General features: G+C 68.6%; 47 protein-coding genes and 1 pseudogene (1 of these 48 running past the window's edge). 17 read left to right on the top strand and 31 right to left on the bottom strand.

Annotated elements, in window-relative coordinates; all coding sequences use genetic code 11:
- A protein-coding gene (locus tag EFY87_RS12420) for a UPF0182 family membrane protein (RefSeq protein ID WP_245988619.1) crosses the window boundary here: on the bottom strand, positions 1-918 show its start. It extends 2118 nt beyond the left edge of the window; the window shows 918 of its 3036 coding nt (coding positions 1-918); it begins with the start codon at positions 916-918; the stop codon falls past the left edge of the window.
- Between the two features lie 150 nt (positions 919-1068).
- On the opposite strand from EFY87_RS12420, the gene EFY87_RS12415 reads away from it, so the two are divergent.
- The gene (locus EFY87_RS12415) at positions 1069-1614 is read left to right on the top strand and encodes a PPA1309 family protein (protein WP_123271915.1); all 546 of its coding nucleotides are present in this window, start codon (positions 1069-1071) and stop codon (positions 1612-1614) included.
- 1 nt (position 1615) lies between these two features.
- Here the strand turns inward: EFY87_RS12415 and EFY87_RS12410 are convergent, their stop codons facing one another.
- Both EFY87_RS12410 and EFY87_RS12405 read right to left on the bottom strand, forming a co-directional pair.
- Positions 1616-2719 carry a YlbL family protein gene (locus EFY87_RS12410; protein ID WP_123271802.1) on the bottom strand — a complete coding sequence of 368 codons (1104 nt, stop codon included), beginning with the start codon at positions 2717-2719 and terminating at the stop codon, positions 1616-1618.
- 3 nt (positions 2720-2722) lie between these two features.
- Positions 2723-3151, bottom strand: a complete 429-nt coding sequence (locus EFY87_RS12405) for a molybdenum cofactor biosynthesis protein MoaE (RefSeq protein ID WP_123271801.1) — start codon at positions 3149-3151, stop codon at positions 2723-2725.
- A gap of 137 nt (positions 3152-3288) precedes the next feature.
- Between EFY87_RS12405 and EFY87_RS12400 the strand changes: the two genes are divergently transcribed.
- The gene (locus tag EFY87_RS12400; protein ID WP_123271800.1) at positions 3289-4764 is read left to right on the top strand and encodes a zinc-dependent metalloprotease; all 1476 of its coding nucleotides are present in this window, start codon (positions 3289-3291) and stop codon (positions 4762-4764) included.
- Complete coding sequence (locus EFY87_RS12395) at positions 4761-5318, top strand: NUDIX hydrolase (protein WP_220093612.1); 558 nt, start codon at positions 4761-4763, stop codon at positions 5316-5318. The genes EFY87_RS12400 and EFY87_RS12395 overlap by 4 nt, the downstream gene beginning before the upstream one ends.
- Here EFY87_RS12395 and EFY87_RS12390 read toward each other — a convergent pair.
- Entirely contained in the window at positions 5310-5876 is a 567-nt protein-coding gene (locus tag EFY87_RS12390; RefSeq protein WP_123271799.1) for a M48 metallopeptidase family protein, read from the bottom strand. The genes EFY87_RS12395 and EFY87_RS12390 overlap by 9 nt on opposite strands.
- A gap of 122 nt (positions 5877-5998) precedes the next feature.
- Here EFY87_RS12390 and EFY87_RS12385 point away from each other — a divergent pair, with 122 nt between their 5' ends.
- From EFY87_RS12385 to EFY87_RS12365, 5 genes are all read left to right on the top strand, one after another.
- Complete coding sequence (locus tag EFY87_RS12385; protein ID WP_123271798.1) at positions 5999-6289, top strand: DUF2249 domain-containing protein; 291 nt, start codon at positions 5999-6001, stop codon at positions 6287-6289.
- Positions 6262-7383, top strand: a complete 1122-nt coding sequence (locus tag EFY87_RS12380; RefSeq protein WP_245988618.1) for a hypothetical protein — start codon at positions 6262-6264, stop codon at positions 7381-7383. Before EFY87_RS12385 ends, EFY87_RS12380 begins: the two co-directional genes overlap by 28 nt.
- On the top strand, positions 7380-10058 hold the full coding sequence (locus EFY87_RS12375) for a multicopper oxidase domain-containing protein (RefSeq protein WP_123271796.1): 2679 nt from the start codon (positions 7380-7382) through the stop codon (positions 10056-10058). Before EFY87_RS12380 ends, EFY87_RS12375 begins: the two co-directional genes overlap by 4 nt.
- A gap of 94 nt (positions 10059-10152) precedes the next feature.
- Positions 10153-11001: a TOMM precursor leader peptide-binding protein gene (locus EFY87_RS12370; protein WP_123271795.1), complete on the top strand. Its 849-nt coding sequence runs from the start codon at positions 10153-10155 to the stop codon at positions 10999-11001.
- A 41-nt stretch (positions 11002-11042) separates the two neighbouring features.
- Positions 11043-12368: an ABC1 kinase family protein gene (locus EFY87_RS12365; protein WP_123271794.1), complete on the top strand. Its 1326-nt coding sequence runs from the start codon at positions 11043-11045 to the stop codon at positions 12366-12368.
- A 14-nt stretch (positions 12369-12382) separates the two neighbouring features.
- Here the strand turns inward: EFY87_RS12365 and EFY87_RS12360 are convergent, their stop codons facing one another.
- The 5 genes from EFY87_RS12360 to EFY87_RS12340 are packed head-to-tail and all read right to left on the bottom strand — an operon-like array spanning position 12383 to position 17648.
- Positions 12383-13198 (bottom strand): ABC transporter ATP-binding protein, encoded by an 816-nt coding sequence (locus EFY87_RS12360; RefSeq protein ID WP_123271793.1) that lies wholly within the window; start codon positions 13196-13198, stop codon positions 12383-12385.
- Positions 13195-14226 (bottom strand): ABC transporter ATP-binding protein, encoded by a 1032-nt coding sequence (locus EFY87_RS12355; RefSeq protein ID WP_158607619.1) that lies wholly within the window; start codon positions 14224-14226, stop codon positions 13195-13197. The genes EFY87_RS12360 and EFY87_RS12355 overlap by 4 nt, the downstream gene beginning before the upstream one ends.
- Positions 14227-14234: 8 nt before the next feature.
- On the bottom strand, positions 14235-15128 hold the full coding sequence (locus EFY87_RS12350) for an ABC transporter permease (protein WP_123271791.1): 894 nt from the start codon (positions 15126-15128) through the stop codon (positions 14235-14237).
- A complete protein-coding gene (locus tag EFY87_RS12345) occupies positions 15125-16060 on the bottom strand; it encodes an ABC transporter permease (protein ID WP_158607618.1) in 936 nt (311 codons plus the stop codon). The genes EFY87_RS12350 and EFY87_RS12345 overlap by 4 nt, the downstream gene beginning before the upstream one ends.
- A 31-nt stretch (positions 16061-16091) precedes the next feature.
- On the bottom strand, positions 16092-17648 hold the full coding sequence (locus EFY87_RS12340) for an ABC transporter substrate-binding protein (RefSeq protein ID WP_123271789.1): 1557 nt from the start codon (positions 17646-17648) through the stop codon (positions 16092-16094).
- A 272-nt stretch (positions 17649-17920) separates the two neighbouring features.
- Between EFY87_RS12340 and EFY87_RS12335 the strand changes: the two genes are divergently transcribed.
- Positions 17921-19474 carry a serine hydrolase domain-containing protein gene (locus EFY87_RS12335; protein ID WP_123271788.1) on the top strand — a complete coding sequence of 518 codons (1554 nt, stop codon included), beginning with the start codon at positions 17921-17923 and terminating at the stop codon, positions 19472-19474.
- A 6-nt stretch (positions 19475-19480) separates the two neighbouring features.
- On the opposite strand, the gene menC is transcribed toward EFY87_RS12335, so the two are convergent.
- The 8 genes from menC to nudC form a co-directional block, all read right to left on the bottom strand.
- On the bottom strand, positions 19481-20584 hold the full coding sequence (gene menC, locus EFY87_RS12330) for an o-succinylbenzoate synthase (protein WP_123271787.1): 1104 nt from the start codon (positions 20582-20584) through the stop codon (positions 19481-19483).
- Positions 20575-21411, bottom strand: a complete 837-nt coding sequence (locus EFY87_RS12325; RefSeq protein WP_123271786.1) for a hypothetical protein — start codon at positions 21409-21411, stop codon at positions 20575-20577. Before EFY87_RS12325 ends, menC begins: the two co-directional genes overlap by 10 nt.
- A 5-nt stretch (positions 21412-21416) precedes the next feature.
- Entirely contained in the window at positions 21417-22556 is a 1140-nt protein-coding gene (locus EFY87_RS12320; protein ID WP_245988617.1) for a M20 family metallopeptidase, read from the bottom strand.
- A 120-nt stretch (positions 22557-22676) separates the two neighbouring features.
- Positions 22677-23519: a PucR family transcriptional regulator gene (locus tag EFY87_RS20325; RefSeq protein WP_158607617.1), complete on the bottom strand. Its 843-nt coding sequence runs from the start codon at positions 23517-23519 to the stop codon at positions 22677-22679.
- Positions 23520-24875: 1356 nt separating this feature from the next.
- Positions 24876-25163, bottom strand: coding sequence for a WhiB family transcriptional regulator (locus tag EFY87_RS12310; RefSeq protein WP_123271912.1), 288 nt, complete (start codon positions 25161-25163; stop codon positions 24876-24878).
- Between the two features lie 202 nt (positions 25164-25365).
- Complete coding sequence (locus EFY87_RS12305) at positions 25366-25644, bottom strand: hypothetical protein (RefSeq protein WP_123271784.1); 279 nt, start codon at positions 25642-25644, stop codon at positions 25366-25368.
- Between the two features lie 187 nt (positions 25645-25831).
- Positions 25832-27958 carry an ATP-dependent DNA helicase UvrD2 gene (locus EFY87_RS12300; RefSeq protein WP_245988616.1) on the bottom strand — a complete coding sequence of 709 codons (2127 nt, stop codon included), beginning with the start codon at positions 27956-27958 and terminating at the stop codon, positions 25832-25834.
- Positions 27959-27966: 8 nt separating this feature from the next.
- Positions 27967-28887 (bottom strand): NAD(+) diphosphatase, encoded by a 921-nt coding sequence (gene nudC, locus EFY87_RS12295; RefSeq protein ID WP_245988615.1) that lies wholly within the window; start codon positions 28885-28887, stop codon positions 27967-27969.
- A gap of 41 nt (positions 28888-28928) precedes the next feature.
- Here nudC and EFY87_RS12290 point away from each other — a divergent pair, with 41 nt between their 5' ends.
- Complete coding sequence (locus tag EFY87_RS12290; RefSeq protein WP_123271781.1) at positions 28929-30125, top strand: phosphotransferase; 1197 nt, start codon at positions 28929-28931, stop codon at positions 30123-30125.
- A 113-nt stretch (positions 30126-30238) separates the two neighbouring features.
- Here EFY87_RS12290 and EFY87_RS12285 read toward each other — a convergent pair whose 3' ends face one another.
- From EFY87_RS12285 to moeB, 5 genes are all read right to left on the bottom strand, one after another.
- Entirely contained in the window at positions 30239-31054 is an 816-nt protein-coding gene (locus tag EFY87_RS12285) for a 3-oxoacyl-ACP reductase family protein (RefSeq protein ID WP_123271780.1), read from the bottom strand.
- A 121-nt stretch (positions 31055-31175) separates the two neighbouring features.
- Positions 31176-34526: an ATP-dependent helicase gene (locus tag EFY87_RS12280; protein WP_123271779.1), complete on the bottom strand. Its 3351-nt coding sequence runs from the start codon at positions 34524-34526 to the stop codon at positions 31176-31178.
- Positions 34526-37636 carry an ATP-dependent helicase gene (locus EFY87_RS12275; RefSeq protein WP_123271778.1) on the bottom strand — a complete coding sequence of 1037 codons (3111 nt, stop codon included), beginning with the start codon at positions 37634-37636 and terminating at the stop codon, positions 34526-34528. The genes EFY87_RS12280 and EFY87_RS12275 overlap by 1 nt, the downstream gene beginning before the upstream one ends.
- A gap of 254 nt (positions 37637-37890) precedes the next feature.
- Complete coding sequence (locus EFY87_RS12270) at positions 37891-38247, bottom strand: MGMT family protein (RefSeq protein ID WP_245988614.1); 357 nt, start codon at positions 38245-38247, stop codon at positions 37891-37893.
- 1 nt (position 38248) lies between these two features.
- Positions 38249-39415, bottom strand: a complete 1167-nt coding sequence (gene moeB, locus EFY87_RS12265) for a molybdopterin-synthase adenylyltransferase MoeB (RefSeq protein ID WP_123271777.1) — start codon at positions 39413-39415, stop codon at positions 38249-38251.
- Between the two features lie 80 nt (positions 39416-39495).
- On the opposite strand from moeB, the gene EFY87_RS12260 reads away from it, so the two are divergent.
- Together EFY87_RS12260 and EFY87_RS12255 are read left to right on the top strand one after the other, a co-directional pair.
- Complete coding sequence (locus EFY87_RS12260; protein ID WP_245988613.1) at positions 39496-40116, top strand: TetR/AcrR family transcriptional regulator; 621 nt, start codon at positions 39496-39498, stop codon at positions 40114-40116.
- Positions 40117-40304: 188 nt separating this feature from the next.
- Complete coding sequence (locus tag EFY87_RS12255; RefSeq protein WP_123271775.1) at positions 40305-40526, top strand: DUF3107 domain-containing protein; 222 nt, start codon at positions 40305-40307, stop codon at positions 40524-40526.
- 287 nt (positions 40527-40813) lie between these two features.
- On the opposite strand, the gene EFY87_RS12250 is transcribed toward EFY87_RS12255, so the two are convergent.
- Both EFY87_RS12250 and EFY87_RS12245 read right to left on the bottom strand, forming a co-directional pair.
- On the bottom strand, positions 40814-43390 hold the full coding sequence (locus EFY87_RS12250) for an ABC transporter permease (RefSeq protein ID WP_123271774.1): 2577 nt from the start codon (positions 43388-43390) through the stop codon (positions 40814-40816).
- A 4-nt stretch (positions 43391-43394) separates the two neighbouring features.
- Positions 43395-44189 carry an ABC transporter ATP-binding protein gene (locus EFY87_RS12245; RefSeq protein WP_123271773.1) on the bottom strand — a complete coding sequence of 265 codons (795 nt, stop codon included), beginning with the start codon at positions 44187-44189 and terminating at the stop codon, positions 43395-43397.
- A 359-nt stretch (positions 44190-44548) separates the two neighbouring features.
- Between EFY87_RS12245 and EFY87_RS12240 the strand changes: the two genes are divergently transcribed.
- Positions 44549-44809, top strand: coding sequence for a GlsB/YeaQ/YmgE family stress response membrane protein (locus EFY87_RS12240; RefSeq protein WP_181445486.1), 261 nt, complete (start codon positions 44549-44551; stop codon positions 44807-44809).
- Positions 44810-44847: 38 nt separating this feature from the next.
- On the opposite strand, the gene EFY87_RS12235 is transcribed toward EFY87_RS12240, so the two are convergent.
- A complete protein-coding gene (locus EFY87_RS12235; protein WP_123271772.1) occupies positions 44848-45567 on the bottom strand; it encodes a ferritin-like fold-containing protein in 720 nt (239 codons plus the stop codon).
- A 269-nt stretch (positions 45568-45836) separates the two neighbouring features.
- Between EFY87_RS12235 and EFY87_RS12230 the strand changes: the two genes are divergently transcribed.
- Together EFY87_RS12230 and EFY87_RS20925 are read left to right on the top strand one after the other, a co-directional pair.
- The gene (locus EFY87_RS12230; RefSeq protein ID WP_123271771.1) at positions 45837-47315 is read left to right on the top strand and encodes a DEAD/DEAH box helicase; all 1479 of its coding nucleotides are present in this window, start codon (positions 45837-45839) and stop codon (positions 47313-47315) included.
- A gap of 8 nt (positions 47316-47323) precedes the next feature.
- Positions 47324-48322 (top strand): helix-turn-helix transcriptional regulator, encoded by a 999-nt coding sequence (locus EFY87_RS20925; protein WP_245988612.1) that lies wholly within the window; start codon positions 47324-47326, stop codon positions 48320-48322.
- A gap of 213 nt (positions 48323-48535) precedes the next feature.
- On the opposite strand, the gene EFY87_RS12220 is transcribed toward EFY87_RS20925, so the two are convergent.
- Positions 48536-49384, bottom strand: coding sequence for a PHP domain-containing protein (locus EFY87_RS12220; RefSeq protein ID WP_123271770.1), 849 nt, complete (start codon positions 49382-49384; stop codon positions 48536-48538).
- Between the two features lie 62 nt (positions 49385-49446).
- On the opposite strand from EFY87_RS12220, the gene EFY87_RS12215 reads away from it, so the two are divergent.
- Positions 49447-49992, top strand: a complete 546-nt coding sequence (locus EFY87_RS12215) for a hypothetical protein (RefSeq protein WP_148043318.1) — start codon at positions 49447-49449, stop codon at positions 49990-49992.
- On the opposite strand, the gene EFY87_RS12210 is transcribed toward EFY87_RS12215, so the two are convergent.
- Positions 49993-50850 carry an ABC transporter ATP-binding protein gene (locus EFY87_RS12210; RefSeq protein WP_245988611.1) on the bottom strand — a complete coding sequence of 286 codons (858 nt, stop codon included), beginning with the start codon at positions 50848-50850 and terminating at the stop codon, positions 49993-49995.
- Positions 50843-51751, bottom strand: coding sequence for an ABC transporter permease (locus EFY87_RS12205; RefSeq protein ID WP_220093610.1), 909 nt, complete (start codon positions 51749-51751; stop codon positions 50843-50845). Before EFY87_RS12205 ends, EFY87_RS12210 begins: the two co-directional genes overlap by 8 nt.
- A 235-nt stretch (positions 51752-51986) precedes the next feature.
- Between EFY87_RS12205 and EFY87_RS12200 the strand changes: the two genes are divergently transcribed.
- Positions 51987-54734: a UPF0182 family protein gene (locus EFY87_RS12200; protein ID WP_123271766.1), complete on the top strand. Its 2748-nt coding sequence runs from the start codon at positions 51987-51989 to the stop codon at positions 54732-54734.
- Between the two features lie 57 nt (positions 54735-54791).
- Here the strand turns inward: EFY87_RS12200 and EFY87_RS12195 are convergent, their stop codons facing one another.
- The 3 genes and pseudogenes from EFY87_RS12195 to EFY87_RS12185 form a co-directional block, all read right to left on the bottom strand.
- The gene (locus EFY87_RS12195) at positions 54792-56186 is read right to left on the bottom strand and encodes a bifunctional cytidylyltransferase/SDR family oxidoreductase (protein ID WP_123271765.1); all 1395 of its coding nucleotides are present in this window, start codon (positions 56184-56186) and stop codon (positions 54792-54794) included.
- 528 nt (positions 56187-56714) lie between these two features.
- Positions 56715-57299, bottom strand: a complete 585-nt coding sequence (locus EFY87_RS12190) for a hypothetical protein (RefSeq protein ID WP_123271764.1) — start codon at positions 57297-57299, stop codon at positions 56715-56717.
- Positions 57296-57671, bottom strand: a pseudogene (locus EFY87_RS12185) (hypothetical protein); the annotation flags it as partial. The pseudogene EFY87_RS12185 and the gene EFY87_RS12190, both read right to left, overlap by 4 nt.

The following is a 57671-nucleotide window of genomic DNA, read 5'->3' as shown; positions in this document are numbered from 1 at the left end:
GATCAGCAGCGCCAGCCCGACGATCGGCAACCGCCAGGTGCGCGTCCAGATGGTCGCCACGAAGAGGGCCGCGCAGATGACGGCGGCGGCGGCGAGCATCGCCTTCGCGGGCAGCACGGCGTTCTGGGCGGTGTAGTCGATGCCGGTGAACAGCGAGTTGTCGGTCGCCGTCTGGTCGTAGCGGCCTAGCCAGTAGGCGGCGCCGCGCACCAGCACCAGCACCGCGAACAGCACCGACAAGTGGATGCGCGCTGCTCCGGTGGTGTGGACTCCCTTGTCGTGCAAGGAGATCCCGCCATACAGGTAATGCATGACGAGGGCGGCGACGGCCGACAGGATCAGCGCCATGGTGAGGAACGACACGACTGTCTGCAGCCACGGGAGGGTGAAGACGTAGAAACCGATGTCCTTGTGGAACTCGGGGTCCTTGGTCCCGAAACGCTGGCGATGCAGCCACAGCAGCACGACCTTCCACTGCCCGATCGCGGCGGAGCCGGAGAACACCCCGAAGGCCAGCGGCACCACCCAGAACGTGGCGCGCCGGAACGGTTCGATCGCCTCGCGGTAGCGGTCCATGGCGTCCATCTCGCTCGTCGACGGCGCATAGACCGGCCGATGCCGGAAAGCGAGCCACATGCTGACCCAGATGAGCCCGCCGACGAAGAGCCCGCCGACCACGAAAAGGATTGCCTTGGTGAGGTATTCGATGCGGAAGACCGATGCGTAGCCCAGGCTGTCGAACCAGAGCTTGGTGGTCCAGACATTCGCCCAGACCTGGACAGCGACCACGAGCACGACGAGCGCGCAGATCACCATCAGGGTGCGGCGGGCACCCGCAGGCCCTACTCGCCGGGCAGTCACTCGGGCGCGCTGGTCGCCGTTGCCGGCATCGTCGGTCGGGTCGTCCGCAGAACTCACGTGGGCCTCGAAGTCGGTTCGTGTGCAGGGTCCAGGTTTGGGGACAACCTAACCCGCGCAGTTATGAACGCGTGTGGCGAGCCGGGAAAAGCGCCGTGTGCGGTGGCACCGCGCGCGGCTGCATCGATGACGTGCGGCAGCATGGAGGGTATGCCGCCCGAAGAGTCCGCGCCCGTCGCCAAACCCGTGCTCAGCCCGCTCGCCGAGTGTGCGGTCGAGACCGAGCGACACGTCGCAGCTGCCGGATGGGACCAGGCACCACGCCTTTTCGCGATCGCCCGCAACCGCGACCTGCTCAAGCGGGAGCCCGGCCTCGCGGGGCAGCTGCGCGGTGCCGACCCCGCGGCATACAGCACGATCGAGCAGGAGGGCCTGCCGCAGACGTCCAGCATCGAGAGCCTGTTGCGTCAGCTGGCCTGGCCGCCCGAGGTCGACGGAGTCGCGCTCGCCGTCGAGCGCATCGTCGTGCCGCCGGAGGCCGAGCAGGGCCTGCCGGAGAATCCGGTTGCCGCCACGGACGCCCTCGCCGCGCACCCCGACCGGGCCGACGTGCGCCTCTTCGCCGCGGTGCTGCGCGACGGCGAGTCGATCTGCCTGCTGCGGCAGCGCGCGCACGACACCGATGACAAGGTCGCCGTAGGCCAGGACATCGCGCCCGGCCTGGTGCACGCGCTGCGGGTGACGCTGGAGGAGTAGCTCAGCCGCAACTGGGGAAGCCACTGGTCTGCCCGGTGCGGATCTCCTTCAGCATGGCCAGCGCATCGCTGAAATCGTTGATCTTGATCACTGTCAGACCCGCCGGAATGTGGCCGACGGCCTCCTGGCAGTCGCTCACCGGCGCGAGGAAGAACTGCGCGCCTGCTCGCTTGGCACCGAGCATCTTCTGCCGGATGCCGCCGATCGGGCCGACCGAGCCGTCCTCGGACATCGTGCCGGTGCCGGCGATCTTCTTGCCACCGGTCAGCGAACCGGAGGTGAGCAGGTCATAGATCGCCAGCGTGAACATCGTGCCCGCCGACGGTCCGCCGACGTTCCCTGCGTTGACCTTTACCTGGTAGGGGAACTTGTATGACGGTGCGATCGCGATGCCGAACACCGCCCCGCCGTCCTGACCCTTTCCGGTCGGCACGCGCAGGTCGACCCGCTTGCCGCCGCGCATGACCGTAACCGGCACGACCGCACCGGCATGCACCTTCGACATCGCGGTCGAGATCGACGTCAAGTCGGTGACCTTGGCGCCATTGACGGTCACCAGCTGGTCCTTGGGCAGCAGCTTGCCCGTGGCCGGCGCGCCTTGCTGCAACTCCACGACGGTGATCGTCTCGGGGACGGTGACCCCGGCAGCGCGCATGGCGACGACTTCGGCGGTCTGCTGCGAGTTGGTCATCTCCGAGGTGCTCTGCTGCTGCACCTGCTGGGAAGTGACGCCCTTCTGGAACCACATGCTTTCGGGGTCGATCTCGGCATCGTCGTCGAAGTATTTGGCCTTCAGCCACTCCATGATGCTCACCGGGTATTGCGGCCCGCCCGCCATCGACACCGTGGTGAAATCGAGGCTGCCCGTAGCCGGGTAGGTGCGCGCGCCCGAGATCTCGATGACCGGTTTGCCGCCCGCTGTGCCCAGCGTGTTGGTCACCGGCCCCGGCCGCAGGATCACCTTCGGCACGTGGATCAGGTTCAGCGCCGCGATCGCGACGATCACCACGATCGCGATCACGAGCAGGGCGATGTTCTTGCCGCTCAGTCTGCGCGCGGAGGTGCGCTCGATGCCGCCATCAGGCAGATCGGTGTTCGTCGTCATCTTCTACAACCCGACCCATTCGTCGCTTCCGTCGCGGAATGCCTGATGCTTCCAGATCGGCACCCGCTCTTTCAGGGTGTCGATCATGTCCTTGCATACTGTGAGCGCGGCAGCACGATGCGGTGAACTCACTGCGACGACGACAGCGCGGTCCCCCACCCGCAGCCGGCCGACCCGGTGCACGGCGGCGAGTGCGGTGATCTCGTCGGTCAGCACCGACTCGGCGACCTCCCGCATCACCTCGACGGCCGACGGGTGAGCTGAATAGTCAAGCAGTTCAACTGCTTTCGCGTGATCCTGCTGACGGACCGTCCCAATGAAGACAGCCAGGCCGCCCGCCGCCGGGTCGCTCACGGCAGCCAGCGCCTCGTCGACCGAAAGCGGTGTGTCACGCACATCCACGAAGCGCACGCGTGGGTCCGGCTGCGTCATACGTTCTCCTGATTGCGCTACGGGCGAACACCGGCGCCGCGGTGGAACCCGGGCACGGCGTTCGTGGTTGTCTAGTGGAGAGCCTATTCACGGTCGGCACGCACCCACCGCGTGCCCCATCCGGGCCAGGAGAAGACATGTCGAACAACCCGCCAGAGCTACCCGACGACGACGAGCCGCAGCAGCCGGACCTGTCCGAGCTGTTGCGCTCGGTGCTCGGCGGCGACTCCGCCAACGACCAGCTGGCCAGCGCGCTGGAGCAGATGGGCATGCAGGACATCGACCCGCAGATGATGCAGCAGCTGCAAAGTCAGCTGCAGGCGATGATGTCCACGCCCGTCGAAGGCGCGGTCAATCTGGAGCTGGCAACCGATGTCGCCCGCAAGACGGTGTCCGCGGCCGGCGACGCGAGCGTCAGCGCGACCGCTGCGCGCAACGTCGAGCAGGTCGTGCAGGTCGCCAACCTGTGGCTTGACGAAGTCACCGATTTCGCTGCCGTCGGGCCGGCCAAGGCGCTCAGCCGCGCCGAGTGGGTCGAGCAGACGATGCCGATGTGGCGCCAGCTGGTCGAGCCGGTCGCGTCCGGCGTCAACGCGGCGATCGAGCGCGCCATGGGCGAACAGTTGCGGCGTCTCGACCCCGGCGACGCTGCGCAGCTCGGGCTGCCGGCCGGTGTCGATCCGGCCGCCCTGATGGGCCAGATGCAGCCGATGATGGCGCGGATGAGCGCCGGCATGTTCGGCGCCCAGATCGGCCAGGCGGTCGGTGCACTCGCGGGTGACCTGGTCAGCGGCAGCGAGATCGGGCTGCCGCTGACCGACGGTGTCGCGATGCTGCCGGCCAACGTCAGCGACTTCGCCGAGGGCCTCGAGATCGACGGCGGGGAGGTCAACCTTTATCTGGCGGTGCGCGAGGCGGCGCGGGCCCGCCTCTTCGCGGGGGTGCCGTGGCTGGGTGCGGCGCTGATCGCCGCCGTCCAGTCGTATGCCGGAGACATCTCGATCGACACCGAGGGCATCGAGCGCGCGATCTCCGACGCCGACCCCAGCGATCCCGCCGCGATGCAAGAGGCGTTGCAGGGCTCGCTCTTCAGCGCCGAACCCTCCGAGGCACAGCAGCGCGCGCTCGCGCATATGGAGACGTTGCTCGCCCTGGTCGAAGGCTGGGTCGACGTGGTGACCAACGAGGCGACCGGTCAGCACCTGCCGCACACCGCGCAATTGTCCGAAGCGGTCCGCCGTCGTCGCGCCAGCGGCGGCCCGGCCGAACGAGTCTTCGCCTCCCTGGTCGGCCTGGAGCTGCGACCCCGCCGGCTGCGCGACGCCGCCCAGGTGTTCACCGCGCTGTCCGACGCGATGGGCCAGCAGGCGCGCGACGGCGCCTGGAAGCACCCCGACTTCGCGCCGACCGCCGACGATCTGGACGACCCGCAGGCCTATGTGCGGCGCCGGCAGTCCCCGGACGAGCAGGCCGCCGCACCGGACGAGGTCGACGCCGCACTGGAGGCGCTGCTCGCGCAGGGCGCTGCCGAGCTGGATGCCGAGCGCAGCACGTCGGGCGACGACGAGCCGGGCGACGACGAGCAGGACGGTTCCGCGAAAGGCGACGCGTGACCGCGTCCGACACTGCCCGAAATGCATTGCGCGACGACGCTTTCCGGACGTTGTCGCAGCTGGCTCCGGGGCCGGCGAAGGACGCGTTCGAGGCGCAGCTCGCGGCATACGACGACGCGCTATGGCGCGACGGGCCACCTGAGCACTTCACCGCGAGCGCCGTCGTCTTCTCCGCCGACCTGACGCAGGTGCTGCTGGTGCTGCACAAGAAGGCCGGCCTGTGGCTGCAGCCGGGCGGCCACTTCGAACCGGGCGATCGGACGGTGACCGGCGCAGCGCTCCGGGAGGCCGCCGAGGAGTCTGGCATCGAGGGCCTGACAGCGGTGCCGGGCGCGATCTACGTGCACCGGCACGACCTGGCCGCCGCCTTCGGGCGCTGCAGCGCTCACTTTGATCTGCGGATCGCCGCTGTGGCGCCGCCCGATGCGACGATCACAGTCTCGGACGAGTCCGACGACGTGCGCTGGTGGCCGGTCGACCGGCTGCCCGAACCCACCGACCCCGACCTGGCCGACTGCATCGACCGGCTGCGCCCGCGGGTGCTGTCAGCCTGACGTCCCGCCGGGGACGCCGCCCGCGTCGGACACGTCGTCGGTGTCGTCTGCCGGCATCCCCGCCCCGAAGGTGACCCCGTCGAGGTAGCCGCGGGCCCGCTCCAACTGGGGGTAGGCCTCCAGCAGCGCCCAGAAGCTCTTGCCGTGGTGCGGCTGCAGCAGGTGCGCGAGTTCGTGCAGCAGCACGTAGTCGCTGACGTATTCGGGCATGCCCTGCAACCGGTCGGACAGCCGGATCGTGCCGTTGAGCGGGGTGCACGAGCCCCATCGCGAATGCTGATTGCCCACCCAGCGCACCGAGCTCGGGTGGGCGAGGCCACCGAGATAGCGAGCGGACAACTGTGCTGCGCGGGTGGTCAGCTCGGCGTCGGTCGAGCGGCCACGATGCGCTGCTGCCTGGACCTTGCGGACCACGTCCGCGACCAGCCGTTGCTCCTCGCGCTTGGACAGGCGGGCAGGCACCAGGACCACGATGCGATCGCCCTCGCGGTATGCCGTCACCGTGGTGCGGCGGCGCGCGGATCGTCGCACTTCCACTTCGGGTGTGGGCGCCGTCATACCCCGAACCTAAGCGATGCCGCTGACATCCGCGACCACCCCGGAGTGGCGAAGCAATGCCACAGGGTTTATTTTTCACAATTGGTATTGTAATAACTACCTACGCCGGATCGAGGACTGCCATGTCGACCGAACTGCCACTCACCGAGACCAGCCACGCGTGCGGCTGCGGTGAGACCCACGCAAGCCCGTTGCCCGAACTCGATACCCGGGTCATCCCGCACGAGCTGCGCCACGGTGCGGTGTTCGGCGCGCTCGCCACCCGCCAGCCGGGAACCGGCCTGATCCTGATCGCTTCGCACGACCCGAAGCCGCTGCTCGCGCAACTCGCGCAGCGCGAAGGCGACAGCATCGAGATCGAATATCTTGTCGAAGGCCCCCAGGCGTGGCACCTGCGCATGACCCGGCGCTGAGCCTCGCATCATCCGGGCGACGGAGCGCCCGCGTTCCGTCGCGCGCCTGGCTGATGATCCCCGCAGCGCTCAGCCTGCTTGCCGGCCTGGACGCCGGCCTCCTCCTGGCAGGGGTCACCGTGCCGCTGCACGCGGCGGCACTCCCCGCCCGGCATGGCGTGCTGATGACGCTCGGCTTCCTCGGCACGCTGATCTCCCTGGAGCGAGCGGTCGCGCTGCGCGCCCCCTGGGGGTATGCCGCGCCGGCGCTCCTCGGTGCGGGCGGCGTCGCGCTCACCCTCGGGCTGCCCGCCCGCGTCGGTGCCGTCCTACTCGCCGACGGAAGTGTGGCGCTGCTCGCGGTCTACGCGATGCTCTACCGCCGCCAGCACGACGCAGCCACCGCGGTGGAATCGCTCGCCGCCGTCGCGGCTACGGGCGCTGCCGTGCTGTGGCTACGCCTGCCGGTATCGCACCTGCTGCTGTGGCTGGTCGCATTCGTGGTGCTGACGATCTGCGCCGAACGTGTCGAGCTCGCCCGATTGCACCTGCCGGCCCGCGCTGCCGGTCTCCTCCTCGTCGGCGCCTTCCTGGTGATGGCCGCGGCCGTCGCCTCGCTGGCCTGGCCGGACATTGGTGATCACGTCGCGGGTGCGGTGCTGCTGGTCCTCACCGGTGCCCTCACCGTCTACGACGTCGCTCGCCATACGATCAGGCTGCCCGGACTGCCTCGGCTGTCGGCCGTCGCGCTGTTGTGCGGATACGCCTGGCTCGCCGTCGCCGCTGCCGTCTGGCTGTGCGTCGGCACGCCGATCAGTCAGGCGCAGTACGACACAGCGGTCCACGGCGTCTTCCTCGGTTTCGGTATGTCGATGGTGATCGCACACGCCCCGGTGATCCTGCCCGCGGTAGCGCGCACGCCGATGCCCTACCGGCGAATCCAGTGGGCGCCTCTCGTCGTGCTGCAGCTGAGCCTCGTGCTGCGGATCGTCGGCGGAAATGCGTGGGGAAGCAATCGTCTGTGGACCTGGGGAGCCGTGCTGGGGGTCACGGCACTGCTGCTGTTGCCGCTGACGGTCGTGGTGAGCATGGTGAGCGGAAGGCGCACCGCATGATCGGGACATCGGCTGCTCCACCCGGCTCCGGCACCACGCCCCCCAAGCCCGGTCGCGGACGGTGGGCCCTGCGAGACCAGCCGGCGGTCGGCTGGATCGTGGCAGCAGTGGTCGTGGCCTTCCTGCATCCGGTGCTCGACGACTCGCACTGGCTGATGGTGCACATGATTCTGCTAGGTGCGATGACTCATGCCGCGATCGTCTGGAGCACGTACTTCACCCAGGCGCTGCTGAAGACCTCGGACGACCTCGATCCGCGCGGTCGGCAGTCGGCGCGCATCGTGACCGTCATCCTCGGCGTCGTCTGCGTGCTCGTCGGCGTGCCGACCGCGCACTGGGCGCTCGCGATCGTCGGCGCCTCACTCGTCTCCTGCGCCATCCTCTGGCACGCGATCGCCTTGGCGATCCGCTTGCGCACCAGCGTGGCCCAGCGATTCCGCACGACCGTCCTCTACTACCTCGCGGCTGCCATCTGCATGCCGGTCGGCGCTGGTTTCGGGGTCGCCCTCGCCAAAGGCCCTGCCGCAGACTGGCACGGGCGACTCCTGCTCGCCCACTCGATGACCATGCTGCTGGGCTGGCTGGGGCTCACCGTGCTGGGCACCCTGCTCACGCTGTGGCCGACGATGTTGCGCACCCGGATGGACGAGCGCGCGGAGACCTTGGCCCGTCAGGCGCTCCCGATCGTCCTCGTCGGGCTCATCGGGATCGACTCCGCAGCCCTGATGAGGCTGCGCTGGCCAGCCGTCGCCGGGTTCGTCATCTATCTGACCGGTGTGTGTTGGTGGGGCCGGGCGCTGATCCGACCGGTGCGCACCCAGCCGCCTCGACATGCTTCGGCGTACTTCGTCGGCGCCGCCCTCGTCTGGGCGGCCGCCCTCCTGGTGCTGGTCCCCGTCCGCGTGGCGAGCGCAGGTTCGTGGTCGCGGATCACCGACGGCTACGACACGATCGCGACCATCGCCGCGGTCGGCTTTGCGTTCCAGCTGCTGACCGGTGCGATGTCACACCTCCTGCCTGTTGTGATCGGCGGCGGCGCCCAGGTGATCCGCGCGGCGCAGCGGCATTTCGACCGATTCGCGATCACCCGGCTCACGATTGTCAACCTCGGCCTGCTGCTGTGGATCACGCCCACCCCCGCTGCCATGCAGGACACCGCGCAGGCGCTGGTGCTGATCACCCTGCTCAGCCTGATCCCCTTGATGATCATGGCAATCACCGCGGCCGTGCGGATGCGCCGTGAACTCGCCGGCGACCACGGTCTGCGCGGTCGTCAGCTCGGGGTCGATCCCGGCATCTGGTCGCCAGGCCAGGTGGTGGCCGGCATCGCGGTGCTCGCGCTGGCGGTGAGCGTGGCCGTGGCCTGGAACCCCGGCGGGCTGACCGGCGTAACCCAGGCGGCTGGCTCACGCGGTGCGGTGCAGGCAACCGGCCACACGACGACGGTGCACGTCACGGCGTACGGCATGCGCTTCCACCCGTCCTCGGTCACGGTGCCCAGAGGCAACAAGCTCGTGGTGGTGCTGACCAACACCGACAGCACGACCTCCCATGACATCTACTTCCCGGGTCGCGCGAAGACACCGCTGCTGGCCGACGGACAGACGGCCACCGTCCACGTCGGCGTCATCGGCAAGAGCCTGGAAGGCTGGTGCACGGTGATCGGGCACAAGGCGTTGGGAATGGTCTTCGACGTCAAGGTCGCGGGAGCCTCGGCCGCCAGTTCCGGCAGTCCGGGGATAACGATGGCGTCCGGGGGCGGCTCGTCATCTGTGCGGCCGAACGACAGCGTGCCGTCCTCCTTCACAGCGGCCGACGCCACGCTGCCGCCCCTCACCAGCTCCAGGGTCCACCACGTCACCCTTACGGTCCGCGACAGGAAGATGCAGGTCGCTCCCGGCATCTATCAGATGCGCTGGACCTACAACGGACAAGTGCCCGGACCCGTCCTGCACGGCCGGGTCGGCGACACCTTCGTGGTCACGCTGGTCAACGACGGGTCAATGGGGCATTCGCTGGACTTCCACGCCGGTGATGTGTCGCCCGACGAACCGATGCGGACGATCGCACCCGGCCAGTCCCTCACGTACACCTTCACCGCGCACCGGGCCGGGATCTGGCTCTATCACTGCGCGACGGCACCCATGAGCGCACACATCGCCGCCGGCATGGAGGGCGCAGTGGTGATCGACCCGCCGCATCTCCCCCCGGTCGCCCATAGCTACGTGCTGATCCAGTCCGAGGTCTACGTCGCCGGAAACGGCAGATCCCCAGTCAACTCGGTCGACGAGACCGCTGTCGCCGCCCGCAAGCCCACCTTCGTCACCTTCAACGGTATGGCGAATCAGTACGACTACCGTCCGCTGACCGCGACAGCCGGCCAGCGAGTGCGCATCTGGGTGATCGACGCCGGGCCGAACGAAGCATCCAGCTTCCATGTCGTCGGCACGCAGTTCGACACGGTCTACGCGGAGGGCGGCTATCTGCTCAAGCGGGGCCGAGACGCCTTCGGAGACACCGGTGGCGGCTCGCAAGCCCTCGCGCTGGAACCGGCGCAATGTGGCTTCGTGGAGTTCACGCCGACCGCCACGGGACACTATTCGTTCATCAGCCACATCATGAGCGACGCAGAGATCGGAGCACACGGCACACTCACGGTCACGGTCCGGAAGTGACCTGCGGTGCCCTCCTCGCTGTGGAAAACTTCTGCGCGGGTCGGGCGATCAATGGCACGGTGGCGACTCAGCCAGCCGGCCGAAGGAGCCACCGATGACCACACAGCCAACCACCGGCCAGCCACCGCAGCTGCCCGACCGTGTCGCCGTGCGCCGCCACGGACCGGGCGCAGTGCTGGTCACCGGCCCCCGCCCGGGCGGGCTGGTGCTTTCCGGACTCGCCGAGTCCGAGGCAACCGCAGTCCTGCGCCTCGGCACGGCCGCCCGGAACCCGCGACCGGCATACGTCTACCCGGCACCGTCCGATCGGTGGAGCGGCGTGCTGATGCTGGTGCACCAGGCCGCGGAGCGCCTCATGCCGGAGCCGTCGGCCCGCAGCCGCCCGGTCGTGCTCGGCGATGGGCCACTACCGGAGGAGATCCGCCGGGCGCTGACCCCGATCGTGCAGCGCGTAGCACCCGAGGCGGAGGCGCTCGCCGCGCTGCATGCGGACGCGGTGCTGCATCCGCCGGACCTGGCCGTCATACCCGCGCTCGACGCCGTCCCCGCGCTCACCGGCCGGCCGTGGCATGCGAAAGGCATCCGGCAGTTGCCGGTCGTCGTCTCCGGTGACCGGCTCACCGTCGGTCCGCTGGTGCGGCCGGGCACGGGACCGTGCCTGAACTGCCTCGACCTGCACCGCAGCGCCCGCGACCCGAACTGGGCCTCGTGGCAAGCGTTCCGCGCCGGTATGCCGGACGGCGTCACCACACTCGACGCCGCGCCGGAGCTGCTGGCCGCGGCCGCGGCGCTGACGGCGTTCATCGTGTCCGGGCAGCAGCGTGGCCGCCCTCTGCCGCCGGGAGTCAGTCTCAGCATGGACCTGCCGCATCCGCGCATCCGTCATCACCTGTGGACCCAGCACCCGGGCTGCTGCGGCGCGTCGGACGTGCATCCGGCGTAGGGCGTCGATGGGCTCCGAACCGCAAGGGTGACAATGGATTCGTGAGCGACCTGCCCCGCAAGACCGTCGTGCGTGCCGCGCGGCTCGCGACGCTGCCCATCGGCTTCGGGGCGCGGGCTGCCGTCGGTCTGGGCAAGCGCGTCGGTGGACGGCCGGCCGAGATCGTCACCGCCGAGTTGCAGGCGCAGACCGCTGAGCAGCTGTTCAAGGTGCTGGGCGGGCTCAAGGGCGGGGCCATGAAGTTCGGCCAGTCGCTGTCGATGTTCGAGGCGGCACTGCCCGAGGAGCTGGCCGCGCCATACCGGTCGATGCTGACCAAACTGCAGGACACCGCCCCGGCGATGCCGACGGAGTCGATGCACACCGTGCTGCGGGAGGAGCTCGGGGACGACTGGCGCTCCGACTTCCTCGAGTTCGAGGACGAACCACGCGCGGCTGCCTCGATCGGCCAGGTGCATCGCGCGCGCTGGCACGACGGGCGCGAAGTCGCCGTGAAGGTGCAGTATCCGGGCGCTGCCGAAGCGCTGATGTCCGACCTCAACCAGCTCTCCCGGGTCGCCAGGGTCAGCACCGGCTGGATGCCGGGACTGGACGTGGCACCGATTCTGGCCGAGCTGAAGGGCCGGATGGCCGAGGAGACCGACTACAGCCTCGAGGCGGCGATGCAGGAGCAGTTCGCCGACGCGTTCGCCGACGACCCCGACTACCTGCTCCCCGAAGTAGTGCTCGCGACGCCGCGAGTCATCGTCAGCGATTGGCTCGAAGGGGTGCCACTGTCCCGGGTCATCGAATCCGGCACCCAGGAAGAGCGGGATCTGGCCGCTGCTCGCTACTTCGAGTTCCTCGTCAGCGGACCGGAGCGGTCGGGGCTGCTGCATGCCGACCCGCACCCGGGCAACTTCCGGCTGCTGCCCGACGGGCGCTTCGGGGTGCTCGACTTCGGAGCGGTCAACCGGTTGCCCGATGGCCTGCCGCCCGCAATGGGCGAGCTGATCACGGCGGCGCTCGCCGGCGACGAACAGACGTTGCTCGACGGGCTCCGAGAGGAGGGCTTCGTCAAGCGGTCGATCGACGTCGACGCGCAGGACGTGCTCGACTACCTCGGAATCTTCCTGAAACCGTTGCGCAGCAACGAATTCCGCTTCGACCGCGACTGGCTGCGCGGCATCTTCAACTTCCTCAACGACCCCCGCAACAAGACCTTCACAGTCGGGCTCCGACTCAACCTGCCGCCGCAGTACCTGATGATTCACCGCGCCTGGCTAGGCGGAATCGCCGTGCTCTGCCAGATCGGCGGCAACGTGCCGGCCCGGGAGATCTTCGACCGCTGGGTCCCCGGCGCCGACCTGCCGCCGCTGGACGACTGAAGATCCGTCCGCAATCAGAATGCCAGGGAACTGCCGTCGCGCAAACCCTCGGTGCGCGGTCCCCGCAGCCGTGGGATGGCGGCCAGCAGCTCCTTGGTGTAATCGTCGTGTGGATCCTCGAAAAGCTCGGCGCACGAACGCTCTTCGACAATCTTGCCACGATAGATCACGCTCACCCGATCGCACAATGTCCGCACGATCGACAGGTCGTGCGAGATGAAGAGAATGGACAAGCCGACCTCGTCGCGCAGGTCAGACAGCAGGTTGACGATGCCCGCCTGCACGGAGACATCGAGAGCAGCGACAGGTTCGTCGGCAACGAGCAGCCGAGGCTTGATCGACAGCGCCCGGGCGATCGCGACCCGTTGCCGCTGACCTCCCGACATGCCTGCCGGCCGGGACGTCAGCAGCGATGCCGGCAGCCGGACCATCTCCATCAGCTCGCAACACCTCGCGTCGAGTGCCTTGCCCCGCAGCTCGGTATGGCGCCGGAGCATCTCCTCAAGCGTGCCGCGGATCGTCATCCGCGGGTCGAGCGAACCGTAGGGATCCTGGAACACCATCTGGATGCCGCGCCGGTCGGCCCGATTGCGCCGCGCCCCGAACGTCCTGCCCTCGAACGTGATCGACCCGGAGTCGATCGGCTGCAGTCCGACGACGGCCCGGGCGAGCGTGGACTTCCCCGACCCGGACTCACCGACCAGGCCAACGATCTGGCCGCGACCGACATCGAGCGACGCGGACGTGACAGCTTGCAGGACCGTCCGAGCCTGCTTCTGCCGGAAGGTCACCACGACGTCGGAACAGCGCAGCAACGGATCGTCACTCATCGTGCCTCCTTCGCAAGCTGCACTCGCCCGGACTCGTGTCCGACCGGATGGCGACAGTGCACCTCACGTCCCTCGACAGTCGAGGTATCCGGCACCCGCGCCTGCTCGCAATCGTCCTGCCGGTACTCGCAGCGCGGTGCGAACGGGCAGCCGAGCGGCCGGTCGCTCAGCGAGGGCGCGCTGCCCGGGATGGAATAGAGCCGCCGACCGATCCGGTCGACATCGGGTGTCGATCGCAGCAGCGCCTCTGTATAGGGATGGCCGGGATCGTCGAAGACCGAACCCAACTCGGCGGAACTCTCCATGACGTTGCCCGAGTAGAGGACGGTGATCGAGTCGCACAGCTGCGCCACGACCGCAAGATCGTGTGTTACGTAGAGCAACCCGGCGTCCAGCTCGTCGCGCAGGTGCGTGAACAGGCTCAGGATCTGTCGCTGAACCGTCACGTCGAGAGCGGTGGTCGGCTCGTCGCAGAGGATCAGCTTGGGCTTGCCCGCCACGGCGGCCGCGATCATCACCCGCTGTTTGAGACCACCGGACAGCTCGAATTCGTAGGCGTCGACCTTGTGTTCGGCATCGTGGATGCCCACCAGCTTCATCAGGTGTATGGCGTAGTCCCTCGCCTGCGAGCGGCGCAGGTGATCGCGGCGCATCACCGCGTCGACGATCTGCTCACCGACCGGGATCACCGGGTTCAGCGCGACCGACGGCTCCTGGAAGATCATCGAGATCCCGGTTCCCCGCAGACGCTCCAGGCGCCTCGCGTCCGCCTTAGATCCGTGCGCCAGGTCGAATTCCGCGCCGTCGAAGACCATCCGGCCCGAAGTCACGACCGCGTTTGGCGGCAGCAGCCCGAGGATGGCCCGCAGCGTCAGGCTCTTGCCGGAGCCGGATTCGCCGACCAAGCCGCGCGCCTCGCCATACCCCAGCGAGAACGAAACGTGCTCCAGCGCGGTGAGTTCAGCACCACCGACCTGCAGCTTCAGTGTCAGGTCATCGATCTCGAGCAGTGGCCCCGCGCTGGTCATCTCACTCCTCATCGCTCGATCCGCAAGGCGTGCGCCAGCCCGTCACCGACGAACGAGAGCGCCAGACTGGTCCAGATCACCGCGCCCGCCGGGAACAACGTCATACCGTAGTAGCCGCCGGCGAGAAACTGCTGGCCGTCGGCCATCATCGACCCCCAGTCCGGAGTCGGCGGCACGATGCCGAGGCCGAAGTAGCTGAGGGTCACGATGACGCCGACATTCATGACGATATCGCTCATCGCGTACACGATCGCCTGAGTGGCGACGTTGGGTGCGAAGTGCCGCAACAAGATCCGCCACGTGGAGATGCCGCCGGCCTGACATGCCGCGACGAACTCCTTGTTGCGCAGCACCATCGCTTCGCCGCGAACCAGCCGGGCATATGCCACCCACGAGACGCACGTGATCGCCACGAAGATGCTCCAGGCGCCGTTGCCGAGAACGAAGACGAGCGCGATGACCAGGATAAAGAACGGAAAGGCGGTCACGATGTCCGCCAGACGCATCATGATCGTGTCGATCCAGCCGCCGAAATACCCTGAGACTATTCCGAATACGAGACCGATGAGGAACGGCGCGATGACCGCGACCACGGCGATGGTCAAATCGCTGCGCGCGCCGTACACAACTCTCGCGAAGATGTCGCGGCCCAGGTTGTCCGTGCCGAACGGATGACTTCCGGACGGTCCGAGCAAGGTATGCATGGCGTCCGGGGTCGTGGGGCTGTGCTGCGCGACAAGCGGTGCGAAGGCACCGGCCAGCACCATCAGGCCGATCATCACGGCACCGATCCATAGTTGCAGATTGTGGCGCCGCAACCAGCCGGGAGCCCACCCGGCCCGCCTGGGCCCGGGGCCGAGCTCTGGTGGCACGAGGGGGATCGCTGTCTCACTCGTGGTCATGACAGCCTCGCTCTCGGGTCGAGCCGGGCATACACCAGGTCGGTGAGCAGGTAGACGACGACCACGATGAGCCCGAAGACGAGAGTGCAGGCCTGCACGAGTGCGTAATCACGATTGAGTATTCCCGTCATCAGCATCGAGCCCATCCCTGGTATGGCGAAGACCTGCTCGACGACCAGCGCACCGCTGGCGAGCGCGCCGACCTGGATGCCGAGGATGCTCACGCCGGAGATGCTCGCATTGCGCAGCACGTACCGTCGCCGGATCTTCCCCTCCCCCAGCCCTTTTGATCGCGCGAAGCTGACGTACTCACTGCTATAGGACTCGATCATCGCTGCCCGAAGCCCACGCACCAGGAGCGGCACGATGCTCAGGGCGATCGTCAGCGCCGGCAGCATCAGTGCCCAGAGACGATGCCCGAATCCGTCGGGATAGCCACCGGCCGGGAAGATCGCGATACGCACACCGAGGAACAGGATCAGCATGCTGCCGATGAAGAACGTCGGCGAGCCCTGGATGACCGCGTTGAACAGTCGCACGACCTGCGCAGCCAGACCGTTCGGCTTCGTCACGGTCCGCGACGCCAGCGGGATCGATATCAGGACCGCGAAGACGGCGCTCAGTACGATCAGGATCAGCGTGACCGGCAGCCGCTGCGCCATCAGCGACGTGATCGACGTGTGGTAATACAGCGACTGGCCGAGATTGCCGTGTAGCAGCTGTCCCAGATACGACAGATACTGCATCGGCAGGCTCCGGTCCAGTCCCCATTGATGCCGCAGGGCAGCAACTGAAGCAGCATCGGCCTTGTCGCCCAAAGCGGTTCGGGCGGGGTCTCCCGGCGCAAGGTGCATCAGGAAGAACGAGATCGTGACAACTCCCCACACGACGGGGATGGCGAGCAGGAGCCGCCGAACCAGCCAGCGCAGCACGGATCCTCCTATCAGCGACCTACTGCCGGGGTCACTTGGACAACCAGACATCTTCCAGGAAGTAGTTGCCCGTCGCCCCTGGAGCGAAGCCGTGGACTTTGCTCGAGTAGGAGTAGTTGCCCGGCACATAGAAGAGCGGAATGTAGGGCACGTTGTCGTTAATGATCTGCTGCATCTGGTCGTAGTCCTTCTTGCGGGCAGCCTGATCGGATGCACTGCTGGCGCTGTCAGCGAGCCGGTTCATCTGCGCATTGTTGAACCAGGTGTAGACCGTGTGTACTCCGCCGCTGAAAGTGCCTGCGAACCGTGCGATTTCGTCAGGGTCGACGATGTCCGTGGTGTAGAGCCCGAATGCCATGTCATAGTTGCCCGCACCCTTCGTCGAGTACTGCGAGGCAGGGTCGAGCGACTTGATCTTCAGCGTGATCCCGATCTTGGCCAGATCGGCCTGGATGAGCTGCGCCTCGGCCGAAGCGTCCTGATCGCCGGAGGAGATCGTGATGGTGGTCGTGAAACCGTTCGGCACACTCGACTTGGCCAGTGCTGCCTTGGCCGCTGCCAGATCGAAAGCCGTCGGCTTGATCGACGCGTCGTGCGCCCACGTCGTCGGCGACAAGTAACCTCCGGCGAGGGTTGCCCGGTTGTAGTAGACCGACTTCAGGATGGCTTCCTTGTCGATCGCCAGCCGGATCGCCTTGCGGACGTTGACATCGTTCAGCGGCTTCCGGCTGGTGTTCATGCCAAGATAGTCGACCTCGCTGGACGGGAAGCTGGTGAACTTCAGCCCTGGAGTCTTCGAGACCGCTTGGATGCTGGAGTTGGAGGGGTATTCGTTGATCTGGATTTGACCGCTCGACAACTGGGTGGCGCGGGTGTTGCTGTCGGGTACGACGGTAAAAGTGACCGAGTCGAGTTTCGGGGTGCCTTTCGCCCAATAGTCCGGATTCTTGACGATCTTCAGGCTGCTGCCCTTGGTCCAGCTGTCGAACTTGAAGGGACCCGATCCGACCGGGTGCTGCGCGAATGCCTGAGCGGACTTGCCACCGTAATTGTCCGGCACGATGGAGTTGGCGAACAGCGCCATGTCGGCCGGAAACGGAGCCCACGGCTTCGCGGTGTGGAAGACAATGGTGTGCGCGTCCGGCGTGTCCATCGCGGTGATGATCGAGTCGATGAACGCGAACGGCGAGGACTTCTTCTGCACCTGCTCGATCGAGAACTTCACGTCCGCCGAGGTGACCGGCCGGCCGTCGGCGAACTTCGCGTCTTTGCGCAGATCGAACGTCCAGCTGAGTTTGTCGGCCGACTGCTTCCAGGATGTCGCCAGTGACGGCCGCACGCCACTGCCGTTCTGCGCCGGCACCGTGAGCGTGGAGTAGATCTCCTCGATGATCCAGATCGCTGCGTTGTCGGTGGGAACCGACGGCAGCAAGGACGTGGGCTCGTCAGCTCGTGCCATCACTAGGTTGCCACCCGACTGCAGCTTGGCATCGGAAGCGCCGGAGCCGCCGGAACCGGACGAGCACGCAGCCAGGGACGCCGCGGCTGCGATCACGAACGCACTGGTCAGAGTCCTTCTGCGGATCATTTGATCGTCAGCTCCTGTCGCACGAGCGCGCGCCACACCTGTCGAGCGATGGGGCTCACGCACTGTTTGTCACCCTGATGGGCACGAGCCACAGTAAGTCGACGGCTGGTGCCTTCGAACTGGTCGCGGGCACGAAAGTTCAGCATTGAATTCGTGCGGCCGAACGGTTCTCTGACGTAGCGCGCTCGTTACGTTGTGCGTGGCCGGGACGCTTAGAGAAGCGGCCCGCGGAAGACCGTCCAGTCCACCGTCGTAGGAGCGTGCTGACACAGATGTCGAACGAGACGATCCGGATCCCCATCGAGTCGCAACTCGACGCGTTCTTCGCGCAGTACGTGGCGGCAGACACGGCACGGGGACTGGTGTACGGACTGAGCGGACCCGACGGGCTACGGCACTCGACCGGGTTCGGGGTCGTGTCCGACGACGGCCTGGTGCCGGACGCCGACACCATCTTTCCGATCGCCTCGATGTCCAAGAGCTTCATCGCATGTGCCGCGCTCATCGCTCGCGATCGTGGACTGCTGTCGCTGGACGACCCGATCACGACCTACTTTCCGCAATTCTCGGCCAGCGGAACGGCGGACGACCCGTGCGATCCGCCGACCCTGGGAATGCTGCTGTCCATGTCGGGCGGTCTGACCGAGGACAACTCCTGGGTGGACCCGTTCATCGACGCCAGCGAGGACGAGGTGCTTGAACAGGTCGGCAAGGGTTTGCGCTACAGTCACGTGCCCGGCCTCGTATACGAATACTCCAACCTCGGCTACGCACTCGCCGGCCTTGCCGTCGGACGGGCGGCCGGCTCGCCGATCGAGCGGTTCGTGCACGACGAGATCTTCCTGCCGCTCGGCCTCACCGCCACGTGCTTCGACAATGCCGCACCCGCTGGGGTCAGCCGCGCGACCGGATATCACCTTGATACAGAAGGAAATTGGGTCGGATACCCGCACGTGGCGTCCGCAGCGTTCGCCGCCGCGGGAGGGATCATGAGCACCGTTCGGGATCTCACGACCTGGATCAGCTGGCTCGGCGCGGCCTTCCGTGCCCCGCAGTGCCAGGAGCCGCAGATCCTCAGCCGCGCCTCCAGGCGCGAGCTGCAACGACTGCGCATCCTCGACTGCCCGTCGGTGACGGTCGGCACGGACGGCGCGCTGCACCCGGCGGTCACCGGCTACGGACTCGGCGTCCGGATCGACCTGGATCTGCAACGTGGCACGATCGTCGGCCACGGCGGCGGCCTGCCGGGATTCAGCCTGTTCATGTGCTGGCACCCGGACTCCGGGCACGGCGTCGTGACTCTCACCAACAGCCACCGCAGCAGCGCCGGAATCATCTGCCTGGCGGCGTTGCGGCAACTGCTCGCGTATGACGCAACCCCGTCGGAAACGATTGTTCTCTGGCCCGAGACGGTGCAACTGCGCGAGTCCGTCGACCGGCTGATCCGGCAGTGGGATGACGACCTCGCTGGGCAGGTCTTCGCACCGAACGTCGACTTCGACCGCTCGCTGCGCGAGCGCCGTGCGGAGATCGACGAACTGATCGAGCGGATCGGACCGCTCGGCGACCCGCGACCATCTGACGACATCGTCTCCGCAGCCACAGCTGCCGATGTGACCTGGTCGATTCCCGGGGCGCACGGTGAGTTGTTGTGCTTGATCCACCTGACGCCGGTGGAGCCGGCCCAGGTGCAGGAGATCGTCATACAAGCGGTTCCGGCCGGCCGACCGCGATACGCGGCACCGGTCGACCTATCCCCGCGGCGCGGCAATCCCGGAGATCCGGTCGTCTCGGCCGCACGGAACGTCCGCGTCGAACTGCCCTGAGGCGCTTCAGAGTTCGATCGTCTCGACGGTGAACTTCTCGAGCAGGCGCCGTTCCGGAGGAGTGCAAAGGCCCGGCTCCCGCGGGACATCGATGTGCCCGCCCCGCATTTCGATCGGCGGTGTGATGTCCTGCCGGTAGAACCGGTCCGAGGCAGAGACATCCCCCACCAGGGTGAAGCCGGGCAGGGCGGCGAGAGTCGCGTTCGCCGCCCTGCCGATGCCGCTCTCGAGCATGCCGCCGCACCACACCGCGACTCCGTGAGCCCGCGCGAGGTCATGAATGCGCCGGGCCTCCAGGTAGCCACCGACCCGGCCAGGCTTGACGTTGATCACCGCTGCAGCGCCCATGCTGATGGCGCTCGCCGCGACGGCCGCAGAAACGATCGATTCATCGAGACACATCGGCGTTGTCAGCAGTTGGCTCAGCGCGGCGTGCTGCCGCAGATCGTCCTCGGCGAGAGGCTGCTCGATGAGCAGCAGCCCGAACTCGTCGAGCAGGCGCAGGTGCGCCGCGTCGGCCAGCGTGTATGCCGCGTTCGCATCCACCTGGAGCGGGATCGGCCCGAACTCCTTGCGCACCGCTCGGACGGGCTCAATGTCCCAGCCCGGCCGGATCTTCAGTTTGACCCGCAGGTAGCCGGCGTCCAGGTAACCGCCGACGGCGGAGAGCAACGCGGCGACGGAGTCCTGGATCCCCACCGACACCCCACATGGGATCCGCTGCCTGGTCACCCCGAGGTATGCCGCGAAGCTCGTGCCCGCTGCACGCAGCTGCGCGTCGAGCACTGCCATCTCCAACGCCGCCTTGGCCATCCGGTGGCCCACAATGGGAGCCAAGCGCTGGCCGACCGTCTCCGCCGTCAGCTCACCATCGAGTCGCGGCATCAGGAATCGGCGGATGACGTCGATTGCTCCCGAGACGTATTCACTGGAGTAGAGCGGTTCGTTCAGGGCGACGCACTCCCCCCAGCCGGTGACCTCCCTGCCCTCGACTGCTGCGGTGAGTTCGAAAATTATCGCGGTCCGCTCCGTCTGGGTCGAGAACGACGTCGTGAACGGCGCCACCAGCGGCAGCCGCACCGTGTGCAGAGTCAGTCGAGTCAGCCGCATGCGCGGCTCCTTTCCAAGCGGTAAAAACCGGAGCGGTCAAATCCAGTGATGCTCCAGCCATCGTGGGTCAATTCGGTGAACACGGCTCGCGTCATGGCTCGCCAGGCTGCGGCGAGCTCGGGATCGTGGACGCGGAGCGTGACGATGTCGTCGGGTACCGCGACGCGGCACGTCGTTGCCGACGGCGGCAACGCGATGCGGACCGGTTCCCGCGCCTCACCGAGCTCGAGAGCCGGCAAACCGGGTGGATGTTTCGTGCGACGTGGTGGCCAGACGGCCAAGTCCCACCGAGCCACCACACGGTCACTACCCTGACCGTCGTTGAGGCCGTCGCTCATCTCGCCGTAAAAATCCGGTATGTAGTCGACGGCATGCGCGCCCAGTCGTTCCAGGTTGAAGTACGCATTGCGGGCGACCAGCGGATCGTACGTCCAGGAGATCGTGGCAACCGACCTGCGCAGTGCCCAGGCCCGCTGGTGCAGTTTCAGTGCCGCACCGATGCCACGGCCGGTACGAGCACCGCGCACTCCCGCGATGTGCGAGTGGAGCCCGGACTCCGTTGGCGCCGCGAAGAATCCGACGCAGACACCGACCAGGGTGCCGTCCTGGAATGCTCCCGCGACATAGTTCTCCGAGTGCACCAACGCGATCAGCAGGCTCGCTTCAAGGGGTACCCGCCCCGCCCCTGGGGCCCAGATCTGCGCGAGCAGCTCGCAGGCTTCCGGGGCTTCTTCGGTGCGCAGCTCCCGCACCTGCACTCCACTGGCGCGGGCGCGTGCCGATGCGACCTGCTGCGCACGGTTGACCAGCACACTATCGATCGCCATCGCGCTCACCCAGCCCCTTGCAGTAGCCGGCGCAGCAATGCCGCGAGCAAGGTGGTCCGCGGCACGATGTGGTTCACCAGCACGTGCTCATGCGCCGCGTGTGCGCCGTCCCCGACCGCACCGAGGCCGTCCAGGGTCGGCACGCCGACACCGGCCGTGAAGTTGCCGTCAGATGCTCCGCCGACGGACATCGTCGACAGCTGAGTTATCCCGGTTTCTGCGGCGACTTGCAGCGCCAGCGACGTGAGGTCACCGGACGAGCCCGCTTGCAGGGGCGGACGATTCGGGCCGCCTTCCACGGTCAACGTCGCGCCCAGCAGCGATGGCGTCAGGGCCCGTATGGCGTGGTCGACTCGTTGCTGCTCGCCGGCATCCCACATCCGCGCATCCACAGCCAGCGATCCCTCGGCCGGGATTGTGTTGGTCGTAGTCCCGGCGCGCGCGAGCGTCGGTGTCACGGTAGTTCCGTGCTCGGGACTCGCCAGCGCGAGCACATCCTGGATCAGTTGGGCAAGCGCGACTGCGGCATTGATCCCAGAGGCCGGTTCCAGCCCGGCGTGTGCAGCGCGGCCGACGATCTTGATCTGGTAGGTGGACACCCCTTTGCGACCGATCTTGAGAGCCCCGCCCGGCCCCGACGCCTCCAGTACGAGACTCGCGACGCAGCCGGTCGCCTCTCGCTCGATCAGGGCACGCGAGGTGGGAGACCCGACCTCCTCGTCGCCGGTGATCAGCAACGTCACGCCATCCGCTGACCCCTCCAGCGGGCCTAATGCGGCGATGGCGTGAAAGGCCTGCACCAAACCGGTCTTCATATCGAAACAGCCCGGTCCACGCAAGACGCCGTCACGCACGCCGTACGGGATCCGGTCCAGGGTCCCGAGCGGCCAGACCGTGTCGTGGTGTCCCAGCACGAGGACCCGAGCCGGCTTGTCTCCGAATCGCCAGCGCAGATGTGTGCAGCCATTGACGACGACCCGGTCCGGGTCGGTGCCGAGGCGTCCCCGCCCGACGCTAGAGACGACATCGGCGCTCCGGGTCACGGCACCCTGGTCAGCCGATGGCGACTCGCATTCCACGAGCCGCCGGATGTCATCCAGCATCTCCTCCAGTGTCGCGGCCGGCACCGCGTGTCTTGCAGTCACGTCTGCCAGCATCCGTCATCGAATCGTTCGGGACCTCATGCATTCAGACGAACTTCCCGCGCCAGGTTGTCCAACCGCACGAAGGAGCGATGCTCATGCGCCGGTCTCGAAGAAGTGGTCTCAGGTCCTGCCCAGCCGGAACTGCAACATGAGATGAAACCTCGTTTCGGCGTCGCCCAGATCGATGCCGGTGATGCCGACCACCCGTCCGAGTCGATATCGGAAGGTGTTCTTGTGGACGTGCAGCGCCGCTGCCGCCGTCGCGACGTCGCCGAAATGGTCGAGCCAGGCGCGCAGTGTCATTTCCAAAGCGGCTTGATGCTGCTCGTCATACGCCCGCAAGACCGCAATCGGACCCGCCAAGGCCATGTTCTCGCACGCCATCAGGTCGGAGAGCTGCATCACCAGCACATGCGCCTGCAGATCGGCTGCTATCGCGACGCGCTGGGACAGATCGGGCGTCGTGCACAGCACTCGAAGCGCAAGATCTGCTTCCTTGCGAGACTCCCTCATCTCCGCCACTCCCGCGACGTGCTTTCCGATCGCGACGACCACTTCGTCGCACTTGCCAGCCCGCCGAGCGAACTCTTCGGAAAGCCGGCGCAACTGCTTCATCTCCGGCGGCCTGTCACCGTGGGCGGGGATCACCGCATAGGCCGTATTGTCGACGACGGCGGTCACTGCATCGGGAATCTCCGGGTTCAGCCACATCCAGAGTGAATTTGCCAGCCGGTCCAGCTTGGCAGAAGCGGTTGCACCGTCCGCGGCAGGATCATTCCGCACGCCGACTGCGAGGATGCAGCCGCCGGAGATGTTGCGGTTCATCTTGCCCGCCATGCTGACTGCAGTGGGGCCACCGTCGATCAGGCTCGTCACGACAACGGTCCTCATGTGGCGGGACGAGTCCGCCGCCACGCGGCGACGCAACATCGCGATCGCCGCAGTGCTTGCTGCTTCGATCATCGCCGACGCTCGCAATCTGCCGAGCGGCTGGTCAACGATCGCCCAGAGGGACCCCATCACCTCTGTGCCGGCCCGAATCGGCATTGCTGCTCGTGGGCGTACGCCATCGACGAAGGACGGCACGAAGATCGGTGCCGTCGCGGCATACAATTGCCGAAACACACCTGCCTCGACCATCGGATCGTTGTATTTCGAAGGGACCTGGCGACCCAGCACGCTGGCCTTGCGTGCGTCGTCGGCGTCCGCCTGGTCTGCGGAGAACGCGACAATGCGCGAGCTGACGTCCTCGATGGTCACGGGTGTGGTCAGCAGGGCTGACAGTGAGTTTGCCACTTCGAACAGGTCAAGTGCGTCGGCAGCGGACACCGCCGCAAGTCGCTCACCCTCGCTGCCTCGATCTTCGAGCATCCTGGCAACTTGCATCCAGGACGCTCCACGAACCAATCCGAGCACGACGACACCGCTTTCGGTCGCCAGCCGCTCGAGGTCAGCACCAACCACGACAGGCTCTCGGACGATCAGAGCGGAAGCCTCGCTCGCCTCCACCTGACGAACCAACTGCGCGACGTCGTCATCCCCGCTCACCCCTACAGCGAGCACGACGGCTCCCGCCGGGACGGGTGGCGGGTCAGCAGCGTCGTACAACACGGTGGACTCCACGGGTCGAGCGCGATCCAGTGACCCGGCCCGTACCGTAAGCAACGTCAGCCCGAGCCGCTCAATGATCGTCCCGAGGGTTGTGTGACCACTAATCAGAGCACCTCTTCGATGAGTGAAGGTCAGCTGTCCTGTCCGCACGGCGCAGGGGACGGATGCCAGAGCGACACCGGGCTTCGGCCGCGCAGGACTGCGAAAATCATCGTCCCTCGCAGGGCGCATTTCAGCACGAACACCCAATGCCGGTGATTTGTCTCAGGCGATGGAACCCCGCGACCCCGGCCGGCGTGCAAGGAGCCGAAGCAAAAGGGAGCGCGAGGCGACGACCACGACGGGTGGGGGCGGCAGCGAGCCTGCGAGCGACGACCCCGGCCGGCGTGCGAGGAGCCGAAGCCAACAAAACAGCAAAGCCGGCCGCGGTGAGCCGCGGCCGGCTTTGCGATCGGGTCGCCTGCTGAGGGCGACATATGGGCGTTCATCGACGGGGTGTGGTCGGCGGGGGAAGCACGCGGGTCAGGTGCGTACTTCGCCTGGTCGCCGGTGGCCCCGTGGGCGGACGAGGTCGGGTCGGTTCGACCCGCAACAGCTGGAACATGGTGAAAGCTCTTTCGGGATGGGCATTCCGGCACGACCAGTGGTGTCCGGAAGGGACACACCGGTCGTGCGGCATACCGGTGTCGGAACGGGTGCGCACGGTGATCACGCGGCCACGGTCTGCTTGCGCGGCCGGCCACGCGGACGCTTGCGAGGTATGACGACGCCCTGTGCGAACAGCTCGCCACCCCAGACGCCCCAGGGCTCGGAGCGGTCGATCGCCCCGGCGAGGCAGGCCTCGCGCAGCGGGCAGCTGGTGCACAGTGCCTTGGCGAACTCGACGTCCTCCGGCCGCTCGGCGAACCAGAGTTCGGGGTCGTTCTGATGACAGGGCAACTGCTCGCCGCATTCGACGGCCAGCTCGGTTGCGTCCATCAGGTCGGTCAACGTCATCGGTGGCACCTCCTTGTCGCGAGGACCCCTGGTGCGGGGCCCGTTCAGCTCGGCCTGTGCCTGGTTGGCGCGGACCGGTCGTTCGGTGGTCATCTGCTCGGGCATGGAGCTCTTCCTGGTAGTGGTCGACCCGCGACATACAAAAAGGCCGCGGACCCTGGTGTCGGGTTCCGCGGCCTTCGATGAGGACCTTGTCGTCTGTTCAGACGGGGGGCCTTGCGAAGAGGGAACACCGGACACCGCCGGCAAAGTTGGAGTTGTGGTAGGTCGGGACGCCGCGCTTGGCACCGAGATCGGCGACCGAGATGCCGTCGACGGCGCGCTGGCGCACGGCCATTCCGATGACACTGCCGGCGGCGGGCGCACTGATCCCCTGGATCCGACCGCGGGACGTAGCGAGCTGGACACTCGTCATCAGCGGAAGGGCAGACGTCATGGCGGTGCGCTCATCGCACGGCAGCATGATGGTGATGTTTTCCACGTCGAACCCCTCCTCTCGCTTTCCCGGACCTCGCCACGTCGCCTGGACGCGCGAGCTGAACAGCCAACAGGCTACGACGCGCCCGCACACGCGAGCAACTGAATTAACGAGAAATCTTCACCGGACTGGCGGAATTTTCGAACACGTTGTGCGACAACATGTTTCAACGCACTCTTGGCTTGAGAGATCATGCACCGGCCTGTTGTGCCGCGACGCATTCCTCTGCGGCGACTTCGGGATCGGCCCCGCCGAGCACCGACAGCACCGCGTCGCCGTAGGTGTCGCGCTTGTGCTTGCCGACACCCGAGACCTGTGCCAGGCCGGCCAGATCTGTGGGCCGCTGCTCGGCAATCGCGATCAGCGTCGCATCGGTGAAGACGACGAACGCGGGCACCTTGCTCAGCGAAGCGACGTGCAGCCGCCAGGCCCGCAGCGCTTCGAACTGCGCCTCGTCGTAGGTCGACGGGCAGTCCGCACACCGGCCGATCTTGCGCTCCGCCGCGGATCCAAGCGTGGCGCCACACGTGCGGCAGACCCTCGGCTTGGCGGCCTTCTTGACCGGACCAGCGGTCGCGCGCGGCGCGCTGCGCGCGCTCGGACCGAGCAATGACGCCGCGGCGTCGAGGAAACGGGACGGCCGGCGACTCGCGCGGCCGCCCGGGTTGCGCGCTGCCGCCCAGCTGAGCAGCAGGTGCTTGCGAGCACGGGTCAATCCGACATACAGCAGCCGGCGCTCCTCCTCGATCGCGGCCGGGCCCTCGGCGAGCGAGATCGGCAGCAGTCCGTCCGAACAGCCGATGAGGAAGACGGCGTCCCACTCGAGGCCCTTGGCGGCGTGCAGTGAGGCGAGCGTGACGCCGTCAACGGTGGGGGCGTGCTGCTCCGTGGCGCGCCGATCGAGCTCGGCGACCAGTTCGCGCAACCGGAAGTGCTCGTCGGCCCCGCCGAGGTCGTCGGCCAGCTCGGCCAGCGCGTTGAGCGACTGCCAGCGCTCCAGCACCGAGCCGCCCGACGGTCGCTGCGGCGACCAGCCGGCGGCGGTGACGATGTCGCGCACGAGCTTGCCGAGCGGCTCGCTACCGTCGTCGCCACGCACTCCGCCGCGCAACAGCACCAGCGCCTGACGCACCTCGGGGCGCTGGAAGAAACGTTCGCCGCCACGCACCAGATAAGGGATGCCGGCTGCCGACAGCGCCTGCTCGATCGCCTCACTCTGGGCGTTGACGCGGTAGAGGACGGCGATCTCGCTGGCCGGAACACCTTGGGACAGCAGCGTTTTCACTTCCGCGGCAACGTATGACGCCTCGGCCTCGTCGTCACTGAACTGGCTCAGCCGAGGCATCGGGCCGCCCTCACGTTGGGCCTGCAACTGCACCGACTCGGCCCGCCGGGTGCCGGACTGCAGCACCAGGTTGGCCAGCGCCACGACCTGCGGCGTCGAGCGGTAGTTGCGTACCAGCCGCACGGTGCTCGTGCCCGGGCGGCGGCGCGCGAAGTCGAGCAGATGCTGTGGTGTCGCGCCGGTGAACGAGTAGATGGTCTGCGCCGGGTCGCCCACCACACACAGATCGGGGCGGTCCCCGACCCAGAGGTCGAGCAGGGCCTGCTGTGCGGCATTGACGTCCTGGTATTCGTCGACGACGAAGTGCCGGTATTGGCCACGCACCGTGGCCGCGATGTCGTCGCGCTCGGCGAGGATGCCGGACATCAGCAGCAGCACGTCCTCGAAGTCGATCACCCCGCGGACGGTCTTGACCTCCTCGTAGGTCTCCCAGAGGCGCGCCATCGCGGTCAGGTCGAGGTCGGCCGGCGAGCGCCCGGCCTTCGCCGCCCGCGCACGGTAGGTGTCGGGCGTCAGCATCGACACCTTAGCCCACTCGATCTCGGCGGCCAGATCGCGGATCACCACCCGGTCCAGCTCCAGCCGCAGTCTCGCCCCGGCCTCGGCGACCACCGGAGCCTTCTGCTTCAGCAACTGCGGGATCGGTCCCCCGATCGCCTGCGGCCAGAAATATTGCAACTGCCGCAAAGCCGCTGCGTGGAAGGTGCGCGCCTGGACGGTCGGCAGCCCGAGACCGCGCAGCCGGGTGCGCATCTCGCCTGCGGCGCGTGCGGTGAAGGTCACCGCGAGCACCCGGTCGGGGCGGTAGGCCCCCGAGAGCACGCCATAGGCGATGCGGTGGGTGATGGCGCGGGTCTTGCCGGTGCCCGCGCCGGCGAGCACGCACATCGGGCCGAGCGGGTTGCTCGCCACCTGCCGTTGCTCCGGGTCGAGGCCGGTGAGCACGGTGTCGGCCGGCGACGGCTCCTCCATGGCTGCCGTCATTGTGACTGCCGCAGCATCGCGTTTTCGTCGGGTTGCGCGATCGGCGCGCCATACCAGTGCTCGATGAGGTGCCGCGCGATCGACAGGCGCGGCGACAGGTGCACGTCGCCGGATGCGACCGCGGCAGCCAGCTCCGGACGGGTGAACCAGCGGGCCGCGGCGATCTCCTCGGGGTCGAGGGTGAGCCCAGTGGTCGTCGCGCGGCAGGTGAAACCGACCATCAGCGATGCCGGGAACGGCCACGGCTGATCGCCGAGGAATCGCACGTCGGTGACGGACACCCCTACCTCCTCCATGACCTCGCGGGCGACGGCGGTCTCCAGCGACTCACCGGGCTCAACGAAACCAGCCAGCACCGACATCCCGTTGCCGGCGAAGTTGCGGCCCCGGCCGAGCAGCAGCCGGTCGTCGGCGTCGGTGACCGACATGATGACCGCCGGATCGGTGCGCGGGAAGTGGTCGCGACCGCAGGCGTCGCAGTGCCGGACCCAGCCGGCCTCGGTGACACGGGTCGGTGCCCCGCACTTGGAGCAGAACCCGGTGACGGCGTGCCACCGGCCGATCCCGGTGGCCGTCACCGCGATCGGCACGTCGTCCGGGTGCAGGCGCATTCCGAGAAAGCGCAGCCCGTCCGCCGGCACCTCGTCGTCGCGGTCCCGCAGCACGGCGAGCACTTCGCGCCCGGCGACCTCCCCGACATACACCACCAGTTCGTCGCGGTCGGTCGCCTGCGGCGCGCGGTAGTGCAGCCGGTTGCCGGTGTTGGGGAGGCGGTCGCCATACACATCGAGCACGGCGGTCGCGGGTTGCGCGAGGAGCGACGCGATCAGCTCGGGGTCGCGGCGGCGTAACGCGTGCCGGTCGAGGGTGCGGCTGTCCAGGACGAGATCGAAACGAGTTTGCGAGGCTGCGGGCACGCCATCCAGGTTATGCCGTCCGTTCGGCATACCGTGGGGCCGTGCTCCGCAGTCCGCTCGCCCTCGCCGCTCTCGCGACCGCCGCCGTCCCGCATTTCGACCCGACCAGCGTGCAAGGCACCTCGTCGGCGGGCGACGATCGCTTCCAGATCGCCTACGTCACCACCTCCGACGGCACGCAGTGGGTGGTGCGGGCCGGGCTGAGCACGGCGGCGGGCGCCCAGATGGAGCAGTCCGACGGCTTGTTGCGCCTGCTGACCAAGCGAGTGCCGTTCTCAGTGCCGCGGATCGAAGGCATCGCGACCACCGACGACGGCACCGTGGTCGCCGTCCAGCCGCGGCTGCCCGGCGCCTCCCTGGTATGGCGAGAGCTGCAACCCGGGTCGGTGATCGCCCGCAGCATCGGCCGCGCCCTGGCCGCGGTGCACGACGTCGATCCGCGCGCGGTCGAGGAGGCGGGGCTGCCGGCATACGACGCGGACGCCTATCGCGCCCGCCGCCTGGCGACCCTCGACCGCGCCGCCGCCACCGGACACGTCCCGCCCGGGCTGCTGTCCCGGTGGGAACGCGCGCTGGAGGAGGTCGCGTTGTGGAAGTTCGCCACCTGCACGGTGCACGGCCCGCTGGAGGGGTCGCACGTGCTCGTCGACGGCAACGAGGTGTCCGCGATCACCGGCTGGGAGCAGGCCGCGGTGTCCGATCCGGCAACCGACTTCGCGGTGCTGTCGGTGCTCGCGGAGCCGGATGCTTTCGACACCGTGCTGGAGGCGTATGCCGGAGCGCGGCACGACACCATCGACCCGCACCTTGAGCGCCGCGTGCGGCTGGCCGCCGAGTTGCAGCGTGTCAACGCGCTGATGGACGCCGTCAGCAGTGGGGATGACGAGCTGGTGCGCCGCCGGGCTGCGGCGCTGCGCCGGCTGGAGGAGCACGTGCAGGACGACGAGTCGTTGCTGCCGCCGGCGCCCGGGCGAAGGCGGATGCCGGAGGTCGAACCCGCCGAGCCCGCGCCCGAGGTCGATCCGGACGACATCGAGGTGGTGGAGTTCGAGGACGCCGGCTCCGACGACGAGACGGTGGAGATCCCGGTCGCCCGGCGCCCGGAGGGTACGACGCCCGAGGACAGCGCCGCGGACACCGGGTCGCCCGAAGACAGGGCCGCGGACGAGGAGCCGCCCGACGACCAGGAGCCCTCGGCATACCCGATCGACGAGGGCGAGCCGGATGACGAGAAGTAGCGTCCCCTGCACCGACCGGGGTACTTCCGCATCGACCGGGGTACTTACCGACCGGATTTCCGGACCGCGTTCTACCCCGCTCGGTGAGTTTGTACCCCGCTCGGCGTGTCGCGCTACATGTCCATGCCGCCGTTGACACCCCACACGGCACCGGTGATGTATGACGACTGGTCCGCCGCGAGGAAGTGCACAACGCGCGCGATCTCGTCCGGACGCCCGAGCCGGGCGACCGGGATCTTCGCCTTGATGCCGTCGAGCACCTTCTCCGGGATGTGCTCCAGCATCTCGGTCGCGATGAATCCGGGCGCGACGGTGTTGACGGTGATGCCGACCGAGTCCTCGTCCAGCTTGCCGGCCCGCTTGAGCTGGAAGCACGCCTCCAGCGCGAGGGTCTTGGTGAGCCCGAAGAGGCCGGACTTGGACGCCGCGTAGTTGGCCTGGCCGATGTTGCCGGTCTCGCCGATGACCGACGAGATGTTGATGATGCGGCCGGACCCGCGCTCGATCATGTGCGGCAACGCCGCCTGAGCCATGAAGAAGGCACCGTTCAGGTTGACCGCGATGACCTTCATCCAGTCTTCCGCGGTCAGTTTCAGCACCGTCTTGTCGATGGTGATGCCGGCATTGTTGACCAGGATGTCGAGCCGCCCGTGCCGCTCGATGACCTCCTGGATCGCCGAGCGGCAGTCGTCGACCTCACCCACGTTGCCCTGTATGGCGGACGCCTCGAAACCGTCACGTTCCAGCTCGGCGATGAACTCGCTGGCCTTGGCGGCGTTCGAGCTGTAGCCCGCCGCGACAGCCGCCCCTTGCTCGGCGAGACTGCGGCTGATCGCGGCGCCGATGCCGCGAGTTCCGCCTGTCACGAACGCAACCTTGCCGTGCAGGCGAGGCCGTCGCGGGGTCGTGGTGTCCGATGTCTCGGTCATGGTGCCTCCTCGAGCGGCCTGCGTCCCGGGTGGGGCTTACGGTGAGCCAGCTCACGTTTCCGAGGCTACTGCGCAACGAGTCGGCGCGGACCGGAATGGGCGAGGCCGTCCCGCAGGACGATCACCCCGGGACGGACCCCAGCAAGTGCGCGATGGCGTCGTCGGCGGGCAGCCGCGGCCAGACCGTGTCACCGGTCGCGGCGTAGTAGAACGCCGCGTCCACCTGGTCGGTCGGTATGCCGCGCAGGCGCGCAAAGGCGAGGCGGTATGCCGCGAGTTGCAGCACTCGAGCCTGCATCGCCGCACCGGACGGGCGGGAGCCGGTCTTCCAGTCGACGATCACGAACCCGTCGTTGCCCCCAGCCGGACCGGACGGCACGGCGTCGCGCGCGAAGACCGCGTCGATGCGGCCCCGGATCGCCACTCCGTCGATCCACGTCTCGACGGAGACCTCGATCTCGACGGGGGTGCGGGCCGCCCACTCCGAGTCGAGAAAGCGCTCCTTCAGCGCCTCCAGGTCGACATCGCTCGCGTCCTCGTCGGCCGATCCGGGCAACTCGAAGACGTCGACGAGCGCGGCCCGGGAGTAGTGCTGCTCGATCCAGGCGTGGAACGCCGTGCCCCGCCTAGCCGCTCGTGCGGGTGGCGCCGGCATCGGCCGGCGCAACTCGCGGGTGAACTCGGTGGCATCCTCGGCCAGCGACACCACCGCGGATGCCGACAGGTGGCGCGGCAACAGCACCGCACCATGCCGTCGAGTGCGTGCGCGATCGCGTTCGCGCAGCAGGAGTTCGATCTCCTGCTCGCGGTCTTCCAGCGGCAGCAGCGCCTGGCTGTCACCGGTCATCGCCGACTCCACCAGCCGCACCCCGTCGGCCAGCTCCGCGCGGCGCGCAGCCAATGGGTCGGTCGGCCACAGGGCGGCGGCGTCGCGATCGTCCCGTGGATCGGCCACCTTGGTGTCGCCCGGCTCCGGCTCCGGCAGCGGCTCCCACGCCTGAGGCTGGACGAGCCCGGCGTCGATCAGTTCCGTCAGGTAGCGCGACGTGATCCGCGGTGTGGCTGCGGTTGCCCACACGCTTGCCGTCAGCAACAGCTCCGATCGCGCTCTGGTGAACGCCACGTAGGCCAGCCGGCGCTCTTCGTCGAGTCCGTGTTGCCCTGCGACGGCACGGAATTCGGCGATGGCGTCGCGCAACTCGGCGGCGTCCCCCGCTTCCGCCCAGCGCAACTGCGGCAACCCTGCGGCATCGCCGCGCAGGTCGAACGGCAGCCCGTCGATGCCCCCCGTCCACTCGGCCGCATTCACGGCCCAGCTGGACGGGTCACCGGGTTTGCCGTCCTTGCTGATCTTCCAGCCGTGGTAGTCCGCGCTCCAGGTCACCAGCCCGGAATGGTCGGGGAAGGTGCTCTCGATCAGACCGGGCACCGCGACGAGGTCCCACTCCAGACCCTTGGCCGCGTGCACCGTCAGCACCTGTATGGCGCGAGGCTCCGCCTCGAGATAGGGCCGGTCGAGCCCGCGCTCCTCCCGCTCCGCGGCGGCCAGCCAGTCGAGGAACCCGCCGAGCGTCGGCCGGTCCGAGGATGCCGCGAAACCCGCTGCCACCTCAGCGAATCCGTCGAGGTGGACACGCGCCGTGTCGGGTGTCTGGCCGGGCCGGGCGAGCACTTCGATGTCGAGCGCCAGCGCCCGCTCGGCCTCCACGACCAGCTCGCTGAGCGGCAGCCCCGTCATACCCCGGAGCCGGCGCACCTCGCGGGCCAACCCGGCAAGTCGCTCCAGCGCGAGCTGACTGATCCGCTGTCCGGACGGGCCGCGCCAGTCGGCGTCCGGCAGCTCGTCGACGGCCTCGATGATCGAGGCCCGGTCGCGCGTCTCGGTTTCGATGTCGGCGCCCGCCGGAGCCGTCGGCCGGTCGCGCCGCTCCAGAGCGCGTGCCCACTCGCCGAGCCCGTCGAGATCGGCCGGTCCCAGCCGCATCAACGGCCCGGTGAGCAACCGCATCAGCTGGTCACCACGCGTCGGATCCTGCACTGCCCACAGCAAACTCACGATGTCGGCGACCTCAGGGGTGGTGAGCAGACCGCCGACACCGACCACCTCGACCGGCAGGTTGCGCGCCTGCAGCGCCTCCACGACCGGGCCGAACTGCGAGCGTTTGCGGCACAGGACCGCCGCCGTGCGCCCGGTCCAGCCGCCGTCCGGCGCAATGTGCCGCTGCGCGATCCACTCCGCGAGGTATGCCGCCTCCGCCTCCTGGTCGACCAGCCGCGCCGCCATGACTGCACCCTCCCCCGCACCGGGACGCGGCTGCAGCGTTTCTACCGGCACCGTGCTGGCCGCTCGCAGCGGGCCGGAGACACGGTTGGCCGCACCCAGGATGTGTGTGTCGTTGCGCCAGCTACGCGACAGCTGAAGGACATTCGCGGGACCTGAGGCGTCGGCGAAGAGCCGGGGGAACATCGCCAGCGTCGTCGCACTGGCGCCCCGCCAGCCGTAGATCGACTGGTTGGGGTCGCCGACGGCGGTGACCCGCACCGCGTCGGCCACCTCGTCTCCCCCGGCGTGCAGTGATCGCAGCAGCACCATCTGCGCCTCGCTGGTGTCCTGGAACTCATCGAGCAGCACTGCCCGGAAACGTCCGCGTTCCAGCACACTCAGCTCCGGGAAGCTGCGCGCCAGATGGGCGGCCAGCGCCATCTGGTCGGCGAAGTCGAGCGCGGACCGCTGCCGCTTCAGCCGGAGGTAACGCTCCACGATGGGCACGATCTGCCGGCGCGCCGCAATCGACTCGGTGACCTTCTTGATGTCGCCGCCCGTGACCTTGGTCGGCCCTTTCGGCGGCAATTGCGCTGTGTCCGTGAGGAATTGATCGAGGTATTGCTCCAGGTCCGCGATGCTCACCAGGTGCTCGGCGAGTTCGCCGGCGAGGTCCACGACGGCAGTCGTCACATTGGCCGCAGCCGAGGAGACCAGGTCCATCGGGCCGTCATACGACAGGACGGCCTCGGCGGCGAGCTGCCAGGCCGCGGCCTCGGAGAGCAGCCTGGACTCCGGCTCGATGCCGAGGCGCAACCCGTGCTCGCCGACGATCCGCCCCGCGTAGGAGTGGTAGGTCTGCACGGTGGGCAGTTCGGCGAGCGCCTCGGTGCCGTCCTCGGCGGTCGGCAGCCACAGCCCTTCGCGCCGCAACCGGCGCAGGCGCAGGCCGATGCGCTCCGCGAGCTGGCCCGCGGCCTTGCGGGTGAAGGTCAGGCCGAGCACTTGGTCGGGTTGCACGTGCCCGTTGGCAACTAGCCACACGACGCGGGCGGCCATCGTCTCGGTCTTGCCGGATCCGGCGCCGGCGACCACCAGCAGCGGCGCGTCCGGAGACGCCTCGGTCACCGCGATCTGCTCGTCGGTGGGCCGCGGCAGCCCGAGAGCGGTCGCGAGATCGACTGCGCCATAACGGTTTCCGGCAGACATCAGGATCGGGCGCCTTCCGGCTGCAGCGGGCAGCTCTTACGGACGGCGCAGGTGCGGCATCGCTTGTTGAGCTGGGCGGTGAACGTGGCGGCCGACATGCCGTCGGCCGTTTCCTCGATCAATTGGTAGGCCCAGCGTGGCTCGGTCTGCTCCTCCAACGGCGCCTGCACCTGGGTCGCGGCGGTCTTCCCGGCCGCCTTGCCGACCTGCACCAGCGCCGCGCCCCCGGAGGTGGTCCCCTGCTCGAACCCGCCTTCGGCGATCGCGACCTGGTAGGCGCCGAGCTGCGGATTGGTCTCGAGTTCGGCGGCGGTGGGCTTCGACGACCCGGTCTTGAGGTCGATCACCCGCAACCGCCCGTCCCGCTGCTCCAGCCGGTCGACCCGCCCGGTCAAGTGCGCCCGCCCGACCAGCACGTCGAACGGGATCTCGACACCGACCGGCGCCCAGCCCTGTGCCCGTGCCTCGTCGAGGTAGCCGACCAGCCGGGTCAGCATCTGCTGCGCGGTCGTGCGCTGCTGCTCGGACACCCAGCTGTCGCCGAGCCCGAGCCGTGCCCAGCGCTCGTCGAGGGCGGCCGCCATCGCCTCCGGGTCGGAGTCGGCGAACTCCTGCGCCACCTCGTGCACCAGGGTGCCGAGGGCTGCAGCTCCCACGTCCGGCCCTTCTCCGCCGGCCGACGTCAGCAGCCAGCGCAGCCCGCATTCACCGAATGACTCGACCCGCGACGGGGACACCTGCACCCGCTGATCGGGTGCCCGCAGCGGCCGGTCGTCGGTGAGTTCGCGCAGTGCCCACCATTGCGCGGGGTCCGCTCCGCGCACGCCGGCCGCGGCAAGCCGGGCGAGTTGTGCGGCGGCTCGGGTGCGCTGCTCGCCCGCTCCGACCGCGAGCTCCTGCCGAAGCTCGGCGACGACCGCGGAAAGTGTTGTCGGCCTGGCGACTTCGGTGAATTCGCGCAGCGCGTCAGGGTTGTCGGGCCGGTCGAGCGGGTCCACCAGGTCGAGGTATGGCGAGGGCTGCTCGTCCTCGCTGCGCACCGCCGTGACCAGCAACCGCGCGCTCGCCCGGGTGACCGCGACGAGGAACTGACGTGTCTCGTCATACCGCACCGCCGTCTGGGCGGCGCGCCACGAGTCGCCACGATCGGCGAGCACGTCGACGAGGCGTTCGGAGCCGAGCAGCGAGCCGCGCAGCCGCAGGTCCGGCCAGACGCCCTCCTGCACCCCGGCGACGACCACGAACTGCCACTGCCGGCCGGCCGCGGCCTGCGGGGTCAGCAGCGTGACCGCCTCGTCGTCGGGTGCGGCCGGGACGAGCCGGTCGCCCGGCACGTCCTGGCTACGCACGTGCTCCAGGAAGTCCAGCGGCGCGGCGCCCGGCAGCCGGTCGACGTATGCCGCGGCGTCGGAGAAGAGCGCGACGATCGCGTCGAGCCGCTGGTCGGCACGCGTGCCGTCGCGTCCCCCGGCGAGCGCCTGCGCCTGCCACTCGGCGGCGAGCCCGCTCGCCTCCCACATCGCCCACAGGACGGTCTCCGCGGTGGCACCGGTCGCGACGGCCGCCTCCTTCCCGGCCCGTATCACGTGGGCGACCCGCAGCGCCGGCGCCGCGACCGGCCCGAGCAACTCCAGCCACGGCAACCCGGTCACCGCGGCAGCCAGCAACTCATCGGAGGAGCGCGTGCCGCCCGCGCCCAGCTCCTCGCTGCGCAGCGCCCGGCGCAGCCGGCGCAAGCCGATCGCATCTGCAGCGCCGAGCGGGGAGGTGAGCACGTCGGCAGCGCCCTCGGGTGTGATGGGTTCCGCCGCGTCGTGCAGCAGGGCACCGATGGTCTCCAGCAACGCGAGGAAGGGCCGCACGGCCGGCTCGTCACGCAGCGGCACGACGGTGGGAGGCGAACTCACCGGCACGCCCGCCGTCGCGAGCGCACGGCGCAGGCTGCCGGCGCGGGCCTGCCCGCGGACGATCACCGCTTGCTGCGACCACGGCACGCCGTCGAGCAGGTGGGCGCGGCGCAGCTGAGCCGCGATGTGTGCAGCTTCCTGAGGCGCGGCGCGCAGCAGCGCGACCTCGACACGACCGCCGGGTCGCGTTGCGACTGCTCGGTGTTCAGCTCCCGCGACGGTGCCGATGCGTTCGCTGACCAGCATCGCCGCGGCCCGCAGCTCCGCGGGCTGGCGGTAGCCGACGGGCAGCACCTGGTGGTCGGTCGCTCCGAATGCGGTGCCGAGCGCACCGAACATCAGCGGGTCCGCCCCGCGGAAACCCTGCACGGCCGCATCCGGATCACCGATCAGCACCACTCGGGTGCCGGGCGCAACCACCAGCCGGAGCAACCGGGCCGCAGCCCGGGTGAGCTCCTGGGCGTCGTCGACGACGACGAACCGGACGTCGTCCTGCACCCGGCGGCGGGCGTCCGGGTCGGCGTCGAGCAGGTCGGCCGCGGCGGACAGGATCCAGGCCGGATCGAACGCGCCGGGACGAGATAGCGCGGTCACCTGGTCGTATTCGTCGAGCACCTGAGCGGCAGCTACCCACTCGGGGTGGTCGTGGCGGCGGCCGAGACCGGCGAGCTCCTCGGCGGTGAGTCCCCACTCGACGGCGCGCATCAGCAGGTCGCGCAGCTCGCCTCGAAAACCCCTAGTGGGCAACGCGTTTCGGACAAACTCGGGCCACTGTGGCGGTATGCCGTCGCCGGCCGCGTGCCCGGCGAGCAACTCGCGCAACACGACGTCCTGCTCCGGTCCGCTGAGCAGTCGCGGAGCGGGGTCGCCGGCCAGGGCCGCGGCCTGCCGCAGAATCCCGAAGCCGAGCGCCTGATGGGTGCGCGCGAGGGGCTGGGTCGAGGTGCCGCGCAGGCGTGCGGTGACCCGGTCGCGCAGTTCGGCCGCGGCGAGCCGGGTCGGCGCCAGCAGCAGGCAGTCATCGGCGCGCAACCCGCGCTCCACCGCGGCGACGACGCACTCGACCGCGAGAGTGGTCTTGCCGGTGCCTGGCGCGCCCAGCACCACGGTGGCCCGGTCCGTGGCTCCGCGCACGGCTTGTTGGACCTCGTCGAGATCCGGCGCGTGCACCGACAACTCGGGCCCACGTCGCAACTCCAGCACGGGTTCATCACATCACGCGCCACCGACATACGGTCGGGACTGTGCCCTTCGCGCTGTCCCGTTCTCGCGACCGTCGCGCTTTCGGGACGCTGTCAGCCACCCCGCGGCCCCTGTTCTGACTACCCGAACAATTTCGCGATCGAGTGGGCACTTACTGGTGAGTATGGCGAGATACCCGCCAGTAACTGACCATCCGGCACACCTTCCGCCGCCTCACCCCGTTTTCCGGGTCCCGAACCAGCGACCGTTGCCGGTTACGCACGCCCCGGCGCACCCTCCGAACCCGGGCCGGGCACCACTACCCCGCCGAGGTCGAAGCGGGCCCGGGCCAGGTCGACACGGTCCAGGAAGACGCCTTTCAACGGCGTGCCCTCCGACCGGTAGTGCTGCAGCGCCTCGGCCTCATGGCCCTGCGGCGGTCGTCCATCGGCACGCAACACCCGCCACCAGGTGACCATCCCGCCATACTGCGACAGGACCGCGCCGACCTGCCGCGGACCGGCTCCGACGACCTTGCCGATGTCGCCATACGTGACGACCGTGCCCTCCGGCACCTGATCGACGACCTCGAGCACCGCGTCGGCGAGGTCGGGCAAGTCGTGGACGATCACCTCAATACCTCGGCAGCGACGGGTCAACCTGGTCGATCCATGCCAGCACGCCCCCGTCGAGCGACCGGGCCCGTACCCCGGTCGCGGCTTCGACGAGCCGCACGGCCTCGGCCGATCGCGCTCCGCCCTTGCAGTAGAAGACGGTGCCCGCATCCACCCCGGCCAGCCGATCGAAACCGCTCCCGTCGCGCAACTGCGCAAGCTCGATCGGTATGGCGCCAGGCAGCGCCACGATCGCCCGCTCCTCAGGACCACGCACATCGACCAGCAGCGGAGCGTCACCCGCACTGATCAGCCCGGCCAGTTCGGTCGCCGCGATGAGCGGCACGGGATCGGTGTCCGCAGCGGGATCCATGGCCGCCTCCTCACGCAACGTCGTGATCGTCGGGTTGTCCCCGCAGATCGCGCACCCGGGATCGCGCGTGACCGGAATCTCCGACCAGGTGCCGGCGAGCGCGTCATGCACGACGATGCGCCCGGCGAGCGGCTGTCCGATGCCGAGCAGCAACTTGAGCGCCTCCGTCGCCTGGATCGCGCCCATCACGCCGGGCAACGGCCCGATGACGCCGCCCTCCGCGCAGGACGGCACCGCACCGGCCGGCGGTGCGGACGGGAAAATGCATCGGTAGCAAGGGGATTCGCCATACGCCCAGACGGTGACCTGTCCGTCGAACCGGCTGATCGATGACCACACCAGCGGCAGCCCGAGCAGCACGCACGCGTCATTGACGAGATAGCGGGCCGCGAAGTTGTCGGTGGCATCGACGACGAGGTCGTGCTCGGCGAAGATCGGCAGCGCGTTCCCGACGCCGAGCCGCTCCTGGATGCCGCAGACCTCGATCTCCGGGTTGAGGTCGCGCACGAATCGCACGGCCGACTCGACCTTCGGAATCCCGATGTCATCGGTGCGGTGAATCACCTGACGGTGCAGGTTGCTGAGTTCGACCACGTCGTCGTCCACGACGGTGAGCAGTCCGACACCTGCACCGGCCAGCAACGGCAGCACCGCGGCGGCGAGTCCTCCGGCGCCGACCACGACCACCCGGGCGTCGGCGAGCGCGCGCTGCCCGGCAGATCCGACCTCGGGGAGCAGGGTATGGCGGGAGTATCGCCGGGCCTGGCTGCCCCCGTCCGGCGTACCGACACGTAACGTAGAACCGTGCGTCACACCGACAGAGCCTAGTCGGGGCAAATAGAATGCAGAACGGCTCTCCACCGTGGTGACGCCGGTGAGAAAGGATGCAGGGAGTGAGTGTTGCGGACGCGGGAACCCGCGGAGGACGGTTGCCGAGATCGGCACGCCGCGCCCAGCTACTGGAAGCGGCCCAGTCCGTCTTCGCCGAATCCGGCTATCACGCGGCGGCGATGGACGAGATCGCCGAGCGCGCGCACGTCAGCAAACCGGTGCTCTACCAGCACTTTCCGGGCAAACTGGACCTCTACCTGGCCCTGATCGAGCAGCACACTGCCGAACTCCCAGAGCTCGTCCGCGCCGCGATGGCCTCGACCTCCGACAACCAGCAACGCGTGGCCGCCGCCGTGGCGACCTTCTTCTCGTTCGTCGAGCGAGAGGACGCGGCATTCCGGCTGGTCTTCGAGTCGGACCTGCTCGGTGAGCCCGAAGTCGCCCGCCGGGTCGAGAAGATGAGCGCCGAATGCGCCGACGCGGTCGCCAAGGTCATCCAGGAGGACACCGACCTGCCCCCGGAGAAGTCGATGCTGCTCGGCATCGCGACCGTCGGTATGTCGCAGACGGTCGCCCGCTCCTGGACGCAGACCCGCACCGTGCCGCGCAAGGAGGCCGAGGCCCTGGTCTCCGCCCTGGTATGGCGTGGGCTCGCCGGGTTCCCGCTGCACCCCGAGGGCTGAACCGCGCCCCAACCCTCGACCGTCGAAGGTTGCGCACGCCCGCACCCGGTTTCCCGGACGCAAACCTCGACCGTCGAAGGTTGCGCACGCCCGCACCGCCATCGCTCGAGCCGCTCGCGACGAGCCGGACAGTCCGACGTACAGTGACGGCAGACCGACACCGTCATACCCCGAAGGAGCCCGGAAAAGTGGAGATCCGCATCGGCGTGCAGCACGTGGCGCGCGAAGTCGTTCTCGAGTCGGAGCAGAGCCCGGACGAGGTGCGCTCGCTGGTCGAGACGTCACTGGACAAGGGCACGCCGCTGACCCTGACCGACGAGCGCGGCCACACGGTCGTCATACCGGCGAACACGCTGGGCTACATCGACATCGGCAGCGAGCAGCGCGGCCGCGTAGGTTTCGGCGGCTGACGAAGCACGCAGCGCAGGTTGCCGGCGTCGCGAGGTACGAGCAGCCGGCGGCCGCAGCGGAGCGCGAGGAAGCCGCCAATCAGGCTCGGCGGCTGATCCCTTGGTCGCACTCCTCACCGGCCGGGCCACCGGCCGTCGCTCGCAAGCTCGCTGACGACCGGCGTCCGCCCGGATCGTCGCCGCGACACCGAAGCACGCAGCGCAGGTTGCCGGCGCGCGCACCGAACGGCCGGCCCCTCAAGGGGACCGGCCGTTCGACACATGGCACTGGCATACAGCGCCCACGATCACACGTCGGCAATGGCCTCCAGCGGTTTGGTGCGGGCGGCCCGGATGCCGGGCCACAGCGCGGCGAGCAGACCGACCACTGCGGCGGCGATCAGGGTGAAGACCACCGTGCCCCACGGGATGATCGGGTGGATGCCGGTCAGCACGGGCTCAAAGGTCTTCACCAGCGCCCAGCCGATGACGACGCCCACGACCATCCCGAGCAGGGCGCCGAAGAGCGCGATCAGGATCGATTCGACGTAGATCATCCGGCGCACCTGGGCGCGCGCCATACCGACCGCTCGCAGCATCCCGATCTCCCGCCGTCGTTCGACGACCGACAGGGCCAGGGTGTTGATGATGCCGAGGACGGCGATCACCAGCGCCAGTCCGAGCATGCCGTAGAGCACCACGAGCAACTGGTTGATCGAGGACGCGTTCGAGTTCGCGAACTGCTCCTTCGTCTGCACGCGCACCGTCAGGTAGTCCTTCATCGCGAGTCCCACCCGGTTTTCGACCGTGCTGACTTTGGCACCCTGCGCAACGTTGATGATCACGACGTTGGTGGACCGCAGTTGCGCGGGCACGAGCTTGTCGTATGCCGAGATGCCGACGAGCGCGCCGCTGGAGAAGGTGTTGGCCTTGTAGATGCCGGTGATGGGCACCTGCGCGGACGTGCCAGCCTTCGTGGTCAGCCCGATCGTCTGCCCGACCTTCCAGCCGTCGTCCTTGGCCATCTTGTCCGAGATCAGCATGCCTTCGGGGTGGATCGTGGACGAACCCTGAATCATCGTGTACTTGAACACCGACGCCAGGTCGCCGGAGACGCCGACCGCGCCGTTGACCGATTTGCCGTTGCCGGTGGCGTCCAGCATGTTGAGCATCTGCACCACGGTGCCGACGCCCTGGACCGAGCGAACGTCCTGGCCGACCCCGGTCGGCAACGCCGCGGTGTTCTGCGGGCTGACGATCAGGTCGCCGGTGATGTCACTCTTGACGGCTTGCTCGATGCTGCCCTTCAGCGATGAGCCCATGGTGCCGATCACGGCCACCAGCATCAGCCCGAGGGTGAGCGAGAAGGCGGTCGCCGCGGTCCGGCGCGGGTTGCGCACCGCGTTGGTGCGGGCGAGCTGGCCGATCTTGCCGAACGGCCGGGCGAGGAAGCCCACCAGCCGGATCACCGGGCGGCTGATGGCCGGTCCGGCGAGCACGATCGCGATCACCAGCAGTACACCGCCGAGCCCGACCAGGCCGGCCGGACCGCCACCGCCCTTGCTCGCCGCCGCTCCGGCGATCAGCACGATCCCGAACACCGCGAAGACCAGCCCGATGATGGTGCGGACCAGGATCGAGGACTGCCCGTCGGTCTGACCTTCGCGCATCGCCTCCACCGGCGACACCTTCGAGGCGCGCCGGGCCGGGAACCAGGCGCTGATCGTCGTGACGACCACCCCGACCACGAGGCAGGCGATCACCGGGGTCGGTCCGATGACCAGGCTGCTGCTGGGCAGGCCGGAACCGCTGGCGGACAGCAGTGCCTTCAGGCCGGCCGCGATGCCGATGCCGACACCGAGCCCGACCAGGCCGCCGACCAGGCCGATCACCAGCGCCTCCAGCAGGACCGACCGGGAGATCTGGCGTTTGCTGGCGCCGATGCTGCGCAGCAGCGCCAGCTCCCGGACCCGCTGCGCGACGATCATCGAGAAGGTGTTGTAGATCAGGAACGTGCCGACCACCAGCCCGATCCCCGCGAAGGCCAGCAGGATGTAGTTGAACACCTGCAGGAAGCCGTTGATCGCGGCCTTGGCGTCCTTGCGCACCTGCGCGCCGGTCTCGATCTTGTACTGCGGGAACTTCGCCTTCAGCTGCGCGACCAACTGGTCGGAGCTGGTCCCGGGCTGCGCGGAGATCGAGACGCTGGAGGCGTGCGAGCCGTCGCTGAACAGCCGCTCGGCGGTCGCCTTCTGAAAGCTGACCTGGACGTATCCGGTCGTGTCCGCGACGGACTTGCTGATGCCGACGATCGTCACCTGCATCGGTTTGCCGGTGCCGTTCGCGACGACCAGCTTGGTCGTGTCGCCCACGCTCAGGTGCGCCTTCTTGGCGGCCGAGTCGTTCAGGGCGACCTGCGTCGGGCCCTGCGGTGCGTGCCCGCTGACGATCCGCTCCGCGTGCGGGTTGATCGCCTGCTCCGGCGGCGTCCAGGCGACGCCGACACTCGGCGCGCCGCCGGACTGCAGGGCGCTGCCGTCCTTCTTGGCGATCGCGACCGCTCCGGTGTAGGCAGGCTCGATCTTGGCGATGTGCAGCTGCTGGCGGTCCTGCTGCAGCTGTGAGATCACCGAGTCGGGTATGCCGAGGGTCTGCGACCGGCCGGCGAACCCGCCACTGCCGTTGTTGCGCGGGGTGATCTGCGCGTCGACCCCGACCGCGACCTTGTCAAAGATGCCGTTGAACGCGCTCGACATCGTGCCGGTGAACACCAGCGACCCGGCGACGAACGACGTCCCGAGCAGCACGGCGAGCACGGTGAGGGCCAGGCGCACCTTGTGCGCCGCGAGATTTCGCAAGGAGACCTTGCGCATCGTGGAAGCCATGGCGTCAGTCCTGCAGCCCGTCGGGGCCGTGCTCGTCGAGGTGCTTCATGTATTCGTAGATGTCGTCGCTGCTCAGGCCGCGCTGGTCGTTCACGATCTGGCCGTCGGCCAGGAAGATCACCCGGTCGGCGTATGACGCCGCGCGCGGGTCGTGCGTCACGATCACGACCGTCTGACCAAAGTCGTCCACGGAGGTGCGCAGGATCGACAGCACCTCGGCCGAGGAGCGCGAGTCGAGGTTGCCGGTCGGCTCGTCGCCGAAGATGATCTGCGGCCGGCCGACGAGCGCGCGGGCGCAGGCCACGCGCTGCACCTGTCCACCGGACAGTTCGGTCGGTCGGTGCCCGAGCCGGTCGGTCAGGCCGAGCCGGCCGACGACGGTCTGCATCCAGTCCGCGTCGGGCTTGCGGCCGGCGATGTCGAGCGGGAGCGTGATGTTCTCCCGGGCGGTCAGGGTGGGCACCAGGTTGAACGCCTGGAAGACGAAGCCGACCCGGTCGCGCCGCAGCCGGGTCATCTGCTTGTCGCTCAGCCGGGTCAGCACGATCTCGCCGATCTGCACGGCGCCCGAGGTGGCCGTGTCCAGGCCGGCCAGGCAGTGCATCAGGGTCGATTTGCCGGACCCCGACGGGCCCATGATGGCGGTGAACTCACCCGCCGCGAACTCCACGGACACTCCGCGGAGCGCATGCACGGTCGTCTCACCCTTGCCGTACGTCTTGACCAGCTCGTATGCCGCAGCGGCCGGCGGCTGTTGCTGCCCGGCGGCCGCTGGAGCCGCGGTTGCTGGAGTGGACATGCTTTCCTCCCGAGATTGAAGTTTGTTGTGCACAGGCATAAGGGCCTGAGATGCGTTGGCGTTGCAGGAAGCTTGCGACCGTAACGCCAACGCAGCGTGAGCCTCCTTGGCGGATGCCTGCGAATTTCATCTTCGACTATGGCGTCGGATATGCCGTGGACGCCATGCGGAACAACCCTGAGCGATCCCGCACCGACCCTGAGGGGTCGACCAACCTTGCCGGGCCGGATCGCGACACGCAAGCGGATATTCCCGCCACGCGGCGCGGCGTGCGTTTTTGCACGTCCGGCCCGGGTATAGCAGGGTCGAACGTGCGGTGCCGTCCCCGGACGGCGCGCCTACGCGAAGGAGAAGGCAGCATGATCCAGGCAATCATCGGATCCATCATTGCGGGTCTGATCATCGGTGCGGTGGCCAGGCTGATCTTGCCGGGCAAGCAGGACATCTCCATCTTCATGACGATCGTGATCGGCGTGATCTCGTCGCTGATCGTGGGCATCGTCTTCGGTGCGGCGCTCGGCGGGCACCCGTGGATCTCGTGGATCGCCTCGGTGGTCGTCGCCTGTGTGGCGATCGTGATCTACGGCGGGATCACCGGGAGGAAGCAGCTCAACCGCTGACGGCCGCGCCATACCGCTTGGGGGTATGGCGAGACGCATTACGCGGACAGGCCGAGCGCCTCCATCCGCGCGGTGTGCGCGTCGGTGAGCCGGGTGAACATGTGCATCCAGCCGCCCAGGTCGAGGCCGTAGCCGGACCCGGTGTCGACCAGGAGCCCCATCAGGTCGTCGTTCTCGGCGGCGACCCGCTGGGCCTGTGACAGTGCCTCACCGATCAGTCGCCGGCCCCACAGCGCGAGCCGGCCCGCGACGCGTTCGTCGGCCGCGATGGCGCGCCGCAACTCGCCTGCCGCGAACTCCACCTGGCCGCTGTCCTCCAGCACCTCCAGCATGAGTTCGCGGGTTTGCGGGTCGACCAGCTCGGACACTTCGCGGTAGAAGTCGTTGGCGATCGAGTTTCCGGCATAGACCTTCATCAGCGCCTCGCTCCAGTCGGTCGGAGCCGCCCGCCGGTGCCAGTCGTCGACCGCGTCCACGAACGGCGCCATCGCCTTGTGCGGGTCGCCGCCGAGTTCCGCGATGCGCGCGGCCAGCCGTTCGTAGTGGCCGAACTCCTGGGTCGCGATCCGCGCGGCGGTCACCCGGTCCTGGGTGGACGGCGCGAAACCGGCCTCCTGCGCGATGGTGAGGAAGCCGACGAGCTCGCCATACGCCAGCACGCCCAGTAAGGCGAGAAGTCCCTGCCGGTATGCCGGGTCGGCCAGGTCGGCCTCGGTGCGTATGCCGGCAGCAGGATCCGGTGGGGTGTCGTCGGCCATGCCCGCATGGTAATGGGAATTCCGGTGATCACGCCGGGGCACGGTATACTTGCAGGCGGAGGGGCCGCGTCGTGCAGTCCGTCCAGCACGAGAAACCCGGACCACGGTGCCCGGTCGGCTCACGAAAACAGTCCGCGGGGACGCCCCGCTTGCGAAAACTCCGATCGGCTCCGCCATACCGCGACGCGATGCTCGCGTCGGCGCGAATTCGTTTCCGCCGATGTTGGAGCGGCGCACGCCGATACAGGAAGCACTTCAGACACACACTCATGAGCGACGAGCACACCGAGACACCCACACAGACCTTCGGCGACTTCGGGGTGCACCCCGACATCGTCGCCGCCCTCACCGAGGCCGGCATCACCGCTCCGTTCCCGATCCAGGCGATGACGCTGCCGGTCGCGATGTCCGGTCACGACATCATCGGCCAGGCCAAGACCGGCACCGGCAAGACTCTCGGCTTCGCGGTGCCGATGCTGCAGCAGACCGTCGGCCCGAGCGACCCGGGCTTCGCCGACCTGCCCGCTCCCGGCAAACCGCAGGCCCTCGCCGTCGCGCCGACCCGCGAGCTCGCCGTACAGGTCGCCGGCGACCTGCAGACCGCGGCGAAGCACCGCGGCATCCGCGTGGCGACCATCTATGGCGGCCGGGCCTTCGAACCGCAGGTGGAGCAGTTGCGCAAGGGCGTCGAGGTCGTCGTCGGCACGCCCGGCCGGCTGATCGACCTGGCGGGTCAGGGCCACCTGGACCTCAGCTACGTCCGCAGCGTGGTGCTGGACGAGGCCGACGAGATGCTCGACCTGGGCTTCCTGCCCGACGTGGAGAAGCTGCTGGCGATGACCCCGGCGTCGCGGCAGACGATGCTCTTCTCGGCGACCATGCCGGGCGCCGTCGTGTCGCTGGCCCGTCGCTACATGACCCAGCCGACGCATATCCGCGCGATGAGCGAGGACGGCGACGACCGGCAGACGGTCGCCGCGACAGAGCAGTTCGTCTACCGGGCGCACGCCCTCGACAAGGTCGAGATGCTGGCGCGCATCCTGCAGGCCGAGGGCCGCGGTCTCACGGTCGTCTTCACCCGCACCAAGCGCACCGCCGCCAAGGTCAGCGATGAGCTGACCACCCGTGGTTTCGCCGCCGCCGCGCTGCACGGCGACCTCGGCCAGGGCGCCCGCGAACAGGCGCTGCGTGCGTTCCGCACCGGCAAGGTCGACACCCTGGTCGCCACCGACGTCGCCGCCCGCGGCATCGACGTCGAGAACGTCACGCACGTCGTCAACTACCAGTGCCCGGAGGACGAGAAGACCTACGTGCACCGCATCGGCCGCACCGGTCGCGCCGGCAACACCGGCACCGCGATCACCTTCGTCGACTGGGACGACCTGAGCCGGTGGGGCCTGATCAACAAGGCGCTCGACCTGGGCATCCCGGACCCGCCGGAGACCTACTCCTCCTCCGCACACCTCTTCACCGACCTCGACATCCCGGCCTCGGCGACCGGTGAGTTGCCGCGCGCCCGGCGCACCCGGGCCGGGCTGGGCGCCGAACGTCTCGAGGACCTGGGCGAGACCGGCAAACGCCACGGCGGCCGCGACGGCGCCCGCGGTGCCGGCGGCCGGTCACGCGGCGGGAAACCGGCTTCGGCTCCGGCCGCGGAGGGTGATGGCTCGGCCCGGCGCACCCCGCGCCGACGCCGCCGGACCCGTCGCGGGGAGTCCGCGGACCGCTCGTCGGCCGAGCAGGCCTGACCCGCTTCGTGAGCACCCCGCGGTTCAGCCCGCGATACGTCGACCGGCTACGCGCCGCCGACCGGTGGCTGCGCGCGAGCGAACGCGACCAGCACGCCGCCCGGTATGCCGTGTGCCGGTCGACGATCTCGGCGCTGACCCGGGTGGACAGCTTCTACATCGGCTTCTTCCGCGGCGCGGACACCATCTTCATCCCCTACATCTTCGACCGGGACCAGTTCCTGCGGCCCAGCATCGGCCACTACAGCAGGGACGGCGTCGGGCACTGGGTGCGCAGCAGCAACCGGCCCTACATCTACGCGTCCGACCGTGGCCGGCGACTGAACAACAGCATCCCGTTCGGCAACACCGACGAGGTGTCCCTGGACGCCGTCGTCGTGCCGCTGCCGGACGGCCAGACCGGCGAGGTCGGCGGCGTGATGAGCGCGCAGAGCCTGCAGCCGCACGTGTATGACGATGAGGCGATCCGCGCCCTGGAATGGCTGGGCCGCGCACTGATGCATTCCTTCGCCCGGGACGTCGCCGCGCAGGACCACCTGGATCTCTACTCGATCTATCCGGAGCTGGACTCCTCCGGGCTGCGGGACGAGACGGACCTGATCGACAACCTGACCCATCGCCTCAACCGGCTGCACCGCGCGATCCGTGAGCTGGCGCAGCTGGCGTCGGATGTCGGGGGCGAGCTGGCCGAGGCGGCATACGGGGTGCAGCAGCTGTCGGAGACACTGCAGGTCGAGATCGGCGAGCTGTTCGGCGAGTTCGGCGGGTTGCGCGAGGAACCGTCCGACCTGCCTGACCCGGCGGCCGGGCTGACCCCTCGGGAGCGGGAGATCGCCCGGCTGATCTCCCGGGACGGCGCTAGCAACGCCGACCTCGCGCAGCGGCTGCACATCTCGGAGAAGACGGTCAAGACGCACGTCGGCAATATCCTGCGCAAGCTCGGCGTCGCCCAGCGCGCCGGCATCGAGGCGGCTCTGCAGCCCGTGCGCCCGACCCGCAGGGACTAGTCCTAGGACCTAGGACTAGTCCAGCGAAAATTCAGCCCCGGTCGCATAGCTGATCGAGAGACAATCCAGCACTATTGATCCAGATCGTTCGCGCCGCGGGGGAGCCGAGCGACGATCCAGGGGAGATCGCCGGCACATGCCGGGGATGTGCCGGCGATCTTTATTTGCCCTGCACGTGTGGCTCGGGACGACCGGCACGTCATACCGCCGGCGCTACGGCCGGATCGGCCCCGTGCCAGAGGTCGCCTGCTCGACGAGTTGCTCGAAAACTCTTTGCGCAGTGGTGTTTTCACCGAGCTGGTTGGGCTTGCCGGTGCCGTGGTAGTCGCTCGAACCGGTGACCAGGAGACCGAGCCGATCGGCCAGTCGCAGACCCCGCCCGATCTCTTCGTCACTATGATCGCGATGGTGCACCTCCAGCCCGGCAAGACCGGCGTCCGCCATCCGGTCGATCACGTCGAGACCGACGGTGCGGCCGCGGCTCGCGGCGAACGGGTGCGCCATGACCGGCACTCCCCCGGCCGCGCGCACCAGCCGGGTGGCGTGTGCCGGGTCGGGCGCGTAGTGGGACACGTGATATTTCGAGCCCGTGGCGAGGTATGACGCGAACGCCTCTTCCCGCGACGCGACGACCCCGGCCGCGATCAGCGCGTCGGCGATGTGCGGACGACCGATGGTGGTGTCGGCGCCGAACTGCTCCTGCACCTGGGCCCACGTCAGCCCCGTGTCGGGCGCGAGCCGCTCCACCATCCGCTGCGCGCGGGTCCGCCGGGACGCCCGCGCCCGCTCGAGCTCGGCGAGCAGTGCGGCGTCCAGCGGGTCGACGAAGTAGCCGAGCAGGTGGACGCTGATGCCGTCATACGCGCAGGAGATCTCGATGCCCGGCACGAAGGTGACGCCGGTGTCGCGCACCGCACGCGCTGCCTGCCCCCACCCGCGCATCGTGTCGTGGTCGGTCAGGGCCACGACGTCCAGGCCCGCATCGGCGGCGGATCGCATCACCTCCGCGGGCGACTGGGTGCCGTCGCTCTGGGCGGAGTGGGTATGCAGGTCGATGAGCACGCGCTCGACTGTAACCGGGCACGCGCCCGCACGTATCGGCGACTGGCCCGCACACCGGTCGCATGCCTGCCAAGCTGGGACTTATGACCGCCGCCCCCGCCCCGCCACGGCTGGCCCAGCTGCGGCCGCCACAGGTCGTGACCGCCACCCGGCTGATGTATGCCGGGCTGCTGCTGGCGCTCATCGGGGTGCTGGTGAACGCCCGGTCCAAACCGGCGATCGTGCGCGCCCTGAAGCACACCAACGCGAGGCGCTCCCCCGGCGACCGGCTGTCCGGGGCCAACCTGCAGCACGCCGCGAACCTCACCTACGCCGCCTTCGTGGTCATGTCGGTGCTCGCGGTGCTCTGCTGGCTGCTGATGGCCGTGACCGTCAGTCGCGGACAGTCGTGGGCGCGCCTGGTGGCGACCGTGCTGGCCGGGATGAACCTGCTGCTCACGATCGGTATGGCGACACGCGGCACCGCGGCCGCCGCGATCGCGGAAGCGCCGACGGTCCTGGTGGGTGCCGCTGTCGTCTGGCTGCTCTGGCAGCCGCCGAGCAATCGCTTCTTCGACGACGCCGCCGCGCTGCGGTCGGCACGGGCGGCGACGACTTCCGGCAGGTGACTAGCCGGCTGCCTTCGCGTCGGCCCCCCTGGCCTGCTCGGCAGCCTCTCGCGCCTGCTCGGCGGCGCGCATCTCGCGACGTGCGGCTGCCTTCTTCGGGTCATGCCTGGACTCGTAGGCGTCCAGGACTTCCTCGGTCTCGCCGTCCATCACGACCAGGCCCTCTTCGAGCCAGATCGCCCGGTCGCAGGTTTCCCGGACGACGCCGAGGCTGTGGCTGACCAGGAACACCGTGCCGGCTCGTTCGCGCAATTGCAGGATGCGTTTCTCGCTGCGCTGCCGGAACTCGGCGTCACCCGTTGCGAGTGCCTCGTCGATCAGCAGGATGTCCTGCGCCTTGCTGGCCGCGATCGCGAAACGCAGGCGCGCGCCCATACCACTGGAATAGGCATTCATCGGCAACGAGACGAACTCGCCGATGCCGGCGAAGTCGACGATGTCGTCATACTTTTCCTCGACCTCCTCCGGCGTCATACCCATCGCCAGGCAGCCGAGCAGGATGTTGCGCTCACCGCTCATCGTCGAGATCAGCGCGGCGTTGACGCCCAGCAGGGCCGGGTCGCCGAGTGTGTAGACCGCACCCGCGGCGGGCGTGAGGAGACCGGCTATGCCGCGCAACAGGGTCGACTTCCCGGAACCGTTCGGGCCGATCAAGCCGATCGCCTCGCCCTCCCAGGCGGTGAAGCTCACCCCGCGGACGGCCTTCACCTCACGCATGCCCGGCGACGTCTTCCCGGTGACGGCACGGGCGAGCGCGACCACGCCGCCACGCTGGGCGAACTTGCCGGTGATCTTGTAGGTCAGGTGGATGTCGTCGGCGATGACCGTCGGCCGGCGTTCTCCGCTGGGGCTAGTCACGACCGTAATCCTCCTCGGCCTTCCAGAAGTAGACGTAGCCCGCCGCGAGAACCACGACGCTCCAGGCCAGGCCGGCCAGCCACACCGTCAGCGGTTGTCCGTAGCCGCCGAGGAACGCGCTGCGGAACAGGTTCACGTAGATCGTGGCCGGGTTGTTGCTCATGGTCTCGCCGACCCACGCAGGGCGATTCTTGGTGAACTGCTGGATGCTGTACATGATGCCGGAGAAGTAGAACCACACGCGCAGCACGAACGGCAGCATTTGCGACACGTCGGGCACTTTGGAACCGATGCGCGCGAAGATGAACGCCATACCAGTGCCGAACATCGTCACCAGCGCGAGGGCCGGAACCACCTCGATCCATTGCACCCTGATCGACTCGCCGGTCAGCAGGATGATCGGCACCAGCACGACCAGCGATGCCAGCAGCTGCTCCAGCGCGATCGACGTGGACGCCAGCGGGAAGACCGCTCGCGGGAAGCGCAGCGTGCGTGCCAGCGACTTGTATGACTGCAACGCTCGCGAGCCGCTGTTGATCGACGTCTGGATGAACTGGAAGACGAAGACCCCGACGACCAGGAAGCCGGTGTAGTTGTGCACGTGCCGGCTGGTGCCGAGGATGAGGCCGAACATCACGTAGTAGACACCCGCGTTGAGCAGCGGTGTCAACACCTGCCAGTACTGTCCGAGCATGCTGGAGGAGTAGCCGGAGGCGTTCGTCGCTCGCGAGAACTCGGCGATGAAGTAACGTCGCTGCCACAGTTCGCGGGTGTAGTCGGCCAGCGACGCCCGGGATCCGGCGCGCTTCAGCCCGTAACGGGAGACGAGCGCCTGCACCTCCTTCGCCGGTAGCGCGGAGGAGGCCGGCGTAGCCGTCGTTGCCTGGCCTGACTGAGTCACGACGTGCAGGATACGTCATGCGCGTTGTGGGCCCGCCACGCGAAGTGCCCGGCAACGAGGTAGTTTCCTGAACGTCGCATTCAAGTTTCCTCCATATGATCTCGCCGACCTAACCGGGCCTACCTGGGCCCGCCGACCGTCTTCGGCTCGTCTGCACCGTCGCAGGAGCCCTGCACAGGAGGCCATCCATGCACTGCTGGCACATCGTCGTCCGCCACCGACGAGGTGAGATCCAGTGAGCTTGTTGCGCCTACCCGCGAACCCGCTGGCCGAGCCGGAGGGCCGCAAGAAACTTGGCGGGCTCCTGCGCCGCTGGTTGATCCGGCTCGGCATCGCGGTGCTCGCGATCATCGCCCTCTACGAACTCTTCGAGGTCGCGGTGCAGATCGCGACCACCTACCTGTGGTTCGACTCGGTGGGTGCCGGCTCGGTCTATCGCAAGGAGATCTGGTCCAAGGTCCTGCTCTTCACCGTCTTCGCGGTGATCGCCGCAGCGATCGGCGGCGGCACCCTGATCGCCGCGCGGAAGGCGCGCCCGCGACTCGCAACGAACCCGCAGAACGACGTCTTCCGCAACACCTTCCGCCGCTACGAGCCGCGGTTCGCGTGGTTGCTGGTGCTGGCCGCCATCGTCGTCCCCGGCGTGAATATCGGCCAGCGCGCAGCCGCTCGGTGGCAGACCTACCTGCTGTGGAGCCACGCGCAGCCGTGGCACCAGAAGGACTCGGTGTTCCACAAGGACATCTCGTTCTACGTCGAGGTCTACCCCTTCCATGTCGCGATCGACTCGCTGCTGATCAGCGCCGTCCAGTACGGCCTGGTCATCGCTGTCGTTGCGGGCTACTGGTATGGCGGGTGGCGTGTCCGCGGCGGGCGGCAGAAGGTCACCCGCAACTTCGTGATCCTGCTGTCGGTGCTCTGCGCGGCATACGTGCTGTTGAAGGGGATCGGCTACTGGCTGGCCCGCTACGCCGCCACCACCTCCAGCCAGGGCCCCGTCACCGGCGCGGGCTACACGGCGGTGCACGCGCTGGTGCCCAGCAAATACGTCATGGTGGTGATCGCGGTGCTGTGTGCGGCGGCGCTGATCGCGAATGCGGCCGTCGTGGGTCGCGCCCGGATGCTCGTGGGCGCCCTCGCGACCCTGCTGATCGCGGCCATGGTGATCGGGGTCGGCTGGCCGAAGCTGTTCTACCGGCTGCGTGAGGCGCCCAGCCAGGCATCGGTCGACCTGTCCGAGATCGCACGGAACCAGGCGGCGACGATGACGGCGTTCGGTCTGGAGCACAACGTCACGACCGTCCCGTACAACTCGACCAACACGACCGACAGCGCCCAGGTACTCAAGCTGGCGGGCAGCACGGCACAGATCCCGGTGCTCGACCCGAACAAGATGTCGCCGACGTTCACGGTCAAGCAGCAGCTGCAGCCCTACTACCGGTTCAAGTCGACACTGGACATCGGCCACTACAACCTTCCGGGCGCGCCCGGTGAGGACGTGGCGCTGGCGACCCGCGGGCTGAACCTGTCCGGCATCCCGAGCAGCAGCTGGGTGAACACCCACCTGGTCTACACGCACGGTTACGGCATCGTGGCCGCGCCGACCTCGAAGATGGACGCCGCGACGGAGAGCCCGATCTTCCTCAACGGCGGAATGCCGCCTGCACAGGACATTCCGGTGACCCGGCCGCAGGTCTACTTCGGGCAGGGGTTCCCCTCCGGCTCCTACGCCATCGTGGGTCAGCCCAAGGGCAGCCACCAGAACATCGAGTTCGACCACCCGGGCGCGAAGGGGTCGTCGGACTCGGCCCACACCACGTACCGGGGCAACGGCGGCATTCCGATCGGGTCGACGCTGCGCCGCTTCCTGTTCGCGGTGCAGCTGAACAGCCCGAGCATCCTGTTCAGCTCGGAGCTGAACAGCGCCTCGCAGCTGCTGGAGGTCCGCAACCCGCGCACCCGGGTCGCCCAGGTCGCGCCCTGGCTGAAGCTGGACGGCGACGTCTACCCCGCGGTCGTGGACGGCAAGATCAAGTGGATCGTCGACGGCTACACCACCTCGAACAAGTACCCCGACTCGCAGATGATCAATCTGCGCTCGGCCACCAACACGACCCTGACGCAGAACGGTGCGTCGGTCTCGCAGCCGAGCGTCGGAGTCAACTACATGCACAACTCGGTGAAGGCCGTCGTCGACGCCTACACCGGCAAGGTGACGCTTTACGCGTGGAACCAGCAGGCCCAGCCGGACCCGCTGCTGAAGGCGTGGGAAGGGGTCTTCCCGGGCCTGGTCAAGCCGCAGTCGAGCATCCCGTCGGCGCTGTTGTCGCAGATGCGCTACCCGACCGACATGTTCAACGTGCAGCGCACCCTGCTCGCGAAATATCACGTCACCGGCGCCGCCAACTTCTACAGCGGCAACGACTTCTGGACCGTGCCGACGGACCCGACGGTCGCCGCCGCCAAGAAGATCAACGCCAAGGGCTCGTCGAGCTCGGGGTCGTCGCCGAACCAGCCCGCGTCATACATCACCATGTCGGCCGACGGCTATGGGAAGCCGCGTTATTCGCTGTCCAGCCCGATGGTCACCTACAACGGACGCGACCTCGCCGCGTTCCTGTCCGTCGATGCGCAGCCGGGCCCCGACTACGGCAAGTTCACGGTGCTGGAGTTCCCGTCCGAAGGCGGCGGCGAGTCGCCGTCACAGGTGCAGAACGACATCGAGTCGGACACGACCATCACCGAGGCACTGACGCTGCAGCGCGGCGGTCAGTCCAACGTGGTGCTCGGCACCCTGGTGGCGATTCCGGTCGCCGGACGGCTGATGTATGTCGAACCGGTCTACACCCAGTCCAGCGGCAGTCAGTCGTTCCCGATCCTGCGGCACGTGATCGCGCTCTACGGCAACGGTGCCCCGTCGTTCGACAACGACCTTCAAGGCGCCCTCGCCGCGGCGGCGAAGTCACCCGGCACCGCAGGCTGACGGGCGGGTGAACGACGCGGCGACCATCACCCGGATGACCGCGCGGCCCGCAAGCCGCTACGGAGTCTTCCGGGCCGACCCATCGCGCGGCAGCTGGCGGCGCACGTCGATGACGGCACCGGTGAGTTCGGACGCGAGCACCTCCAGCGACGCCTCGGCGACCGCCTCCGCGGACAGCAGCGACCCGGGCGCTTCCTCGCCGAACGCGTTGAGCCGCATCGGCGTCGCGGCCCGCTCGGGGTTGATCACGTTGACCTTGATGTCGTCGGCCGCCCACTCCTCGGAGAGCGCCTGGGTCAGGTTCACCACGGCGGCCTTCGTGGAGGAGTAGAGCGCGTAGTTCTCCCGGCCGCGCGTGTATGACGACGAGGTGAAGTTCAGCAGGTGACCGCCGGACTGCTTCAGATAGGGGTATGCCGCGCGCGCGACGTTGACCGGCGCCAGGTAGTTGACGTTGATCACCTTCGCGACGTCCTCCGGGCTGGCGTCGGCGAGCCGGCCCATCTGCAGCACGCCGGCGGTGAGCACCACCGCGTCGATCTGGCCGTGCTCCCGCGCGGTCTTCTCGAAGGCCCGCGCGATCTGCTCGGCGTCCTCGACGTGCAGGCCCGTGGTGGAGCGGCCGTGGGCGACGACCGTCGCGCCATACCCTCGCGCCAGGCGGTCGATCTCGGCGCCGATGCCGTAGCTGCCGCCGAGGACGACGATGGTCTTGCCGCTGAAGTGGTCGCGCAGGTCGCCCTCGGGCAGCGGCGCTTCCTGGGTGCCGAGCTGGAAGAACTTGTCGACGATGTACATGTCCAGGGGGTAGGTGACCTTCATATTGCGGTCGGAGCCCTGGATCGTCTTGGTCCGCACGTCGGGCAGGTACTTCAGCACCACGCCGCAGTCGTCGGTCGCCGAGAAGTAGGGGTCCTCGGCGGCGAGTTCGTATGCCGCTCGCAGCACCGACAGCTTGAACCCCTGCGGGGTCTGGCCGCGGCGCAGGAAACCGCGGTCCGGGATGTGCGTGATGATGTCGTCGGCGTCGACGGTCACGATGGTGTCGGCCGAGGGGATGACGACGTCGACGGCGTTGTAGCTGTCCAGCGCGGTCGCGCACTCGCCCAGGATGCGGCCGTCGACGAGGGGGCGCACCGCGTCGTGCAGGAGGATCTTGGCTTCTTCGTCCTCGATCGCGTTCAGGACGCGCATCGTCGTCTCGTTGCGGCTGGCGCCGCCCTCCAGGATGCGCGACACCTTGGGGTACTTGTCGGCGAGGATCGTGGCCGTGCGCTCCGACCAGCCGGGAGTGACCATGACGATCATCTCGTCGATGACCGCCGAGTCGTGCAGCGCCGCGACGGTGTGCTCCAGGATCGTCTTGCCGGACACCTTCACCATCTGCTTGGGCACACTCAGCCCGAGCCGGGCACCCACACCACCGGCGAGCACGACGCCATACGTCTTCACACGGTCACTTCCTCAAGGTTGTCGCCGCCCGAACGGCTCGCGGCGCCGGACGAGGCGGGGCGAGTGTAACAAGCGGGCTAGCTTCGGACCGGCGGGCAGCGGTGCGGGCGGGGCCCGAGGTGTTGCTCGGCCAGGTCAGCGCCCGCAGTCGGCGTCGCAGTGTAAACGCGACGGCTCCGCCGACTCCAAGGGCAGCGTGGCCCGTGTGTTGTCGCTCGACCACCGCGGGCCACGCTAATCACCAGTGAGTGCCCACTCGACGCAGTTACCGGCGACGGCTGGGCACGATCGCGCACCCGGCCTCGACACGCCGCCTGCCTCCGCATTCCATTCAGAACAGGCGCCTCCGGCTGCTCGGTCCCTAGGGAAGCGCTGATCTAACGACAGCTTCGGTGCGGGGTGTGCTGTCACCCGATCGATCGGCGTTGAATCGTGCTGATATTGCGTGGTTTTGGCTGCTGACCCGGGTTTCGTGGCGGTCTGGCACCTCACACCGGCACGGCGCATTCCGCGCCCGAGTGTCCGTAGTTAGAAGGGTGGTGGGGGTTCGGGGTATTCGACGCGGATGTCGTCGTAGCAGCGGAAGATCTGGATCCGGCCGGTCTGCCGACGGTGCGGTTCGTGTTCTTCGGCCACGTCGGTGAGCACGTGCATGTCGTCGATGTCGGTGAACACACTCCGGTGCAGGTCCGGTTCCTGGGTGAGAGCGAGGTGGATCCCGAATCGTTGCTCGGCCCAACTGACCGCCGGCGGGCTGTGATCCTCGGGGCGGTGATGATCGAACGGGGTCGTGGTCACCCGCCGGGTCAGGGTTCGCCAGGTGATCGACGCATCCTCATGCTGCTCACTGGTCCAGAACCGGCCGGTTTTCGCCTGGTGATGCCCCCGGTGCGCCGCGTGCAGGTTCTGCGGGTGCGTCCCACCAGCCGCCGGGGTTTGCGCGCCGGGTTGGTATGCGGTGTCGTGGTCCAGGTCCGCCTCCGCGGCGGTGACCCCGCAGTCGCCGGGTGCCCGGCAGGTGTGATCCCGCGCTTTCACCAGGCGGGCCATCCCGGCCGGGACCCGGTAGGTGTTCGCCGCATCGATCACGACCCCGGTCACCGGGTCCGTCACCAACCGCGCCCACGTCGACCCGCCTTGATGGCGACCTGCCGCACTTGGTCGGGGGACAGGAACCCATGCCCCGGCACCTCCGCCACATCCGCGGCCTCGTCCTGGTCGGGCAGGATCGATGCGAGGTTCACGATGACGTGCAGTTTCCCCGCGGGCGCCGCCCCGAGGTGTTCGTCGCCGGGGACGACGCCCCGGATCAGCAAGTCGGTGGCGATATCCGCCCGCAACTGCGCCAGCGTCCGCTCGTCACCGGCAGCCCGTGCTGCCTTCGCCAAGTTGGTGACGCGTTGCTGCGCAGTGAACACCCGCACCGCGTCCCCGGACACCGCGAACTGCGCCATCCCATCCCGACCCGGGAACGTCACCGCATCC

The sequence above is a fragment of the Flexivirga caeni genome (assembly GCF_003724155.1).
Taxonomy (GTDB): domain Bacteria; phylum Actinomycetota; class Actinomycetes; order Actinomycetales; family Dermatophilaceae; genus Flexivirga; species Flexivirga caeni.
This window is presented reverse-complemented; position numbering and strand designations above follow the sequence as displayed.

Excerpts from the sequence above, each read along its gene's own strand:
- EFY87_RS12415 (WP_123271915.1), top strand. The coding sequence starts at position 1,069 with ATGCCGCCCGAAGAGTCCGCGCCCGTCGCCAAACCCGTGCTCAGCCCG.
- EFY87_RS12410 (WP_123271802.1), bottom strand. The coding sequence starts at position 2,719 with ATGACGACGAACACCGATCTGCCTGATGGCGGCATCGAGCGCACCTCC.
- EFY87_RS12405 (WP_123271801.1), bottom strand. The coding sequence starts at position 3,151 with ATGACGCAGCCGGACCCACGCGTGCGCTTCGTGGATGTGCGTGACACA.
- EFY87_RS12400 (WP_123271800.1), top strand. The coding sequence starts at position 3,289 with ATGTCGAACAACCCGCCAGAGCTACCCGACGACGACGAGCCGCAGCAG.
- EFY87_RS12390 (WP_123271799.1), bottom strand. The coding sequence starts at position 5,876 with ATGACGGCGCCCACACCCGAAGTGGAAGTGCGACGATCCGCGCGCCGC.
- EFY87_RS12385 (WP_123271798.1), top strand. The coding sequence starts at position 5,999 with ATGTCGACCGAACTGCCACTCACCGAGACCAGCCACGCGTGCGGCTGC.
- EFY87_RS12375 (WP_123271796.1), top strand. The coding sequence starts at position 7,380 with ATGATCGGGACATCGGCTGCTCCACCCGGCTCCGGCACCACGCCCCCC.
- EFY87_RS12370 (WP_123271795.1), top strand. The coding sequence starts at position 10,153 with ATGACCACACAGCCAACCACCGGCCAGCCACCGCAGCTGCCCGACCGT.
- EFY87_RS12360 (WP_123271793.1), bottom strand. The coding sequence starts at position 13,198 with ATGAGTGACGATCCGTTGCTGCGCTGTTCCGACGTCGTGGTGACCTTC.
- EFY87_RS12355 (WP_158607619.1), bottom strand. The coding sequence starts at position 14,226 with ATGACCAGCGCGGGGCCACTGCTCGAGATCGATGACCTGACACTGAAG.
- EFY87_RS12350 (WP_123271791.1), bottom strand. The coding sequence starts at position 15,128 with ATGACCACGAGTGAGACAGCGATCCCCCTCGTGCCACCAGAGCTCGGC.
- EFY87_RS12340 (WP_123271789.1), bottom strand. The coding sequence starts at position 17,648 with ATGATCCGCAGAAGGACTCTGACCAGTGCGTTCGTGATCGCAGCCGCG.
- EFY87_RS12335 (WP_123271788.1), top strand. The coding sequence starts at position 17,921 with ATGTCGAACGAGACGATCCGGATCCCCATCGAGTCGCAACTCGACGCG.
- menC (WP_123271787.1), bottom strand. The coding sequence starts at position 20,584 with ATGCGGCTGACTCGACTGACTCTGCACACGGTGCGGCTGCCGCTGGTG.
- EFY87_RS12325 (WP_123271786.1), bottom strand. The coding sequence starts at position 21,411 with ATGGCGATCGATAGTGTGCTGGTCAACCGTGCGCAGCAGGTCGCATCG.
- EFY87_RS20325 (WP_158607617.1), bottom strand. The coding sequence starts at position 23,519 with ATGATCGAAGCAGCAAGCACTGCGGCGATCGCGATGTTGCGTCGCCGC.
- EFY87_RS12310 (WP_123271912.1), bottom strand. The coding sequence starts at position 25,163 with ATGACGTTGACCGACCTGATGGACGCAACCGAGCTGGCCGTCGAATGC.
- EFY87_RS12300 (WP_245988616.1), bottom strand. The coding sequence starts at position 27,958 with ATGGAGGAGCCGTCGCCGGCCGACACCGTGCTCACCGGCCTCGACCCG.
- EFY87_RS12285 (WP_123271780.1), bottom strand. The coding sequence starts at position 31,054 with ATGACCGAGACATCGGACACCACGACCCCGCGACGGCCTCGCCTGCAC.
- EFY87_RS12280 (WP_123271779.1), bottom strand. The coding sequence starts at position 34,526 with ATGTCTGCCGGAAACCGTTATGGCGCAGTCGATCTCGCGACCGCTCTC.
- EFY87_RS12250 (WP_123271774.1), bottom strand. The coding sequence starts at position 43,390 with ATGGCTTCCACGATGCGCAAGGTCTCCTTGCGAAATCTCGCGGCGCAC.
- EFY87_RS12245 (WP_123271773.1), bottom strand. The coding sequence starts at position 44,189 with ATGTCCACTCCAGCAACCGCGGCTCCAGCGGCCGCCGGGCAGCAACAG.
- EFY87_RS12240 (WP_181445486.1), top strand. The coding sequence starts at position 44,549 with ATGATCCAGGCAATCATCGGATCCATCATTGCGGGTCTGATCATCGGT.
- EFY87_RS12235 (WP_123271772.1), bottom strand. The coding sequence starts at position 45,567 with ATGGCCGACGACACCCCACCGGATCCTGCTGCCGGCATACGCACCGAG.
- EFY87_RS12230 (WP_123271771.1), top strand. The coding sequence starts at position 45,837 with ATGAGCGACGAGCACACCGAGACACCCACACAGACCTTCGGCGACTTC.
- EFY87_RS12215 (WP_148043318.1), top strand. The coding sequence starts at position 49,447 with ATGCCTGCCAAGCTGGGACTTATGACCGCCGCCCCCGCCCCGCCACGG.